This is a genomic window from Clostridium sp. (assembly GCF_029258205.1).
Classification (GTDB): Bacteria; Bacillota; Clostridia; order Clostridiales; family Clostridiaceae; genus Sarcina.
Genome location: NZ_JARHZJ010000024.1, coordinates 1 through 49,440, shown reverse-complemented (window position 1 = coordinate 49,440; position 49,440 = coordinate 1). Strand labels below are relative to the sequence as shown.

Here is a 49,440-nt window from a genome sequence, read left to right as displayed (position 1 = left end):
TGTTAGTATAAAATAGTGGACACGTTTTATCTAACTAATTAAAATAATATTTAGTTAGAGAAAGTATGTGTTTCTAATATGAGTAGTAGAAAAAATATACAGAAGATTACAAGGAAATGATATCAGGAGATTTATATAAGTCTGGAATGATAATTTCTTAAATAAGTAGTTAATATGGCATAGTAAAATCAACTATAAATTGATGGATAAAAGCTAATAAAGAAATAAAAATATCTAAAGATGAGGTTATAACTGAGATAGAATTTAAGGCTTTGAATATAGCATAAATAAGTTCAAATTTTTGTGTCCAAAATATTTACCCAAATGTAACTTTATTTAATTATAATTTATATTTTGAACCTAAAAATCCAATTACAACCCCACATGAATTTGTAGATGAAATTATTGATTATTTTTCTAAAAAATCAATTTGTTTCAATATTATATGAATGTATGGAACCTAAAATAAAAATAATTAGGTGGTGTTTAAGGTGAATTATATTGAAGATATAAAAAATTATGTTCCTTTTAACGAACAAGAAGAAAAAGATAAAGATTTATTTTTAAGATGTCTAAATAATTTTGATGATATATTAACAAGAAATAATACAATTGCTCATTTAACCAGTTCAGCCTTTGCTGTAAATAAAGAAAGAAATAAATTTTTGATGATTCATCACAACATATATAATTCTTGGGCATGGACTGGTGGTCATTCAGATAATGAAGAAGATCAACTTAAAGTTGCAATTAAGGAATTGAAAGAAGAAACTGGAGTTAAAAATCCTATCCCTCTTTTAGATAAAGCTTTCGCATTAGATGTGTTAACAGTAAATGGTCACATAAAAAGAGAAAAATATGTTTCATCTCATCTTCATTTAAATCTTACTTATCTAATAGAATGCTCAGAAGATGAAACACTTATACTTAAAGAGGATGAAAATAGTGGTGTTATGTGGATTCCTTTTAATGAAATAAGTAACTATTGTAATGAAGCTCATATGATTCCAATTTATGAAAAGTTAATAAAAAAACTTAACTCTATAAAATAAAACTTGTATAAATTAAAAACTAATAAAATAAAAAAATATACACTTAGTTTAAAAAGTTACTCTCTCTAAACTAAGTGCATATATTAATTTCTATTTCATTGGATTTTTAGAAGTTGATGTCCATTGATTATCTCCTGCAGTTTTAGGCTGTCTATCTTTTGCTGGAACCATATTAGGGTCTACAGTTGTTGATACCCATTGATTATTTGTTGCTGATTTTAATTTTTTTCCCATGAATAATTACCTCTTTCTATTTTTTTATTAAAATTTTTTCAAACTTATTTTTTGTAATTATATTTTTTTCATCCTAGGTATTTATTAGAAACTTTAATTGACTTATTTTAAACTTTTGATATATAATATATAAAAACTAAATCATTAAAAGCTTTGATTAGGAGTAGTAATATTATCTCATAGCCTAAAGAGAGTTGTGGTTTGCTGTGACACAATGGTATGAAAATATGAACTTACCTATGAGCATATGTGTGAAAAAAAGCACATACGGGAAAAACCCGTTATAAAATCAAGTGAGGAAAAGAAATTTTCCTAATAAGAGTGGTACCGCGAATATCCTTTCGTCTCTTAAATGTTAAGAGATGGAAGGTTTTTTATTTGTTTTTATTTAATTCTAGCAAATAATATTAATTATATAAACTTAGAGGAGGATTAGTTAATGGGTAACTATAGTACTGCCATAGATAAGAAATGGCAAGACAAATGGGCTGAATCAGGCCTTTATAAATTTGATCCAAATAAAGAAGGTGAGAAACTTTACGTTTTAGAAATGTTCTCATACCCTTCAGGTAGCCAATTACATGCAGGTCACTGGTTTAACTATGGACCAGTTGATTCTTGGGCTAGATTTAAAAGAATGCAAGGATACAATGTATTCCAACCAATGGGATTTGATGCTTTCGGTTTACCAGCTGAAAACTTTGCTATAAAAACAGGAATACACCCTCAAGATTCTACAATAAAAAATATAGCTAAAATGGAAGAACAATTAAAAGCAATGGGCGCTATGTTTAACTGGGAAAATGAAGTTGTAACTTGCTCACCTGAATATTATAAATGGACTCAATGGCTATTCCTAAAATTATACGAAAAAGGATTAGCTTATAGAAAAAAAGCTCCTGTAAACTGGTGTCCATCATGTCAAACAGTTCTTGCTAACGAGCAAGTAGTTGATGGAGCTTGTGAAAGATGTTCAACAGAAGTTACTAAAAAAGATCTTACTCAATGGTTCTTTAAAATAACTAACTATGCTGATGAATTATTAGATAAATTAGATGGTTTAGATTGGCCAGAAAAAACAGTTGCTATGCAAAAACACTGGATAGGAAGATCAACTGGTTCTCAGGTTAACTTTAAAGTTAAAGATAGTGATTTAAACTTTGATGTATTCACAACAAGGGTTGATACTTTATACGGAGTTAGTTATGTTGTTTTAGCTCCTGAAAATCCATTAGTAGATAAAATAGTTTCAGCTGAACAAAAAGAAGCAATTGAAAATTACAAAGAAGAAGCTAAAAAACAATCTGATATAGAAAGACAATCTATTTCAAGGGAAAAAACTGGTGTGTTCACTGGTGCATATGCTATTCACCCATTAACAGGTAAAGAAGTTCCTATATGGGTTGGTGATTACGTTCTATCAACTTACGGAACTGGAGCTGTTATGGCAGTTCCCGCTCATGATGAAAGAGATTTTGCTTTTGCTGAAAAATTCAATCTTCCAATAAATAGAGTTATAGAGGCTAAAGATGGTGGTGAAACTACACTTCCATTCTGTGAACAAGGTATATTAGTTAACTCAGGTGAATTTGATGGATTAACTACAGCTGAAGCTAAAGAAAAAATAGTTGAAAAACTATCTTCACTTGGTCTTGGAGAAAAGAAAGTTAACTTTAGATTAAGAGACTGGTTAGTTTCAAGACAAAGATACTGGGGAGCTCCAATTCCTGTAGTTTACTGTGAAGAATGTGGTATAGTTCCTGTACCTGAAAGTCAATTACCAGTTGAATTACCATATGATGTTGAGTTTGCTCCAGATGGAAAATCTCCACTAGCTAAGAGTGAAGCATTTGTTAATACAACTTGCCCACATTGTGGAAAACCAGCTAAAAGAGAAACTGATACTTTAGATACTTTCGTATGTTCATCATGGTATTACTTAAGATATCCTGATAATAAAAATACTGAGGCTCCATTTAATCCTGAGATAATCAATAAAATTTTACCAGTTGATAAATATGTTGGTGGTCCTGAACATGCTTGTATGCATCTTCTTTACGCAAGATTCATAACTAAAGCTTTAAGAGACATGGGATACCTAAACTTTGATGAACCATTTACTTCATTAACTCACCAAGGATTAATCTTAGGACCAGACGGATTAAAAATGAGTAAATCAAAAGGAAATACAATATCTCCTGATGATTATATAAAAGAATATGGTGCTGACGTATTTAGAATGTATCTAATGTTTGGTTTTGCTTACACTGAAGGCGGAGCTTGGAGTGATGATGGAATCAAATCTGTAAATAGATTCGTTGAAAGAATTGAAAGAATCATAGATACTGCTAGAGAAGCAATATCAAAAGGTGAAAATAATAAAACTACAATGGATAAGGCTGAAAAAGAGCTTAATTATTGGAGACATAATACTATAAAATCTGTTACTGATGATACAGATAAGCTTCAATTTAATACAGCAATAGCTAGAATGATGGAGTTCATAAATGCTTTATCTAAATATACTCAAGAGAAAGAAATGAACCTTGATTTCTTAAAAGATGTAGTTTCTGATTATCTAAGATTATTAGCACCATTTGCACCTCACTTTAGTGAAGAACAATGGAGCTTACTTGGAAATTCATACTCAATCTTCAATGAAGCATGGCCAAAATTTGACCCTAAAGCTTTAGTTAAAGATGAAGTTGAAATAGCTATCCAAGTTAATGGAAAAATCAAAAATAAAATAATGGTTTCTTCTGATTTAGATGAAGAAGGCATAAAAGCTGCTGCTTTAGCTGATGAAAAAATCATAGCTTCAACAGAAGGAAAAACAGTTGTAAAAGTAATAGTTATAAAAGGTAGACTTGTGAATATAGTTGTTAAGTAATATAATATTAACGTTGCAAATTTTTTAATGGATTAAAGTTAATACTAATCTTAATAATTAACACTTTTAAATAACAAATTATATATTATACTATGAAAAGGTATCTAAACGCTGAGATTTAACTCCGTTTAGATACCTTTAAATTTTACATTGTTATATGATAATTATTTTTATCAACTTTTATTTCTTTCTCAAAAACTTTATAATATTCTGACTCATGTCCTCTTAAATCAATGTTATCCATTAATTTTATATTCTCAACTATATTATTATCTATTGCTTCTAAAAACTCATCTTTATTTCTAACTAATTCTGTTTCTTTTGCAACATCATAATAAGTATATCCAAAGACTCTTTTTTCATTAATTAACTGATTATTATCACAATTTAAAATTCCACCATCTCTAAATTGTCCTCTTACTTCAATTGGAGAATTTATTTTTATATCTCCTTTTAGGTAAACCTTTGAATCTTTCCCTAAAATATCAATACCAACTCCAGATTTATTTTTTAAATCAAGATTATCTAAGGTTACTACTCCATTTTCAACTTTTAATCCATTACCCCTTTCTTGATTATTTACTATTCTACAATCATTAATGTGAATATTCTTTCCCTCTAAAATATTTACTGCTCTATTAAAAGTAGATTTTATAAAAACGTTTTCTAAAGTTATGTTATCTCCTGATATAGTAATAAGGTTATTCTTATTATTTAACACCTCATTATTATCTTTGCATACTATATTTAAATTTTTTAGCACAATTCCATCTCCCTGTAGTGTAAAAAAATCTCTATTAAGATTTTTAGCTAGTTTAGGAACATAGAGACTGTATCCTTGACCATCTATTACAACATTTGAAGTCATTATATCTACTCCATTAGAAATTAAATTACTCAGATCAATATCTCTTGATAATTTTATCTCTTCTAAGTTCCCATTATTTATTATTTTTAAGAATTGTTCTGTATCTCCTACTGTTTTTTCTATTCTAAAAATATAACCATATCTTTTACTGTCACTTAAGCTTTGATTTATAACTGAATTATCTTTGTTTTTCTCTATTAAATTTACTTCTTTGCCTAAAACTACGCTACTGGAGAGGTTATTTACTACTATAGCAGTTGCTATTATTTTTGCCACTTTTTTATGTGCCATACTAAACTCACCTCTTCTTATTATTTTTATTATGAACTAATTATATCATTTTTTGTATAGGTTTTCAAAAGATAAATTATAGATTTTTTTTACATATCATAGATTTTTTTAACTTTATTAAAATATATATACTAGTCTAAATTATATATTCTATTGTAATTTAGAAAATTAAAATCTAAATACAAAAAGGTTATAATATGTTTTATAAATTAATATCATTATTACAATTAATATAATAATTTCATAATAAATCATATTATAACCAAATTGAAAAATTATCAATTTAAATTTTCTAATTTATTAATAAATAAATTAATAAATATTTAAAACATATATCTTTATGAAATAATAAATATTAAAGAACTTTTCCAAATTCTTTAAGTATCTCTAATACCTTATTCTCATCTATAGGTGAAAAATACTCAATATACTTACTATGATTAAATCTTGTAAATAAGTCCTTTGACATATCCATCCATTCTTCTAATATGTAAACCCATATTATTTCACTAGTTGGACAACTTAATATAAATGACTCTACTCCAAAAAAGCTATACTCTCCAATATCATGAAGTTTTGTTAATTTTACATAATCTTTAACAACTTTGGTTGTTAATTTATATTCATATATATCAACATAGAAAAAGTCAAACTTTTCTCCTTCTGCTTTAAACCCATCACCTTTTACTATTCTTATCTTAGGATTTTCTCCAAAATTTTCTAAATATAAACCGATTATTTCTTCACTCATTTCATAGACAACTATTTCTTTTACCTCATCATTTTTTGCTATTTCCTGAACAAAGTATCCTAATCCTAAACCTAGAACTCCTACTTTACCTTTTGCTCTCTTTATACTTTCAAAAGCTCCTTGAATCTCATGTGGTGCAATTCTCATCCAAAGCTTCGCTCCTTCATATAGTTCTATAGGACTTTCTTTTAATTGCTGCTTATGCTCATATAAATAGCCAGCAAATTCTTTTCTCTCACTATATCTAATAGTAAAATTACCTTTTTTATTCTCTTTTATTTTATTTTTATATTCTTTTATTTTTTCTTCACAATAATCTATATTATACGGTATCATAATTTTTCTTTCCCAACTTTCCTAAAACAATTTATTTTTAATACTCTATAGTTTAAACTAATTCTGATTTCTAAATATAGATAAAAACAACCTTATTAAACTTCATTACTAAATTAAGTTCTCTCTAAATATATATTTAAAATAAACATTTATTTTAAATATAAACTTTTATTGAAATGTTAAAGCTTAAAACTCATAATAATTATATTTTTAGTATACTTTCATATTTTATTTAACTATTTTATTTTAATTTGATATAATAAAGTTCTCAACATATTTTTTATAAAAATCTTTATATTATTACAAAAATATTATAATTAATTTCTACTTTTTACTATTTATATATGGAATAAAAACTTCATATTTAAATTCCTACTAGAATAGTCTTGATTTATTTTGTTTAAAATTATATAATTTAATCAATTAATATTAATTATTAATTAATTGAAATTAAGTAGGTGATCAAATGAAAAAGGTAGCAATGAGCGATGATGCTTATATTGAATTTAAAGAGTTCCTAAAAGCCAATGATATAGATAGTGATGTTATTAGAATAAACTTTGGTGGGAACGGACCTATGGGCCCTATGTTCTATGTATCTGCCGGAGAAAAAAATGAAGGTGATGAAGTTGAAGTAATAAAAGACTTAACTTTTGTTATTGATTCTTCTTTAATCGATTTATTTTTAGGTTTCTCAATACTTTCTGATGAAGAAAATTTTGGTGAAGGATTAACTCTTGATCCATTAATGAGTGATTATGAAGGTAGTGGTTGCAGTGGAAATTGTGGTAGCTGCGGCAGCTGTCACTAATTAAAATTTTAGTGTGATATTATTTTAAAATATATTAATAATAAACTATATAAAGCAATTTTGCTTTAAATTAAAATTTAGGAGGAAATAGATATGTCAGTTGTTAAAATGAGCAATGAAGCTTATACTGAGTTCAAATCTTTTCTACAAGAAAACGGCATAGAAAAATTTGACATAAGAATAAATCTAGCAGGAGTTGGCTGAGGAGGCCCAGTATTTAATATTGTTCTGGATGAACAATCAGATAATGATGAAGTTGTTAAAATCGAAGATATAACATTCTTCGTTGATAAAGAACTTGTTAAAGATTTTGAAGGATTCACTCTACTTTCTTCAGATGAAAATGGTGGTAGAGGATTATCTTTAAAACCAATTAAAGAAAGTGAAGGCGGATGCTCTTCTTGCTCAAGCTGTCACTAATTTTACATATAGAGATGGATTTTATTCCATCTCTATTTTTTTATATTTTTTTAAATTAAAACTATAATAAAAATATAAATTTTATTTAAGTATTTTAAAATTAATTTATATTACTTAAAATAATAATTAAATTTGAATTTACTCTTTTTAACTTTATTCATTAAAATTTTTAAATTGAATTAATTTCAATATTTTTACTAATACGGTTGTTTCTGTTTAATTTTAGTATTATAATTTAATAAATGCTTTATTTTCAAGGAGGAGAGATAATGAATACAACTCTAGTAAACTTAACTCCAACTAAAGAACAAAGAAAATACCAAGAAGATGAACTAATAGCTTTTTTAGACCTTCAAATGAATACATTTACAGCTAATTCTGAAAACAATGATGAGGCTCCTTCTTTATTTAAAAAAGAGACTTCATTTAACACAGATATATGGATAGAAAACTTATTTAAATTTGGATTTAAGAAAGTTATTTTAACTGCTAAGCTTAATAATGGTATTTGTTTATGGCAAAGCAATTGTTCAAAAGTTAATATAACTAATTTTTCTTTGAAAGATAATTATGATGATTTAGTAAAAAAAGTTAGTAAATCTTGTAAAAAGTTTGGACTTAAATTTGGTATTCATCTTACTTTAAAAGATTATCTCACTTTAAACTTAACTCCTGAAGAATACGATAATTACTATATATCTCAATTAAAAGAACTTATGACTAATTATTCACAGGTAAGTGAAGTCATTATGGATATAACCTCTTTAGATCAATATTATGAATCCCTTGATTTTGAAAAATACTTTAGGACTATTAAAGATATAAATCCTCAATGTATGATATCTAGTCCTATTGGACCTGATGTTCGTTGGACATATTATTCTAATATAGAGTCATCTAAAAACTATTTCTACTCTTCTGTAAATTTAGATTTTTTAAAAGAAGATTTTAGCAATGAAAATATTAAAAAAGGAAATATTTATGGAGACACTTGGATTGTCGGTGAAAGTATTTACTCTCTATCTCAATGTTTAAAACATAATAAAGATTCATTATCAAAGCTAAAACATGTGTATAATAATTCATTAGGAAGAAACACAAATTTAGTATTAGTTTTATCTCCTAATACTTATGGATTATTAAATGATAATGAATTAAGTCTACTTTCTAATTTTTCTAAATATATAAAAGAAACTTTTTCTAATAATCTTATTAAGGGATCCTCTATATTAGCTACAAATTCATCTTCTAGCGATAGCTATAATTTAATTGATGACTATAAGAAATCTTATTGGATAGCTAATAAAAATGCTGTTAACCCTTATATAGAAATAAATTTCAAAACTATCACTGAATTTAATATTTTAGAAATTAGAGAGTGGATTGCTGAAGGTCAAAACGTAGAAGAATTTAAAGTTTATGCATATAATAATGGTTGGTTTGAGCTTTATAATGGTACTTCTATAGGATATAGACATATAGCAAAACTTAATAATATCAAAACTAATAAAATTAAGATTTCATTTACTAAATATAAAAATCCACCTATGATTAATCATATTGGTGCATATTTGGGATAATTTTAATAAATAATGTTCTATAAAATAAAAAAATAAATGTAGTAAGTAACTCCTTAAAACTATACTTAATAAAGTTTATGCTTTTAAAAAAGAGTTGTATCAAAACTTATAATTAAAACTTATAATTAAAACTTATAAATATATTCTCTTTATATTTTTATTAGTTTTATTGATCTTTGTTTTGGTATAACTCGCTTTTATTTTACTGTTAAATTAAAATAATTTTTTTGTAAATATAATTAAGTAAAGTTGTATTAATAATAAAATTCCATTAAAATTATTCTTATAATATAATTTCAATATTTTGTAATTACTGGAGGTGCAAAAAATGAATACAGCTTATGACTTTATAATTACTTTAATATTAGCATTTGTATTAGTAATGATGAAACAATATATTTTTGCATTACTTATTATAATAATCTATGCTTTATACAAATATAATAAAAAAAAACCTTATATTTTAGCTTATAAAGGTAATATTTCCTTTAGAAATGGTGAAAGAGAAAAAGCTCTAGAACTTTATAAAAAAGCTTGTACATATAAAAATGCTAGTGATAGCATAAAACTTCAATATGCATATCTTACTCTTTACTTAGGTAATTTAAAAGAAGCCACTAAGCTTCTAAATGCTATTGATTATGATAAACTGCCTGAAAGATTAAGAGCTTCTTATACAATGACAGATTCTCTTATAATTTGGAAAAATGGTGATTTAAAAAAAGCTATTGAAAACTTAAAAAATCTTCACACACAATATGAACACACAACTGTTTATGAAACTTTAGGATATTTCTTAATATTAGATAAAAGATATGAAGAAGCCTTAAAATACAATCTTTTAGCTTATGAATATGATCAAGATAATAAAGTTATAATGGATAATTTAGCTCAATCTTATTATTTCACTGGAAATATAGAAAAAGCTAAGGAAGTATATACTAAACTTTTAGAACAAGATCCTGGAATACCAGAACCATATTATTATTATGGCTTAATACTAAGAGATGAAGGAGATACTAACGGAGCTTTAGAGTCTTTCGATAAAGCATTAACTAAAAGAGAGTCATATCTTTCAGCTCTTAATAAAGATAAGATTAGAGATGCTATATCAGAATTAAACATATAGTAAAAATTTGATGTATAAAAAATATAATAATAAAACTTACAAACAGTATGAAGAGAATTACTAGATTTCGCTTCATACTGTTTGTAAGTTTTGTAAAAAGTTATTTTTATACAGACCTTCTTAATTTTATTTTTCTAAAGCTTTATTAAATTTTTCTTCTATAAATTTTCTTGAATTTTTTATCTCAACTCTATAGTCACCAATTCCTGTATACCAGAACTCAGTAACAAATCTTCTTACTCCCATGTTATATGATTCTTTTATTATACTTTCAAAATCAACATGTCCAGTTCCAAATGGAATTTCCCTAAACTTGCCTGGTTTTGTTTCTTTAAGATGAACAGCCATTATGTGACCTTTACCACTTCTTAAATCTTCAATAACACTTTTATTATATTTAGTAGCAGTATTAGTTATATTTCCACAGTCAGGATAAACACCTAAGTATGGCGAATCAATCTTTTCAACATAACTCATAGCTTTTTCAACTGTGTTCATAAACTCAGTTTCCATAGTTTCAAAAGCTAAAATTATTCCTGATCTAGAAGCCATTTCAACAGCTTTTTTTAGATTTTCATAGAATAATTTTATTGTTTCTTCACTACTCTCTTCATAATAAACATCATACCCTGCTAATTGAATTATCCTAATTCCTAAGTCATCAGCTAACTCTATGGCCTTCTCCATTATTCTCATACCACGATTTCTAGTTGTTTCATCTGTACTTCCTATAGGATATTTTCTATGTCCACTAAGACACATAGTTCTTATTGGAAGACCAACTTCATACATAAGATCTACTAAAACCTGTCTTTCTTCTTTTGTCATATCAAGTCTTTTTAATTTTTCATCAGTTTCATCTATACTTATCTCTAAAAAATCAAAATTATTCTCTTTTGCACATTGAAGTTTTTCTCTCCAAGTAAGTGTATTAGGCATAGCTTTTTCATATAATCCAATAAAATATTCTTTCATCTTAATCAGCTCCTTTTCTTAAGCTCCTGTTTGTCCATAGTAAGCATTTGGACCATGCTTTCTTGAAAAGTGTTTATTTAATAAGTCATCAGACATGCTATCTACATTTTTATTTGCTAATATTTCTGTATTATATGCCATCATTGCTACTTCTTCTAGAACAACAGCATTATGAACAGCATCTTTAGCATCCTTTCCCCAAGTAAAAGGACCATGATTTTTAACAAGTACTGCCGGAATATTCTCTGGATTCATATCTTTGAATCTTTCAACAATCACAACCCCTGTATTATATTCATAATTTTCTTCAATCTCTTCTCTAGTCATATCTCTTGTACAAGGGATTTCATCAGCAAAATAGTCAGCCTGAGTTGTTCCATATGGTTTTATTCCTCTTCCTGCTTGTGCAAATATTGTCGCCCATCTAGAATGAGTATGAACTATTCCTCCTATATTCTTAAACTCCTTGTAAAGTTTTAAATGAGTATCTGTATCTGACGAAGGTTTATATTTTCCTTCAACAATATTTCCTTCCAAATCAACCACAACCATATCTTCTGGTTTCATTGTGTCATACTCAACTCCTGATGGTTTAATTACAACAAGTCCTTTTTCTCTATCTATAGCAGAAACATTACCCCATGTAAAAGTTACCAAATTATATTTTGGAAGAAGCATATTAGCTTCGTAAACTTCTTTTTTTAAGTTCTCTAACATATAAAATACCCTCCTTAGACTCTTAATATCAACCCTTATAACAAATTTGATTAATCAGTAACAATATATAATGCAGCTTGTCCTAACTCTCTGTTTGCAGATATTATTATATCTCTATCATCTTCATTTAAAACAGCAACATTACTTGGTCCAACTCCTGACTCAATAACTACAGTTTCAAATTCTAATTTTTCTTTATCAGTACATTGAATATAAAATAAATCTTTATCGCATCTTCTATAACCACCTATTATAGTTGGAACTCCTCTTAACTTACCACCCCAAACGACATGTCCAAAATCCATTTCTTTTGGATATTCATAAATAATTTTATATTCATCTCCATACTTTTTATTTATTCTAAAATGTTTACCATGGAATTCTTCAATAGTAACTAATTCTTCTTCACCATCTTCATCTATATCTATAACAGCTACATCACTTGTAGGTCTATCCATTATTTTTTCAATAATCCATTCCTCATCACCACTTTGAGGTGGTGTTACTCTAAATATTCCTTCTTGAGATGTTACTAAACCAACCATTTTGCCATCATGATATGCTCTACAATATCCATGGTTTTTAGTTAATCCTTCTTTTATAACCTTAAGCTCAATAGGATTATTTAAATCTTCTGGAAGTTCTCCTACATATATCTTACCTGGATCACTCCAATCATCTTTAAATTGCTTACTATTACATAAAACTGATCCTAAGAAATATAATTTTCCATTAGCTTCTAAAATATCGAAACGATGTACGTATGGTAGCTTAAATAATGTTTTTATTTCCCATTTTCCATTTTCATATCTTCCCCATACTATCTCAGCATCTTCTGATTGAAATGTAGGGAAAAATCTTTGAACTGCTAGAAAATCGCCATTTTTTCCTGGAATAGAAACTATAGACATTGTTCCTCCTGGTCCATCCCAAACAGTTGATTGTTTAAAATCATCCCCCTCATACATGAAACAAGAACCTTCTCCTTCAGTTGCTATAAGTATTTTTCTATCTCCATCAATAATAGTACTACTTGTTGCATAACATCTATGTAAGTTAGTTAAAAACTTCTTTTCTATTTTCATCTTATATTCCTCCTAGATTATAAATAATTAAAATAAATCCTTATTTATAACATAGTACCTATCTCTTAACTCTCTAAGAAATAAGTACTATATCATAACTTTTATATTTATTTATTTACTATATTTTCTACAATCTTTTCTTCAATTTCTTTTTCTGACAAAAGATTTTTAAGTCCTATAACGATAGTTCCTGAAGCCTTAGCTTTATCAAAATTTCCTTTTAATGCATCTGAGCAGAATACTACATCATAGCTTGAAGCTTCTGTTTTTGCTGCTCCTACACTTGTATGATGAATTGATACAGGAATATTTAACTTTTTAAATATTTTCTCTATTTTCATTTTTATAATTTGACTTGATCCCATTCCATTTCCACATGCTGCTATTACTTTTAACATAAATATCTCCTCCTAAATTAACACCAATTATTTCTATATATTTAAATTTCTATCTATTTTATTTTGATAGTTAGTACTAAAATTAACTATCAATTAATTTAAAGCTAATTTTGTGCTTTTTCCTTTTCTTTGTCTTCTAAATATCCTTCATAATCTTCAACTAACTTGAAGTAACCTTTTTTATTTTTAAAATATTGAATTTGAGGTATTAAAAGCATTCCTACTACTGCTATTCCAACCCCTATATAAGCAAACTTGTTCATAAGAACTCCAACTACTGGCCATAATGTATCCCAGTCAAAGTTTCCATGCCATCCTCCAAATTGAGCTAATCCGAAATAGTACGCTGCAAAAGCTCCACCTAAAACCTGTATAACTCCTGAAACGAATGGAATTATCATTGCAGCTTTTAATCCACCTTTTCTATTAGCAAATACTGCAAATGTAGCATTATCGAAGAATAATGGTACAAATCCACTTATTATAAGTACTGGACTTTTGAAAACTACAAGTCCTATTATTGCTATAAATTGACCTATAGCTCCGAATAAGAATCCAATAGTAACTGCATTTGGATGTCCAAATCCATAAGTTGCTGCACAATCTACAGCTGGTACTGATCCTGGAAGTATTTTATTTGAAATACCTTGGAATGATTCAGTAAGTTCTGAAACGAACATTCTAACACCTAGTTGTAATATACTTAAGTAAACTGCAAAGTTAAGTGATTTTTCTAATATGTAAAATAAGAAATTTGTATTTTGATTAAATCCCTTATCAATTGTATGCATTAAATCTGGTCCTAATATTCCCATAATTATTCCGAAGAAAATAGTCATTAATATACCAGTTGCTACAACGTTATCACTAAATATAGATAAGAATCCTGGAAGTTCTAAATCTTCAATACTCTTTTTACTATTTCCTATTTTTCCAGCTATTTTATCAGTTATCCAAACACCTAACATTTGTTGATGTCCTATAGCAAATCCACCACCTTCAGTAAGATCTTGACATGGCTCAACTGTAAGATTAGAAAATACTGCCCAGTATGTTCCAAGAAGTAATCCTAACATTACTACTACTCCCATATTACTTAAATTTGGGAAACAGAAAAATACTAACCATAAAGCTGTAGCTGATTGTTGTACCATTACATGACCTGTAATAAATACTGTACGAACCTTTGTAAATTTTCTAAGCAATACAAGTACTAAGTTAAATAAGAATGCTATAAGTAAAACTACCATCATCATAGAAAAAGATTTTCCTATATTTCCTATAGCCTCTTGAGCTGCTGTTTGTCCAAAATAAGGATCTATAACTGCCGCCTGTAAATTAAATCTATCCTTAAGTCCTGCAAGAATTGGACGGAAGTTACTAACAAGTCCACCTGCTGCAACATTTAAAATTAAATAACCAACTGTTGCCTTTATAAATCCTGCCAAAGCATCATAAAAAGGCCTCTTAAGTAACAAGTAACCAATAAGAACTATAAATCCAATGAAAAATGCAGGCTTTGTCAGAATGTTATTTTGGAAAAACTCCCAAATGTAGATTATAAAATCCATAATACTTCTCCTCCCATATCCCTTTTCTTAACTTGTTCCAATATTATTTAAACTGTTTTAATTTATAACTTAAAAACTAAATGAATTTAGTCTTACATATTTACTATAATTTCTACAGTACTTTAGTTTAAAACCTACCTAAAGCACTGTAGAAACTTTAAAACTTGTTTTTCAAAGTCTTTTATGCTAATTTTTTAAGATCCTCAACTGATTGAGCTTCTAGAAGCTTTTCTACAGTTTCTTCATCTGAAATTAAATCAACCATTTTAGTTAAATTTTTTAAATGTACCTCATTATCTACTGAAGCTAAAACAAAGAACAATTGAGCATCATACTCTTCACCTTCACCAAAACTTACAGGAGTATTAGTTTTCATAAAACATATAGCTGTTTCATTAACTCCATGTCCTTCTTGTGCATGAGGTATAGCTATCTTTGGTGCAATTACTATATATGGTCCATGTTTTTTAATACTCTTTATTATTAAATCCGCATATTCTTTTTCGATAACTTTTTCTTTTTCTAAGGGAGCACATGCAGCCTTAACTGCATCCTCCCAATTATCAAAGCCATCATGAAAAGAATATCTACCTTTTTCTATTAATTCTTTTAACATGATAATTTCCTCCACTCTTAAATCTTATAGGAATGAGTTATATGGTAAGTTTATATCTACAGAGAAACAATCATCAAATCCCCTTGGATAATGATATTCTCTCTTATCCTTATCTTCTGGGAATGTAAACTTTCCACCTACTTGCCATATGAATGGTATAAATTTATATTGTAATCTATATTTTTTCATATCATATAATGCTAAGATTTCATTTGTATCAGCTTGGAAGTTTGACCATATATCATGATGGAATGGTATTACTACTTGAGTATTTAACGCTTCAGCCATTCTTAAAATATCTACTGATGTCATTTTATCTGTAATTCCTCTTGGATTTTCTCCATATGATCCAAGAGCAACATCTATTTTATAATCATTTCCATGCTTAGCATAATAATTTGAATAATGTGAATCTCCACTATGATAAAGATTTCCTCCTGGAGTTTCTATTAAATAGTTAACAGCCTTATAATCCATATCTACTGGCATTTTTCCTCTTAAATCTCCTTCTGGAGGAGCTGTTATTAAAGCTGTTCTATCAAAAGATTCTAAAGCATGTAACTCTATATCTTTTATTTTTATTACATCTCCTGGTTTAACAACTATACATCTTTCCTTTGGAACTCCCCATCCTATCCATTTATCAACACATGCTTGTGGTCCTATAAATGGAACATCTTCTGAACAATTTTTCAAAACTGCTGCTGCAACATTTATATCTATATGATCGTTATGATCATGTGTTGATATTATTGCATCAACATTCTTTATTGCAAATGGATCTAATACAAAAGGTGCAACTCTTAAATTAGGTTGTAACTTCTTACCTCCACACATTCTTGCCATTTGATGCTCTGGATTTATGTAAGGATTCTTCTTTGTTCTTTTTCCACTTCCACACCAAAAATCTATACATATGTTTGTATTTCCTTGAGTTTTAAGCCATATTCCTGTGCATCCAAGCCACCACATAGAAAATGTTCCTGGTTTAACTACTTCATTTTCTATTTCTTCATTTAACCAAGTTCCCCACTCTGGGAATGTATTTAAGATCCATGATTCTCTTGTTATTTCATTTACTTGACTCATAATTATACCTCCGCCCCTTGATTATTTTATTTTTTGATTATTTTGATCGTTTTTAAATTCATTCAATCACTTTATGATTTAATTATATATTGAAATTGTTTTCTTCGCAAGTATTTTTTTATTTTTTATGTTTTTTTGCGCTATATTTCAAATCGTTTTAATTTTAATGTTCGTTTTGCTCATTTTTATGCTATGTTTAAATTGATTTATACTGTTCTTTTATGTACAATTATTATAAAGATTAATGCCAAGTTTAATAATAAATATATACTTTATAATAAACTTAAGTATTTAATCATCAAAGCTAAATATAACTTCATATTTCATAGAATTAATATCTATAGATTTTAATACTTCTTTAAATATCTATGTATAATTTAATTTTAAATTTATAATAATTATTGGAATATTTTGAGAAATATCGCTAAATAATATTAGTTAGGAGGAATTTATAATGAAAAATGCAAAAAGCTTTGTTTTTAAAAGGCAGCAAGCCATATTAGAATATTTAAAAGAAAATAAATTCGCTAAAACAGAAGAATTAGCTACTTTATTAAAAACATCTAATATAACAATAAGAAGAGATTTTCAAAACCTAGAAAAAGAAGGTTTTATAAGAAGAAAATATGGGGGTGCTGAACTTATTGAAGAATCTTTAAGTAAAGGAGCTTCAAGTGAAGAACCTTATTTAAATCATAGTTACGTTAAAACAGAAAAAATTAAAGATTCTATAGCTAAAAAAGCTGCTGAATTTATAAAAGACGGAGATAGTATATTCATAAATTCTAGTTCAACTGCAATAAAGCTCTTAGAATATATAGAAAATAAGAGAGTTATGGTAATTACAAACAATGGTAAAATCTTAGGTATGAATTTATCACCTAATGTAGAGATAATACTTACAGGCGGTGAAGTATACGGAAGAAAACAATCTATGGTTGGTGATATGGCTACTCAGATAATCTCTAAAATAACTGCAACTAAATGCTTTATTGGAGTTAGTGGTATAAATGCCAATTCTGGCCTTAGTACATCTATTCTCCAGGAAACTACAGTAAATATGAAGATGCTAGAAAATTGTAATGGTCCAACTTTTATATTAGCAGACAATTCAAAAATAGGTATACATCATAACTTTTCTAGCGGAGATATTTCTAAGGTTAATTATTTAATCACAAATAAAATAGAAAATGATAATGATGAACTTGAAAAATTAAGAGAAAAAGGAGTAAAAATACTATTCTCATAATATTTCAATATTATTTCTTATTAAATTTTTAAAAAATTAAGTAAAAAAGATAAGAGCAAATTAATTACTTTTATCTTTTTTACTTATATAACTATATATTTTTATAAAACTTTCATAAAATAGTTTGTATTCTTTCATTATCTAATTTTAATACATAAACTATTAAGTTATTATTGTGTCAATACATCCATTTTTAATATAGATTTTTCTTTTAATGCATTCATATAAGTATCTCTTGGACTTGTCATACCATGAACTTCTATACCAATTTCTCTAACTCCAAAAGTTCTATATTTTATATGAGAAAACATATATTCACATAACTTTATGCATCTATCACAATAAATACATTTTTCCTCATACCAAATAACTTTTCCATCACTAATTTACAAGGAACCTACTTCACATTTTTCCACAAGTTATACATTTATTTATAGTCTCAGGATTGTGGCAATATAAACATTCAAAATTACACCTCTCAAAAATATAACCATACTATTTCCTCGTCCATCAACACAAGAAAATTCAATTATCTTATTTATTAAATCCATAATATCACTTACTTTCTAACCTTGCTTTCAAAGGCATGAAAATTATTTTTAGTCCAAGTCCATTAGCTTTTTCTGACTCCCCAAATCTATCACTTTATTTCTCTTATACCTAGCAAAATATTTACAGCATCAGCTAACTCTACTACTCCAAACATTCCTGTAAATAATTTTTCTAAATAAATCATTCTTTTACTAAGAAATTTTATTAACCTGCAAAAGATTAAATCATATTGCAGGTTTTTTTGATATTAAAATAATTAATATATTTTTTTCATAATATAATAACAGATTTTCTACTTTTGATCTAATACTTTATATAAAAAATCAATTGCATCATTATAACTTAATCCATTATGACCTTTTTCTTTTTCGTAATGTAGTATAACTTCAATATCATTATAACCTAAAATATCATTACTTTCTTCCATACTATACAAAAATGGTATTAATTGTGTAGAGTTGTCTGCTACAGAACATAAATTTACATGCAAATAAATTTTAGGAACATAACCACTTTTTTTAAATGCCTCCATGATACTGAATCTTTCTTTATACTTTAGAGAATCACTTACATTATCAAAACAAAACGTTATCACACTATCTAATGCTTCTTTGAAAATCCACCTTGTAGTATCTAGTTGTGCATTGTCTGCAACAACCTTTGCACCTTTTAAATATATTCCCATAATAATTGATAGATAACCTCCTGCTGAAGTTCCATAAATAACCGTATTATCAAGGCTTATATTCATCTTTTCTATTATTGTTTTGAGTATTAAACTACTATTTTCAAGATAATAATTTTCATTTTTTCCTATGCCCCATCCAATCTGTAAATAATCATCTATATAAATAGTAGGATCCATACAGAAAACAGATGATGTTTTTATTTGATTAGCCCAGCTATGCCTTTGAAACACAGGTACATTTACATTTCCACCAGCAATAGCACCATTATTAAAAACTATCAATTTATCACTATTACTTTTTCTATTGATTAAATATTCATAAGGAACATCATCTTTTAAGACTCTTAGTACATATATATTATCATTTTCTATACTTATATTATTAAGATCACAATATTTTATTGTATACTCTGGATACGGCAACTTTTCAATTTTTGAATTAACACTTGCTGTTCCCAATACATTTTCAATTAAAGAGCTAGTTTTTTCTACTTCTGTATTAATATCATACTCATCACCTATACTAAAAACTTTTTTACATCCATCATATTTATTCAAATATCTAATTAATACCTGAGCTAATTCTTTTTCATTATAATCAATTATTGTTCCACAGTTATACTTTTCAATCAATTCTCTTGCCACTCCCACATCCGTTGAAATTATAGGTGTATTAAGCATAACACTTTCAACAAGAGCAAGGCTAAATCCCTCGCTTAATGAAGTTAAAATAGTTGCAACACTATTTTTTATATAAGGGTATGGGTTTTCAACAAATCCAAGTATTCTAACATTTTCATTGAGTTTGTTATCATTTATATATCTTTCAAGTTTTAAACGATCATCTCCATCTCCAAGGATATAAATTATAAAATCATCACGATATTCTTTTAATTCTTTTGCTGCTTTTAAAAGTAAAATTTGATTTTTATTATAATCAAGTCTTCCTAATGTTGTAAAAATCATTTTATCTGGAAGATCAACTGCTTTTTCACTTAAAAGTTTTATCTTCTCACCATCAACTGAATTTGAAATTTTAACTACATTTTTTGTTATTCCAAATAGTTCTTTAAGTGTATTTTTTGTTACTTCAGAAATAACTACAATTTTATCAAAAACTTTCAATACATTTGCTTGCATTTCATATTCCTGTTTTACTATTTTATATTCATTTGTGGTTTTATCAAGAATAGTATAATCAAGCTCACACATATCTCCTCTAATCCAAATAATTTTTTTACCTCCAACTATATATGAAGCCAAATATGAAGGAGCATTATGATTACATGCTATGATACAATCATATTTTTTACGAAGCCACTTGTTAAAAAGACTCGGATTTGAAAGTAACTTATAATAATTTTTTAGAGCTTTAACTTCATCTAATTTTTCATCTGTATAATCAATAATAGGTTCTAATAATTTGATATTATTATTAAATATTGAATTATTTGAATACTTAAATAAAGGCAAAATACTTATATCATATTTTGTGTTGTCAAATCTATTTAAAACATCTGCCAAAGATTTTTCAGTTCCATATCCATATGATACACTCCAAGTAATGAACAATATTTTTTTCATTATATCACCTCAATTTTTATAATATGATTAATATTGTGTTTTGGTGATGTGTTTAAATATATTTTGCCCATCTTACTCACAGAAGAATTTTTGCTATTTAACTTGGTTATTTAATTCATTAACAGTTATAGTTTTGCATCCTCTTTCTTTTAAAGCAGAAATTATCTTTAATATAGGAGAATTTTCATTAAACTCATATATTTTCTCATTACTTATACTATTATTTTTATTCTCTATACTACCTAAAAACATATATGGATGTATGAAAAATGCTGTTAAAATTTCATTGCTATAATTTTTAATTCTTATAGCTACTGTATCTCCATTATCCTTAACATATCCTAAGGGAGCAGGTACATATAATGTAGACTTGTTACTAAAGCTTATTAATGGGTTTAAGTTCCAATATCCAGCATAAGGTTCAAACATAATTGGAAAGTATTTTTCTATTATTTTTTGCTGATTTCTATCTGCTTTGTAATGGGGACTTTCAAAGAAACCTATAGGTATATTTAAGGTCTTAGCTGTTTTTAATGATGATTCAACTATTTCCACAACTTTATTTTTATTACTATTAACACTCCATTTTAGCTCTACCCCAACACCACTTATTTGCTTATTATGTTGATGAGTATATCCATGAAGACCAATTATACCACCTCTATTTATTAAATGATCTAACATATTTATAAAATGTACATTTTCAAAATTATTATTTTTAAGCAAATCATTATCTATGTTTTCCTTGGGATTTATGTATCTAGGTATCCAAGCTATATGAAATACTATATTATTAGCTTTAAAATAATCACTTAAGTATTTCATTTTTTCCATGTTATCATCTTTAGAAAAAACTCCCCCTGCACTAACATCTTCTAATCTTATTAAAGCAGCTTTTCCTTCATTAACTTTATAATTACAATTTATATTATTAGTTTTTCCCTCAAACATATAAATTGAGTTTTCATTTTCATACCAATCATCTCTTGCTTCAATAAGTTCTTTAAAGTCATTTATAGAAATATATTTTTTATTATCTAAATCTAAAACTTCTCCTCTTAAATCTAATTTATCTTTTTCTTTTATAATCTCTTTTTTATCTAAATCTATGTAGTTTTTATTTATCTTGCTTAAAATCTTATTTTCCTCAATTGATACTTGTCCATTTTTCTCTAAATCGTCTACAGAAATATAATACCTTAAATTCTTTTCATAAATTTTATCATTTAAATTAATTTGGTTATTATTAATAAATAAATTTAATCCTTCAACCCTGTTTATAGCTCTATTCTTCTCCCCATCTACTTTTAAATATTTTATTTCTTCTCTTTTAACATTAGAATTAAATGTTATTTTATTGCCACAAGCTTTTATATCTGTTATAGTATTTTTTCTAAATTTAATTATTTTAAATGTTATAACAATTAAAGCAACAAAAAAAATTATTAATAATGCTAAAACTATATTCTTGATATTTTTTTTCACCAAATTCCTCCTTATAAATTTTTATTAAAATACATCTTATAAATTAAACTAAAAATTTGCTGTTTAATTAAGTTATATTTTTAACTATATAAAAACAATATAGCACATATTGATTTTCAATTAAATCAATATGTGCTATATTTTTATTTTATCTAGCCCACTCATGAAGATTATCCTTCATTTCTTGTAAGCCATCCATAAGGGTATATCCATCCCCTTTTTCTTTTTCTAAATGTTTAACAATTCCAAAAGGTTTATTTAAACTTAACTGTTCTTTATCTGTTAAAACCCAAAGAGTTCTATAATTTATAGGTTTAACTTCTAAATCTTTTTCCCCAACTCCATCTGTAAAATACACAAGAATATGATTTCTCATATTATTTTCTTTTATATACCTAAATACTGGAGAAAATCTCGTTGAGCCATTCTTTTTACTTCTTGGCTTTATATCTTTTATTCCTTTTAAATCATATACTCTTCTTATTTCATCATCACATTCAATAACTTTTATTTCAGCATTTTTATTTTTTACTATACCTAAAACTTCTATTATTATATTTTCAAATTCTTTATCAGAGATTGATGCTGAAACATCTATTGCTATTAATATTTTAGGAATAGAATTTGGTAATTTTCCTCTAAGATCTAATCTTTCTGGAAGACGTCTATCTTTTCTTGTTATGGTTTTTCTATAACTTCCTCTTGTTGTAGGAATTATATCCTTTAAAAATTCACTCCAATTTATTTCTGGTTTTTCTTTCATTAGTAAGATTATTTTTTCTAAATCTTTAGGAGCCTTTCCCTTATATGCATTTATCGCTGTTTTCTTAGTTGTTCCCTCTAAACTATCTAAACTTATAGAAACCTCTTCCCATACTTCATGAGATTTTTCTTGACTTACCAAATCACCAGCATTTTTATTATCACCAGTAATACCATATTTTTTTCTTCTTTCAATTGATTTTTGAATTTCTTCTGCATATTTTTCCATAGGCATATCTGGTTTTAACTCTAGGTTATATTCTAAATTTACATAATCTAACCTTTTACTATAAGGAGGCAAATTCTTTATATACTGATTTATTGCTATATCCATAGCTATACTAACAGCAAGTTTTGAATATTTTTGACTTAAAGCCTTTTCCCTAGAATAATGAGACATCATTATATGATAAACTTCATGCTTTAAAAGAGCCTGAACCTCTTTTAAATCACATTCTAATATTATTCTTGGATTAAATACCATTGTGAAATATCCCATTTCTGGTTTAGTGGCTATGGGCCATTTAATATCAATTCTTATCTCTCTCTTTACATGAATCAAAAACTGACCAAAAAATGAATTTTCTTTATCATAAAGAGATATTATTACATTCTCTATTAAACTCCAAAATTCCCTCTTAAAATCATCTTTTAAAGGTTTATTCTCCTCTTCAGCTTCTATTACTATATTAAGAAGTTTTCTTCTAGTTCTTTCAAAATCCATAAGATTTCACCACCTAGTTATATATATCAAAGAATGCTTCTAAGAATTTATCCTCATTTAATAAATTTCTATATAATTTTTCTGAGTGATCACTTTTTATTTCCTTCATTATTCCTAATCTTAAATCCTTTGGATAACAAGATAATAAATCTGAGAATACTTCTAATTCTTTATTATAATCCTTTAATCCTTCAAGATAATATAAAGCACTCTTAGCTATTATATACATTCTTGAATGATTTTCACTCATTATTCTTTCTCTAATATTAAATCCTAAAACATCACTTTCAAAAATTTCTTCATTTGAAATTATAGGCTTATTAAGATTGCTTATATATGCTATAAATTCTTGCGCTATTGTTGAACCTACATTTCCCTTTAAAGCATTATATAATATTTCTTTAGAAAAGTTCTTTTTATTTAATAAATACACTCTATAAGCCTTAGAAACCCTTTCCCAACTTCTTGGAGTGGCTTTTATTGTTTCTAGTGAATTAGGAGTATGAAAATATTCAGGAAATGTTGATAAAAACTCTATTATATGTTCATGGATATTTCCTTCTCCCATTGCCCAACTCATCCATTCTTTAAGATTTGAACTAATATCTATCCAAACAAATCTATCTTCTTGGGCTGGATCCATTTCAATAACCTGATAATCACTATCTTCATAGTTATCATATTTATTTGATGGATTCATAGCTGCTAATATATACACATTCTCATTTAATTTATATCCATTTATCTCCTTATTTAATATAAGATTCATAAGTTCTTGTTGAACTGCATGCTCACATCTATTTAATTCATCAATAAATAAAAGAACCTTTTCTCCCTTTTCAATATGATCATCAATCTCCATAAGTTTTACATGTGTAGCATATTTTGTTATACTTCTTTTTACTACGTCACCTTTAAAGACAATTTCTTTCTTCTCTACCATTGGGAGACCACCTATTTCTCCCTCCTTAAGAAGATTTCCATCTATAGTAACTAAATGATAATTATTTATTCTACTAAGTTCCTTTGCTAAAGAAGTTTTTCCTATACCACTTTCTCCTATTAAAAGAGGTACTTCTCCTGTCATAAGAACTAAATTAACTGTACTTAACGCTTCTTTAAAATCCACTTTAGTGTCCCTTCTTTCTATAAATCTCCACCATGAAACTTACCTTATAGCCTCTCATAAAAGCATCTAACATAATTTAAAAATCATTCTATATTTTATATTGATAACATGCTGTCTACTAATATTACTTTTGCTCTTTTGCTTCCATATTCTTTGATAAATTCTACTTTATTCATCTCTAAAACTTCTAAATCAATAAAATCTAAAAGATAATTTTCATCAATATCATCTTCTGCAACCTTTTTTATAAGTATATCAATAACCATGTCAACTTCTATACTTTCATAAAGATATTTAACAACATTTATATTATCTCCTATGAAAATTTCTAAATCTTCATAAGTATAGTTTGGTAAGAAGTTTATCGCTTCAGCATCTTCCTTAACTGAAGTTCTCATTGCTTCTAAAGTAGGATTTTTTATAAATTTAATTGCTGACCAATGATTTTTAACAGATATAAGCTGAACTTCTGGTGATGGATCTTCTATATACTTTATTGCATCATAATCCCTAGAAACAGCTATTTGTTTTAACTTTTCTGAAGGATTTTTTACAAATTGTATAGCCCATCCCTTAGTTTTAACAGCCTCTTCAACTACCCTTTCTGAAGGTTCCTTAATAAGCTTTAAGGCATTCCATAAAGATTTAACTGCTAATATACATATTTCCTCTGATGGATTTTTAATATACTCTATTGTAGTTGGATTTCTTCTTACTGCTTCCTCTTTACATTTTTCACATTGATTCTCAACATATTGAATTGTAAACGGATTTTTCTTGATAGCCTCTAACTGCATCTCTTCTGATGGATTTTCTATTTCTTTTATATATAAGGGGTTTTCCTTAATCTTTTTTAATTCTAAATTATCCATAGCATTCATAAATTACACATCCTTAATTTTATTTTTCTCTCAATAAATGCTCAATCATTTTAAAAACCAAATAATGTGTTTCTCCGTTAAAGTTGAGTAATCCTATTAATTTCAAATTATATTTATTATTATATAACAATTATTATTAAACATAAAGACATAAAATAATATTTTAAAATAAACAATAAAAATTCTTTAATAAATTAATTTATGTCTGAATATCTATATTGAAATCAACTTTAACTTAAAATAAAGTTTAAAAAAATAAAAACACCACCTTTAAATAAGGTGGCATTAAAAACTACTTTTATTTAAATATTATAAATTATACTTATCTATATCTCTTTGTACAGCTCTTAATAAATTATTAAGTTCCCAAACTTCTCCATCTTCAATAAGTTTATTTAAACTTATTTGATATCTTGAAGCCTCAGCAACTTTTCCTATTGAAATAAGATTTAATATACTATTCATTATACTGCTTATAATATCTGATTTAACCTCAAATAATGTTTGAGCATCCTTTATTTCATCTTTTATTTCAAGCATTTCTTCATCTAAAGTAAATGCTGCATCAGCTGCTCGTTTTAATTTAAATTGTATGTCCTTTGGCAGATTCTTTTTATATTTATAATTTAAAGAATGTTCTATTGTAGCCCAGAAATTCATTGCTAAAGTTCTTATTTGGAATTCAGCAAGTATATCTTTTTGTCCATCTGCCATATTTATAGGATATTTTATAACCACATGATAGCTTCTATAGCCACTTGGTTTTACATTGCTAACATAATCCTTTTCATAAAGAACTTGCATATCTTTTCTATTCCTTATAATATTGACAACAGTATCTATATCATCAACAAATTGGCACATTATTCTTATACCTGCAATATCCTCCATCTCATATTGGATTCTATCTACAGGAATACTATATTTATTTGCCTTTTCTAATATACTAGATACCTCTTTTACCCTTCCAGTTACAAACTCGATTGGAGAATATTCATTTTTTCTTCTAAATTCTTTTCTAATACTTCTTAACTTTACCTTTAATTCACTTACCGCTTGATCATAAGGAGTTAAAAAGTCTTTCCAATTTTGTATAGCCATAGAACCACCTATTTCCTAACTCTCTTAGAGAGATTTATTTAACTCTCCTCGCTCATTATACCAAAAAAAATATTAAAACTAAATATTCCAAAATCTTAATTTTACATTAAACACTCTATTAATCTAAAATTTTCATTGGATCAAAATTTATAAAATCACAACTTGTAAGCTTATACTCTATTCCATCTCTCTCTTCATTTAATACTTTACCCTTAAGTGCCATCCCATGAAGATGTCCGTAAATAACTTTATCAACGCCAAATTCTTTAAAAATATTGATAAAAGCTGAATCCTCAAATTTCTCATTTGTAGGTGGATAATGTACCATGCATATTATATTTTCATGTCCTGCCTTTTTAGCACCTTCTAAAGATAATCTTAATCTTATTTGTTCCCTATCAAAAATCTTTTTGTCCTTTTGTGTGAATTTATCAGATCCTTCACAAATCCATCCTCTACTTCCACATATAGCCCAATCTTTATATGTAAAAAAATTATTTTGTATGAACTTTGTATTTTCATACATTTTATTTAACTTAGAAATACTTCCCCACCAATAATCATGATTCCCTTTAATTATTATCTTTTTACCCGGAAGTGAATCTATCCAATCTAAATCATCTTTACTTTCATCTGATTTCATTGACCAAGAAATATCCCCTGCTATTAAAACAGTGTCTTCCTCAGTAATTTTATTATTCCAATTTTCTTTTATCTTCTCATGATGATTACGCCACTTCTCACCAAATATATCCATTGGCTTATCTGTATTAAGTGCTAAATGCAAATCAGAGATAGCATATAACGCCATATTTCATCACCTTTCATATTTCTATTTAATTTTGCATGTAATTATTAGAGAAAAAATTTCTTTAGTACACTAAAATAAATCATCTAAACTAATCTACATTTTGTCAGTAATTTATTATACACTTTTATTAATTATATATACAAGTTTCAAAGTAATAGAAATAGCCTAATAAAAACAGTGCATTAAAAATAAAAAGAGTGTACATAGAATATATTACTCTTAATAATAATTATCTAATATATTCTAATACACTCTTCCCCAAAAAGAATTATACTAAAACTATTTTATTGTAATTTTTCTTACCTCTTTTAATTAAAGCTTCAGCATTTTCAAAGTCAGCCTCTTCTAATGTCTTTTTAAAATCAGAAACTTTTTCTCCATTTAATGATAATCCACCTTGCTTAACAAGTCTTTTTCCTTCAGCTTTTGATGGAACTATTTGAGCTTCAACTAAAACATCTAAAAGTTCAGATCCTAACTTATCTTTTCCCATTTCATAAGTTGGAACATTACTCATATCTCCACCTTTTCCAAATAAAGCTTCAGCAGCTTGCTCAGCCTTTTTAGCTTCTTCTTCCCCATGTATAAGTTTAGTTACCTCAAATGCTAAAACTTTTTTAGCTTCATTTATTTGAGAACCTTCTAAACTAGAAAGTCTTATAACTTCATCCATTGGAACAAATGTTAATAATTTTAAACATTTTTCAACATCTGCATCATTGACATTTCTCCAGTATTGGTAGAACTCGTATGGAGAAGTTTTCTCTGGATCTAACCATAATGCACCATTAACTGTTTTACCCATTTTTTGTCCTTCTGAATTAGTTAATAATGTACAAGTCATGGCATATGCACTATCTTGTGATTTCTTTCTTACAAGTTCAACACCAGCTATCATGTTTGACCATTGATCATCTCCACCTAGCTCCATTTTACAATTGTATTTTTTATTTAAAACATAGAAGTCATATCCTTGCATTAACATGTAATTGAATTCTAAGAATGAAAGACCTCTTTCAAGTCTTTGTTTAAAACATTCTGCTGAAAGCATTCTGTTAACTGAGAAGTGAACTCCAACCTCTCTTAAGAATTCAACATAGTTTTGGTTTAATAACCAATCTGCATTATTAACAAGTATGGCTTTATCATCTGAAAAATCTATGAATTTCTCCATTTGCTTTTTAATACAATCAACATTATGAGCTATAGTCTCATTTGTCATCATCTTTCTCATATCAGTCTTACCACTTGGATCTCCAATTGTAGCTGTACCTCCACCAATTAAAGCTATTGGTCTATGTCCAGCCCTTTGCATATGAGCCATAAACATCATTGCAATGAAGTGTCCTACATGTAAACTATCAGCCGTTGGGTCAAATCCTATATAAAAAGTAACTTTTTCCTTTTCTAAAAGTTCTCTTGTTTCAGCTTCATGAGTAAACTGTTTTATGTACCCACGTTCCATTAACGTATCTAATACATTAGCCATTCGTTTATCCCTCCAAAAATTTTCATCCAGCTCACTTGCTGGTGCTATATTTAGCATATCATATAGTATATAGTATATCCTTTATTATATTAATTCTCAATTGATTTTTTTAAAAAATCTATGTTTATTTAATGTGCTATAAATTAAATAAACATAGATAAAAAATAAGAACTATAACTTTTAATTATAGTTTCTTATTATAACCATAGTATTAAATATGATAAACACTACAAAAATCTATATAAAACAATTTATCTTCTAAACTAGCTAAAAATTAAGCCACATATTTTTTAATATTTTCAGGCATTACTTTTACATCTCCATGAATAGTTACAAATACGTTTACATCCAACTTTTTACTCATAAGTTCTATTTTTCTCAAATAGCTTTCTAAATCCTCTAATTCTATGTCCTCCAAAATATTTGCTATACTATTAATATATATACTCTCTACATCATAATCTCTAGAAATTATCCCTTGTAAAAATCCATAAAATTGCTCATAACTACTTACACAGTAATTGTTCATAGGTATAAGTCTAACCTTTTTATTTAACTGAAGCATTCTTTTATTATCATCATCAATAAAAATAATACTTCCTTTAGACTTTTCAATTTCTTCATTAGCTAGTTTAACTAAATTTTGGCTTTTTCCAGCACCTCTTTGGTTAAAGAGTAATTGAATCATCTTTACCACCCCTTAGTAATAATTTTATAAGGTAAAAACTTACTTTATATATAATATTCTCAATAACCACCAAATATTAACCTATTATTCTAAATTTATTAAATATAAATTTAGTTATATTCTCTTTATTAATTATTATAATCTTCACCTTGTTAGTAAATATCTCCTTGAATTTTTTCTCCCTAAATTGTAATTAATTTAACATATTTGCTATATAAACTACCTGTTATTATAAACTACTGTTATTAACCTAATAAATTTCTTATTTTTAATCACAAATTTTTAATCACAAAATAAAATATAAAATAAATTAAAAACCCATAGAATAATATTATATTCCATGAGCTTTTTTTAATTGATTATATATTTATAATTATTTTGGTTTAAAGTGTATTTCCTGTAACTGTTGTGCCATCAATTTCAACATCAACATTAATATTTAAATTTGTAATGCTTATAGGATCCTTTTCCAATACCTCATCTGGATATTTTCTATAAAAAAAATTACCAACATTCACAATGTCTATATCACTTTTTTTAAAGCTTTCAAAAAAAAGTTCTAGATATTGCTTTATTACTGCCTCTTCTTCTAACTCTAAAATCTTTAAAAGTTTTTCATCAACAATAAGTCTTGATTGTGATTCTCCAATTAAACATTTAACTTTTATATCTTTATAAAGAGTTATATTTTCTCCATCATAACTTATTGATGTCTTTGTTTTTGCATTGGATATATCTAAAGTTATGAAAGTATTTGGATCTTGAGGATTCATAACTTCTAAAGTTCCTCTTTTTAAGTATCCCATTAAAAGATTATAACTCATGCCTTCCTCTGCAGTTATTCTTCTAACTAAAACTTCATTTTTTAACAAAGCTCCTCCGCTTAACTCTAATCTTTTTTCTTCCATATCATCTCTTATACTTAATGCTCCTAGAACCAATAGATTTCCATAATTGGTTCTAAGTTCTAAATAATCATTAGCATCAATAGCTATAACCCTAGGACTTTTATTCATTCTTTGAACTAAATCATCAATAAAAACACCTAAATATTCTTCATCAACAGTTACATCATTTAAAAGTTCTTCTGGAGAACCAAATAAAACAAACATATAAGGTCTAATCATGAATTCTTGATTTTTATTTATAATATCTATGTACTTTCTTATACCATTTTTAGCTGCCTTTTCTGTAAATATATATCCTTTGCATTGAGTAAAGTCTAACTTGCTACTAGAATACATATTTATATCTTTCATAGCTTCTAAAACTGTCTTCCCAGTACCTTTATATAATACTCTTCTTCCTTTATCAGAACTTTCATTTGAACTTCTATAAGGTTTTACACAATCTAAATATATATCTATATTTCCCATTTCATTTTCATCAAATATTATACTTGTTACAAAGGTAACTCTATTTATATCTTTATAATCATAGCAACCAATAAGTATGGTTGACATAAATATTATGCTTAATAAACTAGCTATAACTTTCTTTAGGTTCATTTTTACCATCCTTACCGACTATATCTTTTGATATTTCGTCTAATCTTCCTCTCATAATAATGTCTTTAAATTTATATCTATTTAAAGTCCCTAACGGGAATAAATATTGATATTCGCAACTTCTTAAATGTGCTAAGTGAGATAATAATACAACGCTTATTAAAATCACACCAGGAATTCCAAAAAAGGCAGATATAATTACTATTGCTATACTCCAAATTGATACTGCACCATAAAGCTTAGGAATTAAGAAATAACAAACGGCACTTAAAGCAACTACTACAATAGTTATCCTTGAAGCAATACCAGCACCTACAGCAGCCTCTCCTAAAATAAGCCCTGAAACCAAACTCATTGAAGTCCCTATAGGTTGAGGCAATCTCAATCCTGCTTCTTTTATTATTTGGAATAATAACATCATTATTATGACCTCTGCTACTATTGGAAATGGAACTCCAGCCCTAGCAACTGCTAACCTAAAAACAAATAAACTAGGTAAAACTGAAAAATGATGAGTAACTAATGCAACATATATTCCTGGTAAAAACATAGCAATAAAAAATGCCATCCATCTTAAAATTCTAGTAAAACTAGTAAAATATCTATTTAAATAATAATCATCTGGTGTCTGAAAATTTTCTATAAAAAAGAATGGTACTGTAAGAACAAAAGGTGTACCATCTACTATTATTGCAACTCTTCCTTCTAATAGTTTTGCTGCAACCTCATCTGCTTTTTCTGTGTATCCAACAGTATCAAATAAAGTTCTGTCCTCTCTAAGTTTAGCCTCAATATAATTAGTATCTAATATAAATTTATAATCTAAATTTTTTATCTTTTCTCTAATTTCATCAATTAATTCCCTTGGAGCTTTATTTTTTATATAAGATATGCATACTACAGTTTGAGTATCTTCTCCTACATATAAAGGCTCGAATTTTAAATTATGATTCTTTATTCTTCTTCTTAGTAATGTAACATTATCAACAAATGCCTCATTAAATCCTTCTCTAGGCCCCTTTATTACCGACTCTGTTATTGGAATTCCAACCCCTCTTCTTGTATAACCTTTGGTTTCGCAATAAATTACCTTATCAAACTTATCAAAAATTATTACTACATCTCCTGATAATACATGAAGTAATGTATCATTTTTATCCTTTGACCAATTTGTTATGTTTATATCTATAACCTTAGTCATAATGTCATTTTCATCTTTTATTCCATCCTTAACTAAGGTTAATGGTTTTACTATATACTCGCTGATGAACTGAGTAGAACATAAAACATCCATGAAAACAATAGTAGCCGATCCTAAAGCTGTATCCACCTCCCTATACTTAACATCAAAACTATCTTTTAATTTGTCTTTTAAAAAATCTAATTGTTTTTGCATTGATTTATCACCCAAAAATATTATCCGCTAGTATTATGTTTAATATTCATTTTTTTGAGAATACTAAAATTTGAAATTATAAAAGAAATGAGGTGATGTCTTTGGGAAAGCTAACTGCAAGACATTTTATATTTTTTATCATTGCTGCCATAAGTACATCTTTAGTTAACTATACATCCTTATTCATAAAAATAGGTGGAAGAGATACTTGGATTTTCACTATAATCTCTGGAATTATATTTTTCTTTGTAACTTCCTTTATTTTTAGTGTAATCTCCAAAATAGACTACTATGACTTTAAAGAAACTTGCTATATAGTTCTTGGTAAAACTTTAGGAAATATTTATATATTAATATTTTCACTAACTCTAGTATTAATTTGTATAGAATCAGCTTCTGTAAGTTCATCTTCTATAAACGTTAATATTTTTGCTCAAACTCCAATATGGTATTGTTTGTTATTCTTTGTAATAACTGTATTTTTAATAGGTAAAAATAGATTTAATAGCATACTTATAATATGTATAGTTTCTGTAAGCATTGTACTAGCAATTAATTTACTATTAGCATTATTAAACATTAAATATATAGATTACACACTTCTTCTTCCTATATTTAAGGATAGAAGAATTTCAGAATATATTCTTTGTGCTTTAACTCAATTAGGATCCTTATCAAGCTTAGCTATAGTTTTGCCTATTATTCCAAGAATAGATGATAAAAAAAACTTAAAAAAAATCTCAATAAACACAATACTTTTAACATCCATATTTTGTGCTTTGTGTGTTATTATATTAATATCAACTCTAGGTTCTTTGAGATCTGCAAATGTATTCTATCCTCAATTTGTTCAAACTCAAAGAATTTATTTTGGTGGTTTTGTAGAGAATGGAAATATTTTTGTAATGATTTCGTCTACTCTTTCTTGGGTTGTAAAATATCTAATAACTATTTTTTCATTGTATACACTTTGGAAAGATAGGATAAAATATAAACGTAATTTTATAGCATTAATTTCAGTAATAGTATATACCTTTTCTTACTTAGCTGCTAAGAATGTATACACCCTTTTTATACTATTAAAATACTATCAATACATACTTTTAATAGTGCTATTTATATTCCCTATAATCATATATATACTAGCTTATTTTAAGCGTCAGAAATTTAAATATTTAAAGTAAAAGTATTGTATTCTTTTTTCTATATGATATAATCATTATATAAAACAAAATTTAGTAGATATGTACTTTATTTCTGTCCTGTAAAATTTATTTTATTAGTTTTATAGTATAGATTTCAAACGTACCTAGTAAATTTTACAGGAGGTAAAATAAATGGAAGATAAAAATTTAGTTTGTAAAGACTGTGGAAAAGAATTCGTATTCACTGTAGGGGAGCAAGAATTCTTCAAAGAAAAAGGATTTGAAAACGATCCAGTTAGATGCCCAGCTTGCAGAAAAGCAAGAAAAGCACAAAAAATGAATAGATAATTGATAATTAACGCAAGTTTATTCATAAATTAAAAGTTCTGCACTTTGCAGAACTTTTTTCATTTCTATTTGATAAAATTAATCTTATTTGGAGATATTATATAGAGCAATCTAACTTATGATTTTTATACATAATTAAATATAATTTTATTTAAACTATATACTCATTTTTTAATATATTATGGATAGATTTTGCTTTTTATGATATATTTATGAGTATATAAAAATGAGAGAAAAGGAATGATAAACAATGTCAAATGCTGAGCACTCATCAAACTTTATAAGAAATATAATAATAGATGATTTAGATAGCAAAAAACATGATACAATAATAACTCGTTTTCCACCTGAACCTAATGGATATTTACATATAGGTCATGCAAAGTCTATAGTTTTAAACTTTGAATTAGGAAAAGAGTTTAACGGAAGAACTAACCTAAGATTTGATGATACAAATCCAACTAAAGAGGATACTGAGTACGTTCAATCTATTAAAGAAGATGTTAATTGGTTAGGTTATAACTGGAGCGAATTACATTTTGCATCAAACTACTTTGATGAAATGTATAAAAGAGCTATACTTTTAATAAAAAAAGGAAAAGCTTATGTTTGTGATTTAACTCCAGAGGAAATTAAAGAATATAGAGGTACTCTTACTGAGCCTGGTAAGGAAAGTCCATATAGAAATAGATCAGTTGAGGAAAACTTAGATTTATTTGAAAGAATGAGAAAAGGTGAATTCGAAGATGGTTCAAAAGTTTTAAGAGCTAAAATAGATATGAGCTCACCTAATATAAACTTTAGAGACCCTATAATTTATAGAATTGCTCATGCTAGTCACCATAATACAGGTGATAAATGGTGTATCTACCCTATGTATGACTTTGCTCATCCATTAGAAGATGCTATTGAAGGAATAACACACTCTATTTGTACTTTAGAATTTGCTGATCACAGACCATTATATGATTGGTTCGTTAAAGAATGTGAAATGGAAAATGTTCCAAGACAAATTGAGTTTGCAAGACTTAACATTACAAATACTGTTATGAGTAAAAGAAAATTAAAGCAATTAGTTGATGAAGGCATAGTTGATGGTTGGGATGATCCAAGAATGCCTACTGTTGCTGGACTTAGAAGAAGAGGTTATACTCCTAAATCAATAAGAAACTTCTGTAAAGCAATAGGTGTTGCTAAAGCAGATTCTACTGTTGATTCTCAAATGCTTGAGCATTTCATAAGAGAAGACCTTCAAGAAACAGCTCCAAGAGCTATGGCTGTTATAAATCCACTTAAATTAGTTATAACAAACTATCCTGAAGGAGAATCAGAAATTCTTGAAATAGAAAATAATCCTAAAGATGAATCAGCAGGTAAAAGAGCTGTTACATTCTCAAGGGAAGTTTATATTGAAAGAGAAGATTTCATGGAAAATCCACCAAAGAAATATTTCAGATTATTCCCAGGAAATGAAGTAAGATTAAAAGGTGCTTATTTTGTAAAATGCAATGAAGTAATAAAAGATGAAAATGGTGAAGTTACAGAAATCCACTGTACTTATGATCCTGAAACTAAGAGTGGAACTGGATTTACTGGAAGAAAAGTTAAAGGAACAATACACTGGGTTGATGCTAATAACTGTATTCCAGCTGAATTTAGATTATATGAACCATTAATCTTAGATGATTGTGAAGAAAATGAAGGAAAGCACTTCCTTGACCAAATAAATCCTAACTCTTTAACTATATGTAAGGGATACATTGAACCAAGCGCTAAAGATGCTAGACCTCAAGATAAATATCAATTATTTAGACATGGTTACTTTAATGTTGATCCTAATTTCACAAGTGATGATAATTTAGTATTCAACAGAATAGTTTCATTAAAGAGTTCATTTAAATTAAAATAATAAACATTAACATTTAAGGGCATATATCAAAATATTTTCTAATAAAACCTACAGTCTACTCTATTTATACTGTTTTTAAGTTTTATTATTAATATTTGATAATGCCTTTTTCTTATTTTAATCTATTTATAATATTTCCTTTAATTTATAAAATTTTACTTTTAATTATTTAAATTCTCTATTTTGAGTTAAATATTCTACATTAATGTTAATTATCAAAGAATTCTAATACAATTTATTTCTTTTAACTCTAATTCATAAAAAAAACTTCACTCTTATTGAAAATTATTATCATTTACTATTGACATTATCATCTTACTATTGTATTATAATGACATAAACTAATTGAAATTGATTTTCATTTATAATAAGAAATAAATTTACGAGGTGATATATATGAAAAAATTAAGTATTATTTATTGGTCAGGTTCTGGTAATACAGAAACTATGGCTAATTTAATAGCTGAAGGAGCTAAAGAAAATGGATTAGAAGTAAAACTTTTAAATGTTTCAGATGCTTCTACAAATGATGTTGAAGAATGTGACGTATTAGCTTTAGGTTCTCCTGCTATGGGATGCGAAGCTATAGAAGAAGGAGAAATGGATCCATTTGTTGAAGAAATTTCAGGACTTGTATCTTCAAAACCAACTCTATTATTCGGTTCATATGATTGGGGAACTGGTGAGTGGATGGATACTTGGAAAGATAGAATGGAAGACTATGGTGCACATGTAGTAAATACATTAATAGTTAATAATGCTCCAGAAGGAGAAGATATAGAAAATTGTAAAGCTGCTGGTAAAGCACTTTAATTTATTTGAAAGAAAGGTGGAAGAAGCTAAAATGAATAATGATTTCCTTAATCTCTTAGAAACTCTTAACAACGAAAAATATATGAGATCTTTTATATCATATTTAATTTCTCCTGTAATAACAGGGATTAAGCCTTCTTCCACCATTACTCTTTCAAAGCAAGGTCATAACTTATATAATCTTTGGAATATATATGGTGAAGATTTCTTAAAAGATCTTAATCTAAAGTATATATTGCTTAGAGAAACCTTAAATTCTAAGGTAATATTAATTTATGATGAAATAAATTTAATGAATACTGTATATAAAAAATCTTCCATGAATTTTTTAGAAAAATTAGGATATAGATTAAATATGAGCATAAATGATATATTATCTCATTTAATTAATAGATATGATTCATTTCATTGTCCTCATGAATTAGGTATTTTTCTCGGAATTCCAGTTAAAGATGTAGAATGCTTTATGGAATGTACCCAAAGCAAATGCCTTCTTTGTGGATATTGGAAAGTATATGAAGAAGAGAAAAAAGCCAAAGAAATTTTCGAACTTTATGATAGTTCAAAAGAAATAATAATGAATCACTTACTTTCTGGTAAGGATTTAAAGGAAGTTTATAACTTAACAAATAATGTATATAAATTTAATATTTAACTCTCATTGCTAACAAACCACTCAGATTTCTGCCATTATTTGAGTGGTTTTATTTTTGTATTATTTTTACTACCATCACAAATTCAACTTGTTTTTCATATAATCAATTTATTTCCTCATATAATACTCTAATAACTAATTATAAATTTATTTTTTAGATTGTAATTACTAATTACTTGTAAACTTATATCCAACTCCTCTTATAGTTTGTATATATTGAGGATTTTTATCATCACTTTCAACCTTTTTACGTAAATGTCTAATATGAACATCTACTGTTCTTGTTTCTCCTATATATTCATATCCCCAAATTTTATCAAGTAAAAGTTCCCTAGTTAATATATTTCCTTTATTTTTTATAAGAAGCTTTAATAACTCAAATTCTTTTAATGTTAATTCTACATTTTCATTTCCTTTTATTACTTCCCTAGTTTTAAAATTAACTACTACATTACCAAATTTAATTATATTTTCTTCTTTTTTAATATTACTTCTTCTAAGTAAAGCTTTTACTCTAGCCATAAGTTCTCTTATTGAAAATGGCTTTGTTATATAATCATCTGCTCCAAGTTCTAAGCCTAATACTTTATCAAACTCTTCACCCTTTGCTGTAATTATCATTACTGGAACATCTGAAGTTTCTTCATTTCTTCTAATTTCTTTGCATACTTCCAACCCGTCTATTTCTGGAAGCATTAAATCTAAAAGTATTAAATCAAACTTAACTTCTTTTATAATATTTAGAGCTTCAGTTCCATTAACAGCAACTTCTGTATCATAACCTTCTTTTTTTAAATTAAATTTTATAAGTTCTCTAATATGTTCCTCATCATCTACTATTAGGACTTTTTTATTTGTCATATTTGTCTCTCCTTTATCTAAAACACTCCCATATTTTATAGCTTATCACAATATTGAAAACAAAAAAAGATATACCACTTATAGATATATCTTTAAATTATTATACGAATTAAGTCAGACCTAATAAGGCAAATTTTATCTTACTTATATTTTATGCTATTATCCTAGTTCAGTCATATCACCTTTTATAGCATAAACTATATTTTCACAAACATTAGTTATATGATCACCTATTCTCTCTAAATATCTAGCAACAAATATCAATTTAACACCTTGATTTATATTGTTAGAATCTTTATGCATTGAGGCTAATAAATTTACATAAACATCATTATATAAGTCGTCAACTATATTATCCTCTAATGCTGCATCATAAGCTAATTTTGTTTCATTACTATCTAATGCATTTTTAGCAACTTTTAGCATATTTAAACATACTGATTTCATTTTAGGTATTCCTACCATTCCTGCAATATGATCTTCGTTATCTATTTTTATTGTTTCCATAGCTATATTAACTGAATAATCTCCTACTCTCTCAAGCTCCATAGCTATAGTTGATAAGGCATATATATTTCTTAAGTCTTTCGCCATAGGCTGTTTTAAAGCAGTAAGTTCAATAGATTTTTCAATGATTTTATTTCTTAAATTATCTATGTCATCATCCATTTTTATAACTTCTCTAGCAACTTCTAAATCTTTATTAACTATTGAATCTACTGATTTTTCTATAGCTAATTCGCATAGTTCCATCATTTCTTTAGTTTCAGTTTTTAATTCTTTTATACTTATTCTTAAATCCTCTATACTCATTTACTAAAATCACCTCTTATAGTTTTAACCAAATCTTCCTGTTATATAATCTTCTGTTCTCTTATCTCTTGGATTTGTAAATATTGTATTAGTATCACTAAATTCTACAAGTTCTCCATTTAAGAAAAATGCTGTTTTATCTGATATACGTGCTGCCTGCTGCATATTATGTGTTACTATTACTATAGTATATTTATCCTCAAGCTTTCTTATAAGTTCTTCTACTTTTAATGTTGATATTGGATCTAAAGCTGATGTTGGTTCATCCATAAGAATTATTTCTGGATTCATAGCTATAGCTCTAGCAATACATATTCTTTGTTGTTGACCTCCTGAAAGACCTAAGGCAGAGGATTTTAATCTATTCTTAACCTCATCCCAAATAGCAGCATTTCTTAAACTCTCTTCAACAATTTTATCTAAAACCTTTTTATCTTTTATCCCATGTATTCTTGGTCCATAAGCAACATTATCGTATATACTCATTGGAAAAAGATTAGGCTTTTGGAATACCATACCTACTTTAGTACGAAGTGCTATAACATCATCGTCCTTATATATATCTTTTCCATCAATCTTTATTTCTCCTTCAATTCTAACTATAGGAATCAAATCATTCATTCTATTTAAAGTACGAAGAAAAGTTGATTTACCACATCCTGAAGGCCCAATTAATGCTGTAACTTCATTTTCTTTTATATCTATATTAATTTTCTTTAACGCATGATTGCTTGCATAAAATAAATCTAAATCTTTTACTTGAATTTTTGTTTTCTTATCACTCATATTAATACCACCTTAAATTAATAGTTTGCCTTATTAAATTTTCTAGCTATTAACTTAGCTGAAATATTTAATGCTAGTATTATAACTATAAGAACTATTCCAACTGCAGCTGCTGTTTCTATATCTCCTTTTTCCTTTGTTACAAGGTAAGCTTGAACTGTAAGCGTTCTTGCACTTGAAAAAATTCCTTTTGGCATTTGTGCAACAGTTCCAGCGGTAAGTAATATAGCTGCTGATTCTCCTATTATACGTCCTATTGATAATATTATTCCTGAAAGTATTCCAGGCATTGCACTTGGTAATATTACTTTATATAAAGTTTGAAACTTTGTAGCACCTAATCCTAAAGATGCTTCCCTATATGATCCTGGCACAGTTTTTAAAGCCTCTTCTGTTGTTCTAATTATTACAGGTAATATTATTATTGATACTGTTAATGAACCTGCTAAAATTGAATATCCCATTTTTAAAGCCACTACAAAGAATATACCTCCAAATAATCCATAAACTATTGAAGGAATACCTGCTAAACTTTCAGTAGCAAATCTTATAAACTTAACCAATTTTCCTTGTTTAGCATATTCTTGCAAATACACAGCTCCTAAAACTCCTATTGGAGTAGCAACTAATAATGAAAGTAAAATAGTCCATAATGTTGTTACTATCATTGGTAATATTCCACCGCCACTAGCTGAATAATTACTTGTTAAGAATGTTAAATTTATTTTTTCTATGCCCTTTACAAATATGAATCCTAAAATAATTACAAGAATTCCTATAGTAAAAGCCGCTGATATCCAAACTAAGCAATTTAATATATTATCTTTAACTTTTCTCATATTTATTTACCGCCCTTGTTAGAAAGTTTACTAAGCACTAAGTTTAATATTAATATGAATGTAAATAATACTACTCCTGTTGCAAATAGCATTTCTTGATGAGTTCCAAATGCATACCCCATTTCTAAGGCTATATTAGTTGTAAGTGGTCTTACACTATCCATTATTGAACTTGGAATAACAGGAGTATTCCCTGCTACTAATATAACTGCCATCGTCTCTCCAATTGCTCTACCTATTCCTAATACTACTCCTGTCATTATTCCTGATTTTGCAGCTGGTACAATAACTTTAAATATTGTTTCAGTCTTTGATGCTCCTAAAGCTAATGATCCTTCTTTATATGCATTAGGAACAGCCCTTATAGCAGTCTCTGATACTGTTATTACCGTTGGTAACATCATTATTGCTAATACTATTATTACAGCTAACAAACTTTGTCCTTTAGGTAAATTAAACACATCTTGTATAGTAGGAACTATTATTGCTAATCCAAATACTCCATATAAAACAGAAGGTATTCCAGCTAAAAGTTCTACTGCCCCTGACATAATCTTTGCTATCTTCTTTGGCGCTATCTCTGCTATAAATATTGATGTTAATATTCCTACAGGAACACCTATTAATAAAGCTCCTACTGTAGCACCTAAAGAAGCTACAATCATAGATAATATTCCATATTTATTTGCACTCGGTATCCATTTTGTACCAAATATAAAATCCCAGAAAGAATATCCTTCTACTATGAATGGTCTTAACCCCTTGTAAAAAACAAATCCTATTATTAAAAGTAAACTTATTACAGCTACTGAAGCACTAATTAAAAATATCTTTTCAGTTAAGCTTTCTATGAAATATTTACTTTTATTATTCTGATTTTTAGCTTCCATATTTACCTCCACCTTAAAATAATCTCCAATAAATATATCTTTAGCATTTTTTCTTAAATTAATTCTCTTTAACAAGTAAGCCTTAAGTTACACTTATTAATCCATCTTCTTCAACTATTTCTTGCCCTTCTTTACTCATTATGAAATCTATAAATTTCTTTGAATTTTCATTTAAACTTTCCTCTTTATATACTAATAAAAAAGGTCTTGATAGCTTGTAAATTTTATTTTTTACATTTTCAGCTGTAGGTTTTACTCCATCAACACTAACTGCATGAACTGAATTATCTACATAACTAAAAGATATATATCCTATTGCATTCTTATTTCCTGCTACCATTGTTTTAATACTTCCAGAACCATCTGATATCTGAGCCTGTGGGCTTATTTCCTCTGAATTAAATCCAACAGTTTCTTGGAATGAATCTCTTGTTCCTGAGCCATCTTCTCTTGACACTAATACTATTGGAGCTTCCTCTCCACCAACCTCTTTCCAGTTTGTTACTTTTCCTGTATATATATCTTTAATCTGCTCCATTGTAAGATTTTGTACTGAATTTTCATTATTAATTATTACTGACATTCCATCATAGGCAATAGATTTTTCTTTAATTCCAGATTCTAATTCCTTGTCCTTTAAATCTCTTGAAGAAATTCCTATCTCTACAGTTCCATTTATAGCATCTTTTATTCCTGCTGATGATCCTAATTGATTTACTTCAACAGTAATACTTGGCATCTCTTTTTTAAAAACCTCTGCCTCAGTCTCTATTAATGGACCAACTGAGCTTGAGCCTGAAATTTTTATTATATTATCTCTTCCTCCTCCACATCCTGTTAATAAAAAGCCCATTGCTAAAATACTACTTAATGCAATTACTACTTTTCTCCTATTCATTTTTCCCTCCGCTTATATATAAATTTAATATACATTTAAAATCTAATAATTTATTTTTATTTAATTTTATATTTTTATTTTTCTTACAAGATTAATCTTATTTCTCTTAGGTTAAGTGAATATTATTTCTATGTTAAATCTATGTAAAAAAATCCTAAGAATACAAATATATTATTCTTAGGATTAAATGTATATTAAATATATAAACGAACTATTTTACTTTTATTAAGTGCTCCTTAGCTACTATATCTTGCCCTTCCTCACTTAATATGAAATCTATAAAACTCTTACCTGATTCTGTTAAATTATCTTCCTTATAGACTACTAAGAAAGGTCTTGAGAGTTTGTAAGATTTATTTAAAACATCTTCTGGTGTTGCTTCAACTCCATCAACTTTTAATGCATTTACACTATCATCAATGTAACTAAATGATATATATCCTATTGCATTTTCATTGCCTTGAACTAATGACTTAATATTTCCTGATCCATCTGATATCTGAGAATTAACAGTTAAATTTTCTGCTTTAAATCCTACTATTTCTTGAAAAGCATCTCTTGTTCCTGAGCCATCTTCTCTAGAAACGATCACTATAGGAGCATCATTTCCTCCAAGTTCTTTCCAGTTCGTTATCTTACCTGTATATATATCTTTTATTTTAGCTAATGTTAAATCCTTTACTGGATTATTTTTATGTGTTATTAAAGCTATTCCATCATAAGCTATTTCTACTTCTTTAAGCCCAGATTGTTTTTCTTCTCCTTTGAGGTCACGAGAAGACATTCCTATTTCTGAAATTCCATCTATGACATTTTTAATACCTGCTGATGATCCTATTTGATTTATTTCTATAGATATATCTGGTTTCTTAGTCTTAAAAGCCTCTGCCTCAATTTCCATAACAGGTCCTACAGAAGTTGATCCAGATATACTAACTGTATTTGTAGATTTTGTTTCACTTCCTCCTAAATTACATCCTACCATGGCTGTGGTACCTACAAATATAGTACCTATAATTGCTATTAATCTCTTTTTAAACATATTTAAATTCCCTCCAAAATCTCAGTTAATATTTGATATTTAGTACACTCTTATATTATCTTTCCAATGTTAAAAGGAAATTATGCCAAGGTTAAGTACATGTTAATAAAAAAATAAAGGATAAAATAGATTTAAAATCCATTTTATCCTTTCAGGACTATTAACACTTATAATAAAAGTTATGAATTAAGTGCTAAAATACTAACTTAATTATTATTTAATAATTTTAGCTATATTTACAAGCCTTAGAAATGCATATTCAAAGAATTCTTTATAGCTTTGACAATAGTAGTTTAGATCTAAAGCTGAATCTTCCTTTGAATCTCTGCATCTTCTACACCCACCTTTACAAATACTAAACCACTTACATTTTTGGCATTCTTCATGAACTTTAAAGGATGATTTTATAAAATCATGATTTTTATCGGTTTCAAATAATTCTTTCATTGTCATCTTTTGTATATTGCCTAACCTCCATTTGTCTAAAACATAAAAGTCACAAGGATAAACACTTCCATCACTTTCTACAACAAATTGACAGGTACATGTCCCATTCATTCCACAAGATGATGACTTTCCTAATAAAATTGTTTCTAGTAAACCATCAAAATATCTAATACTTATCTTATTTCCATTTATAAAATCTTTATGCCACAAGTCAAATAAATCCTTTAAAAATTTAGTATAATCCTGTGGCTTTAAAGAATAATTATATTTACCTTTTTCTTCATACAATGGATCAAGACAATTTATAAATTGAATAAATTTAAAATCTTTTTCCTTAAAATATCTATATACTTTCTTTACATGCCTAGCTGTATTAGAGGTTACAACGCATAATATATTAAATTCAACCTTATACTTTTTAAATAACTCTACTGCTCTTTCTACTTTACTAAATGTATCTAAACCATGAAAATCTTTTCTATTTAAATTATGTATTTTCTTAGGTCCATCCATAGATAGACCTACAAGAAATTTATTTTCACTTAAAAATTTTGCCCAATTTTCATCTATTAAAGTTCCATTTGTTTGCAAACTATTATATATTTTTAAATTTTTATAATTATATTTTTTCTGAAACTCAATTAGCTTTTCAAAAAATTCCAATCCTGCTAAAGTAGGTTCTCCTCCTTGAAAAGCAAAACTACAATGTCCATCAGCTTCATTCAAAACTCTTTTTACCATACTTTCTAAAACTTCATCTCTCATAATGCCATAGTTCTTAACATTTCTATTATCACTTAAAGAATGATAAAAACAATAATTGCATTTTAAATTACATCCACTTGAAGCTGGCTTAATAAGCAAACTTAATGGTGGCATCCCAATTCCCCCTCTTACCTTTCCATCTAACTTAATAGTTTTTAATTTATTATTCCTACAATAATTAAACTACCTAATATCAAAATATATAAAATCAATCTAATAACCATAAATCTTACTTTGTTCTTCCTGCTAAAAATAAAGTTTCCTCAAACCACTTAACAAATTATTCATTTTCTTTATTATATCATTTTTACAAATTAAAGGAAATAATAACTTTATTATATAAAAAAGTTCACTAGATATAAGCGAAGTAATATTTGAATAAGTGATTAGAATTTCAATAATTACTAAGCTATATATAGTGAACTTTACTTAATAGAGTTTTTAATTCCTATCTTGGAATTAATCCTATTTTCTTTTGCATCTTTCTAAGAGTTTTCATTGCAACATAATTTGCTTTTTCTGCACCCTTTTTGTATATTTCCTCTAAAGCTTTTTTATCTCCTAATAAAGCTTTAACTTTTTCTTGTACTGGAGCTAATTCTTCGACTATAGCTTCTGCCACATCATTTTTAAATTCAGCATATCCTTTACCATTGTACATTTTTACAACTTCCTCTGGAGTATATCCTTTTATTGCACAAAGAATATTTATTAAATTTTTAACTCCTGGCTGTTCATCAGTATAATTTACAACACCAATACTATCTGTTACGGCTCTTGAAATTTTCTTTCTTATAACATTAGGTTCATCCATTATTAATATGAAACCATTTGGATTAGAATCTGACTTAGACATCTTTTTACTTGGATCTTGTAAATCCATTATCTTTGCACCCTCTTTTGGAACATATCCCTCTGGTATAGTGAATGTTGGGCTATAAGAATTGTTAAATCTAGTACCAATGTCCCTAGCAAGCTCTAAATGTTGCATTTGATCTTTTCCAACTGGAACAAGATTTGCATTATATAAAAGTATATCAGCAGCCATAAGAACTGGATAATTAAATAATCCTGCTCCTATTGAATCTCCCATTTTCTTTGATTTATCTTTATATTGAGTCATTCTGCTTAATTCACCCATATATGAATTACATGTTAAAAGCCATGAAGCTTCTGAATGAGCTGGTACATGTGATTGTATAAACAATGTATTTTTTTCAGGATTTATTCCTGATGCTATATATATGGCTAAAACTTCTAAAGTTCTTCTTCTTAAATCTGCTGGTAATTGTTTTACTGTTATGGCATGTAAATCAACAACGCAGAAATAACAATCATATTCATCTTGTAATTTAGTCCAATTTTTTATAGCACCCAAGTAGTTTCCTAATGTTAAATCACCTGATGGCTTTATTCCACTAAAAATAATTTTTTTATTATCTTCCATTAGTTTTTCTGATGCTTCCTAAAAATTAAGCATCAGATTCACCTCCCTTGTTTTAATAATATATTAATTAAATTTCATCTCTTAATTAAAACTTTAAATTATATTTTTAAGTAAAAAAGTCCTATAAGTCATAAGACTTATAGGACGAATATATCGCGGTACCACCTAATATTACAAAGAAAATTCTTTATATCTCTTTCTTGTAACGTAAGAATTACGATTTAGAATACTAAACTTCATCTAAACATCTCAAAGATCCATTCAACTTAAGCATAACTATCATACTTCCAGCAAACATATGACTCTCTTAAAGTTTGTTTTTAAGTTTACTAATTCTTGTCATTGATATTTTATATTAAACTTTAATGTTATTTTATCATTTTTTAACCTTTAGTCAAGATTATTTATTTTTCTAATTATTAACAAGATGAAATTTATAAATGTTCACACCACCCCAATTTTAACATTGTTTTAATATTAACCCTATTTTTTTATTAAATTATCAATTTTATATTTTTATAATTTTATATGTAAAATATTTTTGTTGATTTTTCTTAACACTATGATAATATAGTAGTATAACTTTAAAAAATAAAATAAAAATTTTAATCAAAGAATATTAACAAAATACTATATAAAATTTTATAAAATCAAATTATAATTCATATGTTTTTAAGATTATTTATGCATTATAAATTAAATAATAACTTAAAATTAAAATGTTAATTTGATTGTTTAAGAAAGATGGGGTGTATATTATGAATAACAAAAAATCAGATTTTTTAGTAATCGGCTTTGCACTATTTTCAATGTTTTTGGGGGCTGGTAACCTTATTTTCCCACCTTTATTAGGAAGAAATTTAGGTGCAGATTACTATTTAGGAATTATAGGATTTATAATAACTGGAGTTGGAGTGCCACTACTTGGTATATTATCTTCAATGAGAGTTAATGGTAAATTTGAATTATTCGGAGATAAAGTAGGTAAAAAATTCTCATTAATATATTCAATAGCATTATTTATACTTATCGGACCATTATTAGCTATTCCTAGAACAGCAGCTACTACATTTGAATTAGCATTTGCTCCTAACTTTGCTAATATAAATTACTTCGCAGTAATAGTTGTTTACTTTTTAGTTAATTTAATCTTTGTATTAAAGCCATCAAAAGTTATAGATGTTTTAGGTAAATTTTTAACTCCTGTATTATTAGCAATATTATTCTTCTTAATAGCTAAAGGAGTTATTAGTCCAATAGATTCTTTAACAAAATCATATACTCCTGATGCTCTTTTTACATCATTACTTGAAGGATATCAAACAATGGATGCAATTGCAGCTGTAATATTCTCTTCAATAATATTAGGTTCAATAAAAGCTAAAGGATATACTGGTAAAGATAGCTTTAAATTACTTATTAAAGCCGCAGTTATTGCAATTGGAGGACTAGCAATAATTTATGGTGGATTAATCTTCCTTGGTGCTCATACTGGAGATCAAGCTTTAGGTTTATCAAATTCTCAATTATTACTTTTTATTGCTGAAAGTATTCTAGGACATGCAGGTGCAATATTAATAGGTGTATCAATGGCATTAGCTTGTTTAACAACTTCAATAGGACTGCTTTCTGCTGGTGGAAGCTTCTTTGAAAGAGTTTCTAATGGTAAATTACCATATAAATTTAATGTTTTAGTAATGACAGTAACTAGTATATTAGTTGCTAGTATGGGATTAGATAAGATAATATCATTATCAGCTACTTTACTTGGAGTAATCTACCCAGTAACAATAGTTCTTATATTATTAAATTTATTCCATAAGAGAATAACTAATCCACTTACTCATAAAGTTACTGTATATGTTACTTTAATAGTTAGTATATTAATAACAATAGGTAATTTTATACCTGGAGTAACAAACTTAGTTTCTCTTCTTCCACTATACTCTAAAGGATTTGGTTGGATATTACCTGCTTTAGTAGGATTTATAATAACAGTAATTATTCCTAAAAGAGAAACTGCTACAGCTTAGATTATAAAATATAAGAATATTTATCAAAAATCATATTTGATAAATATTCTTTTTTTATGTATAAATATTTCTGTTTTAAACTATATTTTAAACAAAATATCCTTTCTTTCACTTTAATATTCTTATAATTAATATTGGTATTATTTTTTAAATTCTAATAATCTTATCCATAACTTTACAACTTATACAATAGAATGATAAAATTATTTTATAATTAAAAAAAGGGAGGATGCTTATATTGGCAAGAAAAATTAATAAAAAAATGAGTTCAAAAAAGTCTACTAAGAGTCGCAAATTAATAATAACTCTTTCAATCATTGGACTTTTAATAGTTGGATTAGTTGGTGGTGTTGCTACTTATGGATTAACTATGCTTGGAAAAATCAATAAAGTTGATTTAAATGAAGAAAATTTAGGAATTGATAAAAATATCGATGAAAAGCTTTCTAAATATGATGGAATAACTAATATAGCTTTATTCGGAATTGATGCAACCGATGGTAATACAGGTAGATCAGATGCTATAATGATCGCTACAGTTGACAAGGTACATAATAAACTTAAATTAACTTCAATAATGAGAGATTCTTATGTAGACATTCAAGGACATGGAAAAGATAAAATCAACCATGCATATGCTTTTGGAGGACATGAATTAGCCTTAAAAACTTTAAATGAAAACTTTGATTTAAATCTCAAAGATTTTGCTACAGTTAACTTCTCATCATTACCTAAAATAATTGACTCTATTGGTGGAATTGATTTAGATATCAGAAATGATGAGCTTCAATATATAAATAACTATATTAATGATCTTAACGCTTTAAATAAAACAAATGTATCTAACATAACTTCTGCTGGTACTCAGCATGTTAATGGAACTCAAGCC

44 protein-coding genes, 1 pseudogene and 2 other annotated features are annotated in these 49,440 nt (G+C 27.1%); of the genes and pseudogenes, 14 read left to right on the top strand and 31 right to left on the bottom strand.

The window, feature by feature from the left end; all coding sequences use genetic code 11:
• Nucleotides 1-491: 491 nt before the first annotated feature.
• Complete coding sequence (locus Q1J60_RS03230; RefSeq protein ID WP_300258427.1) at nucleotides 492-1,052, top strand: NUDIX hydrolase; 561 nt, start codon at nucleotides 492-494, stop codon at nucleotides 1,050-1,052.
• Between the two features lie 90 nt (nucleotides 1,053-1,142).
• On the opposite strand, the gene Q1J60_RS03225 is transcribed toward Q1J60_RS03230, so the two are convergent.
• Entirely contained in the window at nucleotides 1,143-1,286 is a 144-nt protein-coding gene (locus Q1J60_RS03225) for a hypothetical protein (RefSeq protein ID WP_003453032.1), read from the bottom strand.
• Nucleotides 1,287-1,430: 144 nt separating this feature from the next.
• Nucleotides 1,431-1,638, top strand: a binding site (T-box leader).
• Between the two features lie 87 nt (nucleotides 1,639-1,725).
• On the opposite strand from Q1J60_RS03225, the gene leuS reads away from it, so the two are divergent.
• On the top strand, nucleotides 1,726-4,176 hold the full coding sequence (gene leuS, locus Q1J60_RS03220; protein WP_300258424.1) for a leucine--tRNA ligase: 2,451 nt from the start codon (nucleotides 1,726-1,728) through the stop codon (nucleotides 4,174-4,176).
• Nucleotides 4,177-4,321: 145 nt separating this feature from the next.
• Here leuS and Q1J60_RS03215 read toward each other — a convergent pair whose 3' ends face one another.
• Together Q1J60_RS03215 and Q1J60_RS03210 are read right to left on the bottom strand one after the other, a co-directional pair.
• Nucleotides 4,322-5,335, bottom strand: a complete 1,014-nt coding sequence (locus tag Q1J60_RS03215; RefSeq protein ID WP_300258421.1) for a pectate lyase-like adhesive domain-containing protein — start codon at nucleotides 5,333-5,335, stop codon at nucleotides 4,322-4,324.
• 355 nt (nucleotides 5,336-5,690) lie between these two features.
• A complete protein-coding gene (locus Q1J60_RS03210; RefSeq protein ID WP_300258418.1) occupies nucleotides 5,691-6,422 on the bottom strand; it encodes a hypothetical protein in 732 nt (243 codons plus the stop codon).
• A 466-nt stretch (nucleotides 6,423-6,888) separates the two neighbouring features.
• On the opposite strand from Q1J60_RS03210, the gene Q1J60_RS03205 reads away from it, so the two are divergent.
• The 4 genes from Q1J60_RS03205 to Q1J60_RS03190 all read left to right on the top strand — a co-directional run bounded on the left by Q1J60_RS03205 (nucleotide 6,889) and on the right by Q1J60_RS03190 (nucleotide 10,362).
• The gene (locus Q1J60_RS03205; protein ID WP_300258416.1) at nucleotides 6,889-7,233 is read left to right on the top strand and encodes a HesB-like protein; all 345 of its coding nucleotides are present in this window, start codon (nucleotides 6,889-6,891) and stop codon (nucleotides 7,231-7,233) included.
• 93 nt (nucleotides 7,234-7,326) lie between these two features.
• The gene (locus tag Q1J60_RS03200) at nucleotides 7,327-7,653 is read left to right on the top strand and encodes a HesB-like protein (protein ID WP_300258413.1); all 327 of its coding nucleotides are present in this window, start codon (nucleotides 7,327-7,329) and stop codon (nucleotides 7,651-7,653) included.
• Nucleotides 7,654-7,922: 269 nt separating this feature from the next.
• Nucleotides 7,923-9,233 (top strand): alpha-L-fucosidase, encoded by a 1,311-nt coding sequence (locus Q1J60_RS03195; protein WP_300258410.1) that lies wholly within the window; start codon nucleotides 7,923-7,925, stop codon nucleotides 9,231-9,233.
• 328 nt (nucleotides 9,234-9,561) lie between these two features.
• Nucleotides 9,562-10,362 (top strand): tetratricopeptide repeat protein, encoded by an 801-nt coding sequence (locus Q1J60_RS03190; protein WP_300258407.1) that lies wholly within the window; start codon nucleotides 9,562-9,564, stop codon nucleotides 10,360-10,362.
• Nucleotides 10,363-10,488: 126 nt separating this feature from the next.
• Here Q1J60_RS03190 and Q1J60_RS03185 read toward each other — a convergent pair whose 3' ends face one another.
• The 7 genes from Q1J60_RS03185 to ulaG form a co-directional block, all read right to left on the bottom strand.
• Nucleotides 10,489-11,337 carry an L-ribulose-5-phosphate 3-epimerase gene (locus Q1J60_RS03185; protein WP_300258405.1) on the bottom strand — a complete coding sequence of 283 codons (849 nt, stop codon included), beginning with the start codon at nucleotides 11,335-11,337 and terminating at the stop codon, nucleotides 10,489-10,491.
• An 18-nt stretch (nucleotides 11,338-11,355) separates the two neighbouring features.
• On the bottom strand, nucleotides 11,356-12,054 hold the full coding sequence (araD, locus tag Q1J60_RS03180; RefSeq protein WP_280557586.1) for an L-ribulose-5-phosphate 4-epimerase: 699 nt from the start codon (nucleotides 12,052-12,054) through the stop codon (nucleotides 11,356-11,358).
• A gap of 50 nt (nucleotides 12,055-12,104) precedes the next feature.
• Nucleotides 12,105-13,139 carry a hypothetical protein gene (locus tag Q1J60_RS03175; RefSeq protein WP_300258402.1) on the bottom strand — a complete coding sequence of 345 codons (1,035 nt, stop codon included), beginning with the start codon at nucleotides 13,137-13,139 and terminating at the stop codon, nucleotides 12,105-12,107.
• Nucleotides 13,140-13,246: 107 nt separating this feature from the next.
• A complete protein-coding gene (locus Q1J60_RS03170; protein ID WP_300258399.1) occupies nucleotides 13,247-13,537 on the bottom strand; it encodes a PTS sugar transporter subunit IIB in 291 nt (96 codons plus the stop codon).
• Nucleotides 13,538-13,641: 104 nt separating this feature from the next.
• Nucleotides 13,642-15,108 (bottom strand): PTS ascorbate transporter subunit IIC, encoded by a 1,467-nt coding sequence (gene ulaA, locus Q1J60_RS03165; RefSeq protein WP_300258396.1) that lies wholly within the window; start codon nucleotides 15,106-15,108, stop codon nucleotides 13,642-13,644.
• A gap of 181 nt (nucleotides 15,109-15,289) precedes the next feature.
• Nucleotides 15,290-15,724 carry a PTS sugar transporter subunit IIA gene (locus Q1J60_RS03160; RefSeq protein WP_300258394.1) on the bottom strand — a complete coding sequence of 145 codons (435 nt, stop codon included), beginning with the start codon at nucleotides 15,722-15,724 and terminating at the stop codon, nucleotides 15,290-15,292.
• Between the two features lie 24 nt (nucleotides 15,725-15,748).
• Nucleotides 15,749-16,813, bottom strand: coding sequence for an L-ascorbate 6-phosphate lactonase (gene ulaG, locus Q1J60_RS03155; protein WP_300258391.1), 1,065 nt, complete (start codon nucleotides 16,811-16,813; stop codon nucleotides 15,749-15,751).
• A 454-nt stretch (nucleotides 16,814-17,267) separates the two neighbouring features.
• Between ulaG and Q1J60_RS03150 the strand changes: the two genes are divergently transcribed.
• Nucleotides 17,268-18,062 carry a DeoR/GlpR family DNA-binding transcription regulator gene (locus tag Q1J60_RS03150; RefSeq protein WP_300258388.1) on the top strand — a complete coding sequence of 265 codons (795 nt, stop codon included), beginning with the start codon at nucleotides 17,268-17,270 and terminating at the stop codon, nucleotides 18,060-18,062.
• A gap of 266 nt (nucleotides 18,063-18,328) precedes the next feature.
• Here the strand turns inward: Q1J60_RS03150 and Q1J60_RS13025 are convergent.
• The 12 genes and pseudogenes from Q1J60_RS13025 to Q1J60_RS03085 form a co-directional block, all read right to left on the bottom strand.
• Nucleotides 18,329-18,613 (bottom strand): annotated as a pseudogene (locus Q1J60_RS13025) (glycine radical enzyme activase); the annotation flags it as partial.
• Nucleotides 18,614-18,906: 293 nt separating this feature from the next.
• Nucleotides 18,907-20,886, bottom strand: coding sequence for a glycosyltransferase (locus tag Q1J60_RS03135; RefSeq protein ID WP_300258382.1), 1,980 nt, complete (start codon nucleotides 20,884-20,886; stop codon nucleotides 18,907-18,909).
• 93 nt (nucleotides 20,887-20,979) lie between these two features.
• Nucleotides 20,980-22,371, bottom strand: coding sequence for a polysaccharide deacetylase family protein (locus Q1J60_RS03130; RefSeq protein WP_300258380.1), 1,392 nt, complete (start codon nucleotides 22,369-22,371; stop codon nucleotides 20,980-20,982).
• Between the two features lie 148 nt (nucleotides 22,372-22,519).
• Nucleotides 22,520-23,857 carry a vWA domain-containing protein gene (locus Q1J60_RS03125; RefSeq protein WP_300258377.1) on the bottom strand — a complete coding sequence of 446 codons (1,338 nt, stop codon included), beginning with the start codon at nucleotides 23,855-23,857 and terminating at the stop codon, nucleotides 22,520-22,522.
• Between the two features lie 13 nt (nucleotides 23,858-23,870).
• Nucleotides 23,871-24,986, bottom strand: a complete 1,116-nt coding sequence (locus Q1J60_RS03120; protein ID WP_300258374.1) for an AAA family ATPase — start codon at nucleotides 24,984-24,986, stop codon at nucleotides 23,871-23,873.
• Between the two features lie 95 nt (nucleotides 24,987-25,081).
• Entirely contained in the window at nucleotides 25,082-25,867 is a 786-nt protein-coding gene (locus Q1J60_RS03115; RefSeq protein ID WP_300258371.1) for a hypothetical protein, read from the bottom strand.
• A gap of 309 nt (nucleotides 25,868-26,176) precedes the next feature.
• The gene (gene yjbM / locus Q1J60_RS03110; protein ID WP_300258369.1) at nucleotides 26,177-26,968 is read right to left on the bottom strand and encodes a GTP diphosphokinase; all 792 of its coding nucleotides are present in this window, start codon (nucleotides 26,966-26,968) and stop codon (nucleotides 26,177-26,179) included.
• A gap of 118 nt (nucleotides 26,969-27,086) precedes the next feature.
• Entirely contained in the window at nucleotides 27,087-27,779 is a 693-nt protein-coding gene (locus Q1J60_RS03105) for a metallophosphoesterase (RefSeq protein WP_300258366.1), read from the bottom strand.
• A 268-nt stretch (nucleotides 27,780-28,047) separates the two neighbouring features.
• Nucleotides 28,048-29,268, bottom strand: coding sequence for a tyrosine--tRNA ligase (gene tyrS, locus Q1J60_RS03100; protein ID WP_300258363.1), 1,221 nt, complete (start codon nucleotides 29,266-29,268; stop codon nucleotides 28,048-28,050).
• Nucleotides 29,269-29,542: 274 nt separating this feature from the next.
• Nucleotides 29,543-29,956 carry a hypothetical protein gene (locus Q1J60_RS03095; RefSeq protein WP_300258360.1) on the bottom strand — a complete coding sequence of 138 codons (414 nt, stop codon included), beginning with the start codon at nucleotides 29,954-29,956 and terminating at the stop codon, nucleotides 29,543-29,545.
• Between the two features lie 383 nt (nucleotides 29,957-30,339).
• Complete coding sequence (locus Q1J60_RS03090; protein ID WP_300258357.1) at nucleotides 30,340-31,464, bottom strand: Ger(x)C family spore germination protein; 1,125 nt, start codon at nucleotides 31,462-31,464, stop codon at nucleotides 30,340-30,342.
• Nucleotides 31,439-32,860 (bottom strand): spore germination protein, encoded by a 1,422-nt coding sequence (locus tag Q1J60_RS03085; protein WP_300258354.1) that lies wholly within the window; start codon nucleotides 32,858-32,860, stop codon nucleotides 31,439-31,441. Before Q1J60_RS03085 ends, Q1J60_RS03090 begins: the two co-directional genes overlap by 26 nt.
• A 95-nt stretch (nucleotides 32,861-32,955) precedes the next feature.
• On the opposite strand from Q1J60_RS03085, the gene Q1J60_RS03080 reads away from it, so the two are divergent.
• From Q1J60_RS03080 to Q1J60_RS03060, 5 genes are all read left to right on the top strand, one after another.
• On the top strand, nucleotides 32,956-34,044 hold the full coding sequence (locus tag Q1J60_RS03080; RefSeq protein WP_300258351.1) for a GerAB/ArcD/ProY family transporter: 1,089 nt from the start codon (nucleotides 32,956-32,958) through the stop codon (nucleotides 34,042-34,044).
• A 153-nt stretch (nucleotides 34,045-34,197) separates the two neighbouring features.
• Nucleotides 34,198-34,353: a zinc-ribbon domain-containing protein gene (locus Q1J60_RS03075; protein ID WP_003452998.1), complete on the top strand. Its 156-nt coding sequence runs from the start codon at nucleotides 34,198-34,200 to the stop codon at nucleotides 34,351-34,353.
• 250 nt (nucleotides 34,354-34,603) lie between these two features.
• Nucleotides 34,604-36,262 carry a glutamine--tRNA ligase/YqeY domain fusion protein gene (locus tag Q1J60_RS03070; protein WP_300258348.1) on the top strand — a complete coding sequence of 553 codons (1,659 nt, stop codon included), beginning with the start codon at nucleotides 34,604-34,606 and terminating at the stop codon, nucleotides 36,260-36,262.
• A gap of 396 nt (nucleotides 36,263-36,658) precedes the next feature.
• A complete protein-coding gene (locus Q1J60_RS03065) occupies nucleotides 36,659-37,075 on the top strand; it encodes a flavodoxin (protein WP_300258345.1) in 417 nt (138 codons plus the stop codon).
• A gap of 31 nt (nucleotides 37,076-37,106) precedes the next feature.
• Nucleotides 37,107-37,730, top strand: a complete 624-nt coding sequence (locus Q1J60_RS03060; RefSeq protein WP_300258342.1) for a DUF3793 family protein — start codon at nucleotides 37,107-37,109, stop codon at nucleotides 37,728-37,730.
• Between the two features lie 168 nt (nucleotides 37,731-37,898).
• Here Q1J60_RS03060 and Q1J60_RS03055 read toward each other — a convergent pair whose 3' ends face one another.
• The 9 genes from Q1J60_RS03055 to trpS form a co-directional block, all read right to left on the bottom strand.
• The gene (locus Q1J60_RS03055; RefSeq protein WP_300258341.1) at nucleotides 37,899-38,591 is read right to left on the bottom strand and encodes a response regulator transcription factor; all 693 of its coding nucleotides are present in this window, start codon (nucleotides 38,589-38,591) and stop codon (nucleotides 37,899-37,901) included.
• 159 nt (nucleotides 38,592-38,750) lie between these two features.
• Nucleotides 38,751-39,404 (bottom strand): phosphate signaling complex protein PhoU, encoded by a 654-nt coding sequence (gene phoU / locus Q1J60_RS03050; RefSeq protein WP_300258338.1) that lies wholly within the window; start codon nucleotides 39,402-39,404, stop codon nucleotides 38,751-38,753.
• Between the two features lie 24 nt (nucleotides 39,405-39,428).
• Nucleotides 39,429-40,190, bottom strand: coding sequence for a phosphate ABC transporter ATP-binding protein PstB (gene pstB, locus Q1J60_RS03045; protein ID WP_300258335.1), 762 nt, complete (start codon nucleotides 40,188-40,190; stop codon nucleotides 39,429-39,431).
• Between the two features lie 17 nt (nucleotides 40,191-40,207).
• Complete coding sequence (gene pstA, locus Q1J60_RS03040; RefSeq protein ID WP_300258332.1) at nucleotides 40,208-41,029, bottom strand: phosphate ABC transporter permease PstA; 822 nt, start codon at nucleotides 41,027-41,029, stop codon at nucleotides 40,208-40,210.
• Between the two features lie 2 nt (nucleotides 41,030-41,031).
• Complete coding sequence (gene pstC / locus Q1J60_RS03035) at nucleotides 41,032-41,919, bottom strand: phosphate ABC transporter permease subunit PstC (protein WP_300258329.1); 888 nt, start codon at nucleotides 41,917-41,919, stop codon at nucleotides 41,032-41,034.
• Nucleotides 41,920-42,001: 82 nt separating this feature from the next.
• Entirely contained in the window at nucleotides 42,002-42,817 is an 816-nt protein-coding gene (locus Q1J60_RS03030; protein WP_300258326.1) for a phosphate ABC transporter substrate-binding protein, read from the bottom strand.
• Between the two features lie 211 nt (nucleotides 42,818-43,028).
• Nucleotides 43,029-43,859 (bottom strand): phosphate ABC transporter substrate-binding protein, encoded by an 831-nt coding sequence (locus Q1J60_RS03025; RefSeq protein ID WP_300258324.1) that lies wholly within the window; start codon nucleotides 43,857-43,859, stop codon nucleotides 43,029-43,031.
• 213 nt (nucleotides 43,860-44,072) lie between these two features.
• Entirely contained in the window at nucleotides 44,073-45,185 is a 1,113-nt protein-coding gene (locus Q1J60_RS03020) for an anaerobic sulfatase maturase (protein WP_300258321.1), read from the bottom strand.
• 334 nt (nucleotides 45,186-45,519) lie between these two features.
• On the bottom strand, nucleotides 45,520-46,518 hold the full coding sequence (gene trpS, locus Q1J60_RS03015) for a tryptophan--tRNA ligase (protein WP_300258318.1): 999 nt from the start codon (nucleotides 46,516-46,518) through the stop codon (nucleotides 45,520-45,522).
• Nucleotides 46,519-46,655: 137 nt separating this feature from the next.
• Nucleotides 46,656-46,870 (bottom strand) — a binding site (T-box leader).
• A 406-nt stretch (nucleotides 46,871-47,276) separates the two neighbouring features.
• Between trpS and brnQ the strand changes: the two genes are divergently transcribed.
• Both brnQ and Q1J60_RS03005 read left to right on the top strand, forming a co-directional pair.
• The gene (gene brnQ / locus Q1J60_RS03010; RefSeq protein WP_300258315.1) at nucleotides 47,277-48,551 is read left to right on the top strand and encodes a branched-chain amino acid transport system II carrier protein; all 1,275 of its coding nucleotides are present in this window, start codon (nucleotides 47,277-47,279) and stop codon (nucleotides 48,549-48,551) included.
• Nucleotides 48,552-48,789: 238 nt separating this feature from the next.
• Nucleotides 48,790-49,440, top strand: a 651-nt coding sequence (locus Q1J60_RS03005; RefSeq protein ID WP_300258312.1) for an LCP family protein, incomplete at its 3' end; no start/stop codon positions are given.

Bases quoted from the DNA above. Each gene is read 5' to 3' on its own strand.
- tyrS (WP_300258363.1), bottom strand. From the start codon at position 29,268: ATGGCTAATGTATTAGATACGTTAATGGAACGTGGGTACATAAAACAG.
- Q1J60_RS03175 (WP_300258402.1), bottom strand. From the start codon at position 13,139: ATGAAAATAGAAAAGAAGTTTTTAACTAACTTACATAGATGTTATGCA.
- Q1J60_RS03060 (WP_300258342.1), top strand. From the start codon at position 37,107: ATGAATAATGATTTCCTTAATCTCTTAGAAACTCTTAACAACGAAAAA.
- Q1J60_RS03185 (WP_300258405.1), bottom strand. From the start codon at position 11,337: ATGAAAGAATATTTTATTGGATTATATGAAAAAGCTATGCCTAATACA.
- Q1J60_RS03020 (WP_300258321.1), bottom strand. From the start codon at position 45,185: ATGCCACCATTAAGTTTGCTTATTAAGCCAGCTTCAAGTGGATGTAAT.
- Q1J60_RS03070 (WP_300258348.1), top strand. From the start codon at position 34,604: ATGTCAAATGCTGAGCACTCATCAAACTTTATAAGAAATATAATAATA.
- Q1J60_RS03205 (WP_300258416.1), top strand. From the start codon at position 6,889: ATGAAAAAGGTAGCAATGAGCGATGATGCTTATATTGAATTTAAAGAG.
- phoU (WP_300258338.1), bottom strand. From the start codon at position 39,404: ATGAGTATAGAGGATTTAAGAATAAGTATAAAAGAATTAAAAACTGAA.
- Q1J60_RS03025 (WP_300258324.1), bottom strand. From the start codon at position 43,859: ATGTTTAAAAAGAGATTAATAGCAATTATAGGTACTATATTTGTAGGT.
- Q1J60_RS03125 (WP_300258377.1), bottom strand. From the start codon at position 23,857: ATGGATTTTGAAAGAACTAGAAGAAAACTTCTTAATATAGTAATAGAA.
- Q1J60_RS03135 (WP_300258382.1), bottom strand. From the start codon at position 20,886: ATGAAAAAAATATTGTTCATTACTTGGAGTGTATCATATGGATATGGA.
- Q1J60_RS03065 (WP_300258345.1), top strand. From the start codon at position 36,659: ATGAAAAAATTAAGTATTATTTATTGGTCAGGTTCTGGTAATACAGAA.
- Q1J60_RS03170 (WP_300258399.1), bottom strand. From the start codon at position 13,537: ATGTTAAAAGTAATAGCAGCATGTGGAAATGGAATGGGATCAAGTCAA.
- trpS (WP_300258318.1), bottom strand. From the start codon at position 46,518: ATGGAAGATAATAAAAAAATTATTTTTAGTGGAATAAAGCCATCAGGT.
- Q1J60_RS03080 (WP_300258351.1), top strand. From the start codon at position 32,956: ATGTCTTTGGGAAAGCTAACTGCAAGACATTTTATATTTTTTATCATT.
- ulaA (WP_300258396.1), bottom strand. From the start codon at position 15,108: ATGGATTTTATAATCTACATTTGGGAGTTTTTCCAAAATAACATTCTG.
- araD (WP_280557586.1), bottom strand. From the start codon at position 12,054: ATGTTAGAGAACTTAAAAAAAGAAGTTTACGAAGCTAATATGCTTCTT.
- Q1J60_RS03225 (WP_003453032.1), bottom strand. From the start codon at position 1,286: ATGGGAAAAAAATTAAAATCAGCAACAAATAATCAATGGGTATCAACA.
- pstA (WP_300258332.1), bottom strand. From the start codon at position 41,029: ATGAGAAAAGTTAAAGATAATATATTAAATTGCTTAGTTTGGATATCA.
- Q1J60_RS03055 (WP_300258341.1), bottom strand. From the start codon at position 38,591: ATGACAAATAAAAAAGTCCTAATAGTAGATGATGAGGAACATATTAGA.
- ulaG (WP_300258391.1), bottom strand. From the start codon at position 16,813: ATGAGTCAAGTAAATGAAATAACAAGAGAATCATGGATCTTAAATACA.
- Q1J60_RS03160 (WP_300258394.1), bottom strand. From the start codon at position 15,724: ATGTTAAAAGAATTAATAGAAAAAGGTAGATATTCTTTTCATGATGGC.
- Q1J60_RS03190 (WP_300258407.1), top strand. From the start codon at position 9,562: ATGAATACAGCTTATGACTTTATAATTACTTTAATATTAGCATTTGTA.
- leuS (WP_300258424.1), top strand. From the start codon at position 1,726: ATGGGTAACTATAGTACTGCCATAGATAAGAAATGGCAAGACAAATGG.
- Q1J60_RS03030 (WP_300258326.1), bottom strand. From the start codon at position 42,817: ATGAATAGGAGAAAAGTAGTAATTGCATTAAGTAGTATTTTAGCAATG.
- Q1J60_RS03105 (WP_300258366.1), bottom strand. From the start codon at position 27,779: ATGGCGTTATATGCTATCTCTGATTTGCATTTAGCACTTAATACAGAT.
- Q1J60_RS03095 (WP_300258360.1), bottom strand. From the start codon at position 29,956: ATGATTCAATTACTCTTTAACCAAAGAGGTGCTGGAAAAAGCCAAAAT.
- Q1J60_RS03090 (WP_300258357.1), bottom strand. From the start codon at position 31,464: ATGAACCTAAAGAAAGTTATAGCTAGTTTATTAAGCATAATATTTATG.
- Q1J60_RS03075 (WP_003452998.1), top strand. From the start codon at position 34,198: ATGGAAGATAAAAATTTAGTTTGTAAAGACTGTGGAAAAGAATTCGTA.
- pstB (WP_300258335.1), bottom strand. From the start codon at position 40,190: ATGAGTGATAAGAAAACAAAAATTCAAGTAAAAGATTTAGATTTATTT.
- yjbM (WP_300258369.1), bottom strand. From the start codon at position 26,968: ATGGCTATACAAAATTGGAAAGACTTTTTAACTCCTTATGATCAAGCG.
- brnQ (WP_300258315.1), top strand. From the start codon at position 47,277: ATGAATAACAAAAAATCAGATTTTTTAGTAATCGGCTTTGCACTATTT.
- Q1J60_RS03195 (WP_300258410.1), top strand. From the start codon at position 7,923: ATGAATACAACTCTAGTAAACTTAACTCCAACTAAAGAACAAAGAAAA.
- Q1J60_RS03150 (WP_300258388.1), top strand. From the start codon at position 17,268: ATGAAAAATGCAAAAAGCTTTGTTTTTAAAAGGCAGCAAGCCATATTA.
- Q1J60_RS03210 (WP_300258418.1), bottom strand. From the start codon at position 6,422: ATGATACCGTATAATATAGATTATTGTGAAGAAAAAATAAAAGAATAT.
- Q1J60_RS03215 (WP_300258421.1), bottom strand. From the start codon at position 5,335: ATGGCACATAAAAAAGTGGCAAAAATAATAGCAACTGCTATAGTAGTA.
- Q1J60_RS03115 (WP_300258371.1), bottom strand. From the start codon at position 25,867: ATGAATGCTATGGATAATTTAGAATTAAAAAAGATTAAGGAAAACCCC.
- Q1J60_RS03085 (WP_300258354.1), bottom strand. From the start codon at position 32,860: ATGCAAAAACAATTAGATTTTTTAAAAGACAAATTAAAAGATAGTTTT.
- pstC (WP_300258329.1), bottom strand. From the start codon at position 41,919: ATGGAAGCTAAAAATCAGAATAATAAAAGTAAATATTTCATAGAAAGC.